The sequence below is a fragment of the Streptomyces sp. NPDC025618 genome (assembly GCF_055558795.1).
In genome coordinates, this window is the sequence record NZ_JBVHLW010000026.1 from 56,382 (window position 1) to 99,023 (window position 42,642).

The window sequence follows — 42,642 nt, forward strand, 5'->3', positions numbered from 1 at the left end:
GTTTCTTGACGCGGTCGGTGCGAACCATCAGGAGGGTGCCTGATGGGTGCTCGGCCGGTCACCGGCGACGGTCCCGGCTGCCGGGCCGACTGCTGCCGCGCTGGGGGGCATCGGCGCGGTGGGCCCTTCGGCCGGGTGCCGTGCGCAGTTGCCCGGCCCGGCGACCCCACCGACGCCACGCTGGGCATGCGACGCCGGGAGGACGGGCGCGCCGCCGGCTTTCTCGCCGAGGGCGTCCGCACGGGCGGCCGCGTCGTCTTCCAACTGCCCGGCACCGCCGAGCACTGCGAGGCCGTCCTCGCCCGCCCCGCCGCCATCGTCCCCATACCCGACGCCTGTCTCCTCCGGCGGGCGGGCGCCGCGCCGTTGAAGTCCTTCGCCGTCGAGAAGTCCGTGCGCGAGCGCGGTCCCGTGGCGTACAAGATCCCCGACCCGGGCGAGTCCGTCGGGCAGTTACGGCGGACCGGCATCGGCGCGGTCGGCGAGAAGGACCTCCGCGCGGCGGTCCCCGCGCCTCGCGCCGCCGCGGGCTGAGCCGCGCCGCCCCCACAATCTCCCGTACCCGAAAGGCCCCTTCATGGCACTGCCCGCCATCGCCCCTTACCCCATGCCGTCCGCCGACGCGCTGCCCGCGAACAAGGCCGGCTGGACCGTGGACCCCGACCGCGCGATCCTGCTCGTGCACGACCTGCAGAACTACTTCCTCGGCGCCTTCACCGAGGGCGCCTCGCCCGTCACCGAGCTCCTCGCCAACATCGCCACCCTGAAGCGGGAGTGCGCCCGGCTCGGCGTGCCCGTCGTCTACTCCGCCCAGCCCGGCGGCCAGACACCCGCCGAGCGCGGTCTCCAGCAGGACTTCTGGGGGCCGGGCCTGCCGGACGACGAGCGGGCGAGGGCGATCCCCGCCGTGGTCGCGCCCACCGGGGGCGACACCGTCCTGACGAAGTGGAAGTACAGCGCCTTCGTCCGCTCCGACCTCGCCGAGCGGATGGCCGCGCGGGGCCGCGACCAGCTGGTCGTCGTCGGCGTCTACGCGCACATCGGTGTGCTGATGACGGCCGCCGACGCCTGGATGCGCGACATCGAGCCCTTCGTCGTCGCCGACGCCGTCGCCGATTTCTCCGCCGAGGACCACGCCATGGCGCTGCGCTGGGCGGCCGCCAAGTGCGCCGTCGTCACCACCACCGACCGGCTCTTCGAAGGAGCGTGACCCCCATGGCACTCACCCCCGGCCAGAACCGGGCCGGCGCCGCCGGCCTCCCCGACGACGGGAACCTCGTCGACCACGGACTCGACTCCGCCCGCGCCATGAGCCTCACCGAGCAGCGACGCCAGGCGCACGGCACCGGGGCCACCTTCGGCGCACCGGCCGAGAAGCCGGCGATCGGGCACCGGACGCCCCTGCTGGGGGTCCGGGGATGAACCTCCACACTCTGGACCGGGTGCCGCACGCCGACGCGCGGCGCGAGCCACCGTCGGCGGACCGGCCGCAGTCCCTGCCGCTGACGGCGGCACAGGCGGCCCTCTGGTCCGCCGGGCCCACGGACACGGCGGGTCACCTGGCCGCGAACACCGCGGGCTACCTGGAGATCCACGGCCCGCTGGACCCGGCCCTGTTCGCACGGGCCCTGCACCACACGGTGTCCGAGGCGGAGCCGCTGCGCGTCCGCGTGCTGCGCACGGCGGACGGCCTCCGCCAGGTGGTGCTCCCGCTGGAACCGCTGGGTGCCGGCGCGCTGGCCGGGGCCTCCGCCGAGCGGGGAGGCCGCCCGCTCCCGGCTTCCGGTACGACGACCGGCGCGCCGAAGGCGTCCGGCCGCACCGTCGCCGCCCTCGGCCCGGCGGCCGGGGCCGCCCGGCCGGCTCGCGCCGCCTCCGGCCCGCGAGGCGCGGGCCACGCCTGTCTGCGCCTCCCCTTCCACATCGCCGATCTCCGCGACCGGCGCGACCCCGACGCCGGTGCGCGGGCGTGGATGCTCGGTGATCTCGAAGAGCCTCTCGACCTCGGCGGCGGGCCACTGTTCCGGCACGCGCTGCTGCGGGTCGGGGAGCGGCGGTGGCTGTGGTACCAGCGCGCGCACCACGCCGTACTCGACGGCTACGGCCACCTGCTCGTCGCCCGCCGCCTCGCCGACGTCTACTCCGCCCTCGCCACCGGCGCCGAGCCCGGCCCCACCCCCTTGGGGCTGCTGGCCGCGCTGGTGGCGGAGGACGCCGCGTACCGCGCCTCCGGGCTGCGCGACCGCGACCGCGCCCACTGGCTCCGGGAGTTCGCCGACCGGCCGGCGGCCCCGACGCTCGCCGGACGCACGGCCCCGCCGTCGCCCGCCCCGCTGCGCCGCACCGGCCACCTCGCGCCCGGTGCCGCCGACCGGCTCCGCCGGCTCGCCGCCTCCGTGCGCGCCACGTGGAAGGACGCCGCCTTCGCCGCCCAGGCGCTCCATCTCGCGCGCGCCACCCGCAGCGAGACCGTCGTGCTGGGCCTGCCGGTGATGGGCCGTACGGGCTCCGCCGCCCTGCGCGTCCCCGGCACGGCCGTGAACGTGCTCCCGCTGCGGCTGACAGTCGCCCCCGACACCACGTTCGCCGAGCTCACGCACCAGGTCGTCACCGGCATCCGCGCCGCACGCCGCCACCAGCGCCTGCGCCACGAGGACATCCGCCGCGACCTCGGTCTGACCGGGCGGGCCCTCGCCGGGCCGCGCGTCAACATCGTGCCCCTGAGCGACGGTCCGGTCTTCGCCGGGGCCCGCTCCGAACCGCACACCCTCGCCTCCGGGCCTGTGGACGACCTCACCGTCCACCTCCACGAGCGCGCCGACGGCACCAGCCTGCGCATCGACTTCGAGGCCAACCCGGCCCTCTACGACCGGTACGGGCTCGCCGCCCACCACACCCGCTTCCTCGACCTGCTCACCCGCCTCGCCGACAGCGACCCGCACCGCCCGCTCGCGGACCTCGAACCGGCCCTGGCCGGCGAACTCGACCGGATCCGAGCGGAGTTCGGGGGAGGCTGTGGGGAAGCCTGAGGACGCTGAGTTCGAGGACGCTTTGCCGGGCTTCGTCCCGGGGGATCCCCAAGGGGCCCTCGCCGCAGGCGGTGACGAAGCCGAGGTGTGGGGGACGGAGCCTCGCATCCGGGGCGTGCGACGGTGCGGGGGCCTGGGGGCTCGCGCCGCATCAGATACCGCCGGGAAGGCGCGGGAAGGGGGAAAGCGCCGCGAGCGCCACCGACCCGCACCCGGAGCACGCACACACCCCGAGACCGCAGATGCCGCCCGCCCCGCTGAGGAAAAATCAGGACCGCCCGGACAAGGAGCCCCATGACCGTCACCCCGAGAATCCTCGGCCAGGATCCCGACCCCACCCCCTGGACCCCCGGCAGCCCGCCCGGAACATGGCTGTTGCGGATCACCGACCAGCCGCCGCCCCCCTGCACCCACATCCTCGACCCCCAAGAGCAGGCCCGCGCCGCCGCCTTCGCCAGGGAGCACCTGCGCACCCGCTATGTCGCCAGCCATCTCGCCCTGCGCCGGCTGCTCGGCGCGTACCTCGGCGCGGATCCCGCCGCCGTCGAGCTGACGCGCGAGCCGTGTCCCGGCTGCGGAGGCCCGCACGGCCGCCCCGCCGTGCGGGGCGCGCCCTTCCACTTCAATCTGTCGCACGCCGGTGACCTGGCCTTCATCGCCTTCGCGGACACTCCGGTCGGGGCGGACGTGGAGCAGGTGCACACGGCCGAGTTCGCGGCCGAGGTGGCGCGGATGCTCCACCCCGACGAGCGCGCCGAGCTCGCGGCGCTGACGGCGGCCGAACTCCCGACGGCGTTCGCGCGCTGCTGGACGCGCAAGGAGGCGTACCTCAAGGGGCTGGGCACGGGCCTCTCCGAGAGCCCGGCCAAGACCTACGTCGGCACGGCCCCGGCCCCGTCGCCGCCACCGGGCTGGACCCTGACGGACCTCGCGGTCGACCCCGGTTACGCGGCGGCGATCGCGGTGGCGGCGCCCGGCTGAGCAGGCCGGGTGAAGTCCACTGCGGCTCGGCGGTGCCCCGAGGGGGGCGGGAGGCGTCGATGTGCGGCTCCGGCCACTGCGGGTGCTGGGAGCGGTGGAACCGGAGCGGCTGTCCCCGCTCCTGACGGATCCGTCGGCGGCCGTGGTGCGCGAGGCGTCCGTCGCCCTCGTGCCCGATGCCACGCGGCTGTCCGAGCTCCTGCTGTGGGAGCACCTGGCGCCCGGCCGGCCCCGGCACGTACGGACCGCCGCCTACCGCCTGCTGTCCGCGCACCGCGGCACGGTCCGGCTGCGCTGCCATCTGACGCTGCTGGACGACGAGGACCCGCGCCTGCGGGCCCAGGCCCGCGCCGCCGCGCGGCGCTGGGCCCCCGCGCACGGCACCTCGGGAGCCGTGGCCCCCTCCCTGTCCGAGCGCGCGCACCTCGACGCGCTCATCGACCGGTCCGCGCCCCTCCTGGACGGCGCGACCACGGCGCGGCTGCGCTGGTACCTGAAGAGCGGGAGCCGCTAGGGCGCCCGGCGCGTCGCCACGTCGAAGAGCGTCGTCACCTCGTGCGCGTAGACCGCGAGGTCCAGCTCCGGCTGGGTCTCGAGCAGGATCGGGAGGCTGTCGAGCGTGCACTGGGCCAGGGAGGCCATCACCTGGGGGTCGAAGGCGCGGAACTCGCCGCGGGTCTGGCCGTCGCGGAGGATCGCCTCGATGGGGACCAGCGCGCGGGCGCGTCCGGCCGCCGCGAAGGGGAAGCCGCCGTTGGTGAAGATCGCCATGAGGGCGCTCATCTGGACGCGGTGCGTGTCGGTGAACTCGACATGGGCCCGCAGGAGGGCGAGGAGTCTGCCCCGGGCCGTCGTCTGCCGCCGCACCCGCGCCGCGACCAGCTGCCCGAGCCGGGCGATGACGTCCGCGACCAGCTCCTCGATCAACTGCTGCTTGTTCTTGAAGTGGTGATGGACCGCCAGGGTGCCGGACGCCTCGGCCCGCTCGGCGATCCGCGCGAAGGAGGCTCCCAGGAGCCCGTAGTCGGCGATGGTCTCGGCGGCCGCCTGGACGATCAGCGCCCGCTGTGCGGTGGAGTCGGTCGTCGCCGCCGCCTCGTCCACCTCGGTATGCCTCATAGGCAAAGCCTTCCAGGCGCGGGGGAGCAGGGCAATGCCTTCCGCTTCCGCTGCCGGCCCGCCCGTGCGGGACCGGACACCCCGGTCCGGTTCATGATCAAATCTGGGGCGAAGCCCGTACCCGCAGTCCCAGGGGGACCGATCATGAGCAACACCGGTCGTACGGCGTCCATCGGGCGCCGCAGTCTGCTGACCGGAGGTGTCGCCGCCGGCGGTGCCGCCCTCGCCGCGGCCGTGCCCACGCGCGCGCAGGCCGCCCCGCCGCCCGGGATACCCGCGCCCGCGGCGGTGACGGTCACGCCCGGGGACCCCCGCTACGCCGACCTCGTCCGCGGCATCAACCAGCGGTGGGTCGGCGCGCCCGAGTACGTCCGCCTGGTCACCTCCACGGAACAGGTCGTGAGCGCCGTCCAGGAAGCCGTGTCGGCCGGGAAGCGGATCGCCGTCCGCAGCGGTGGGCACTGCTACGAGGACTTCGTCTTCAACAAGGACGTGCGGGCCGTCATCGACATGTCCGCGATGACGGAGGTCTACTTCGACCCCGCCCGCCGGGCGTTCGCGGTGGAGGCGGGGGCGTCGAACCTCGCGGTGTACGAGACGCTGTACAAGATGTGGGGCGTGGGGCTGCCCGCGGGCTCGTGCTATTCCGTCAGCGCCGGCGGGCACATATCCGGCGGCGGCTACGGCCTGCTCTCGCGGCAGCACGGGCTCACCGTCGACCACCTCTACGGCGTCGAGGTCGTCGTGGTCGACGAGAAGGGGACCGCGCGGGCGGTCGTCGCGACCCGGGAGCCGGACGACCCCAACCGGGAGCTGTGGTGGGCCCACACCGGCGGCGGGGGCGGCAATTTCGGTGTGATCACGCGGTACTGGCTCCGCTCGCCGGAGGCCACCGGCAGCGATCCGTCCACCCTGCTGCCCAGGCCGCCGTCCGAGGTCTTCGTCCACGCCACGGCCCTGAAGTGGGACGATCTCGACGAGGCGGCCTTCACCAGGCTGCTGCGGAACTGGGGCACGTGGCACGAGCGCAACAGCGCCCCCGACTCGCCGTGCAACGCCGTCTTCGGCCTGCTGAAGCTGACGCACCGTTCGGCCGGGCAGGTCGGCCTGGTCACGCAGGTGGACGCCACCGTGCCGGGCGCGCGCCGCATGCTCGACGACTACCTGACGGCTATTCATGACGGCGTGGGCAGCGCGCGCCGGGCGATGACCCGGCGCATGGGCGAGCACGCGCCGATGCCGGAGTTCTCCGCGCCCAGGCGGCTGCCGTGGTTCCTGGCCACCGACTCGCTCAGCGGCGCCAACCCGACGCTGCGCGGCAAGTACAAGTCCGCGTACATGCGCAAGGGCTTCACCGACGCCCAGATCAAGGCCCTCCACCGGCACCTGTCCCGTACGGACTACACCAACCCCGACGCCCTGGTGCAGGTCGACTCCTACGGCGGCCGCATCAACGCCGTCGCCCCCGCCGACACGGCGGTGGCCCAGCGCGACTCGGTGCTCAAGCTCCAGTACCAGACGTACTGGACCGACCCCGCCGAGGACGCCCGCCACCTGGCGTGGATCCGCGAGCTGTACCGCGACGTCTACGCCGGGACCGGCGGTGTGCCCGTCCCCGACGACGTCAACGACGGCTGCTACGTCAACTACCCCGACACCGACCTGGGCGACCCGGCCTGGAACACCTCATCGACGTCGTGGGCGCGCCTGTACTACAAGGACAACTACCCGCGCCTGCAGCGCGTCAAGGCGGCCTGGGACCCGAAGAACGTCTTCCGGCACACCCAGTCCGTACGCCTGCCGTAGCGGCGGCCGGTGGCGTGGCCGGGTCCGCTCAGCTTCCGAGGAGGTCCCAGCGGTTGCCGTACAGGTCCTGGAAGACGGCCACCGTGCCGTACGGCTCCTGGCGGGGCGCCTCCTCGAAGGTGACACCGGCCGCGCGCATCCGGTCGTGGTCCCGCGCGAAGTCGTCGGTGTGGAGGAACAGGCTCACGCGCCCGCCCGTCTGGTCGCCGATCCGCGCCTCCTGTTCCGGGGTGACGGCCCGGGCGAGGAGCACGGCGGTCTCCCTCGCGCCGGGCGGGGCCACGACCACCCACCGTTTGTGCTCGTCGAGGCGTGTGTCCTCGAGGAGTTCGAAGCCGACGGAGTTGACGTAGAAGTCGATGGCCTCGTCGTAGTCACGCACGACGAGGGTCACGAGCCCGAGACGGTTCATCCGCCCATCATCACTGCCGCACCGTCCCGCCCCGCCGGGAGGGGGCGGCCCAGGCGCTCAGGCCCAGCTTTCCCGTCGTGCCGAGGTCGATCGTCTCGGGGAGGTTCTGCCGGGCGGCGCCGGGTGCGGGGGCGAGGGAGAGGTACGCGCCGGTGACGGGGGCCTCGGTCAGGCTGTCCACCGTGTTCCGCCATGCCAGTCGGGCCACCGCCGTTTGCCCCGGCGGCACGGTCACCGCCACGGGACCGGCGTCGAAGTCGTCCTGGCCGAGGACGGACGCCGCGCCGCGTTCGAGTTCCACCTCCACCGGCTTCCGGTCGCCGTCGAGGACCTGGATGTCCGGATAGCCCTTGACGACCTTCTCTTCCTTGCCGCAGTTGGCCAGCTCGACCGTCAGCACCCGCAGCCCCATCGCCGCGTTGGTGTCACCGGCCCGTGCGAGCAGCCCCGAGGCGGGGCAGTCGAGCACGTCGGGCGCGCCGGACATCGCGTCGGGGGACGGCTGCTGGCCGGGGCGGCGGTGCTGTTCCGGCTCCTCCAGCTGCGACACCGGGGCGCACGCGGTGAGGAGGCCCGCCGCGAGGAGCCCGGTGAGCCGGACGAGGGGCTTGCGGGATACGCGTGTCGCTTCGTGTGTCGCCGGTTTCATCCGGACATCGTGTCATCCGTCTCCAGCCAGGAGCCCGTCGGTGTCGGCCCGGGGAGGGCGCGGGGGTTGAGCAGGGCGCGCTGCGCGTAGCGGAAGGCGTCGGCCGGCGCGGGAAAGGCGTGGTGTTCGTGCGAGCGCAGCCTGCGCAGGACGCCCAGCGCGTCGAGGTGGGGGCGGTGGTTCGGGCGGATGCCGCTGAGGAGGATGTGGGCGCGGCGCCGGTGGTGGTTGTCGATGGCTTCCCCGAGGGCGAGCACACCGGTGGCGTCGATGAGGGTGACGCGGGCCATGTGCAGGATGGTCACGTCGGCCTGGGACCGGCTGATGGGCTTCAGCAGGCGTTCGGCGGTCGTGAAGAGGAGCGGCCCGTCGATGCGGTAGACGGCGACGGATGTGTCGTCGGGCGCGGACGGCGGCGCCTCGCCCTCCCGGTCCTGCCGGGGGAGCATGCGGTGCACCGCGGCGGACCTGGTGACCGCGTGCAGCGCGAGGACCGCGGTGATCACGGCGCCGACGGTGATGCCGGTGACGAGGTCGAAGAGCACGGTGGTCGTCGCGGTGACGGCGGCCACCGCCAACTGCCCGTGGCCGGAGCCGCGCAGGGCCCGCAGCGCCGTGAGGTCGACCATGCGCACGGCGGTGGCGATGAGGACACCGGCGATCGCGGCCAGGGGGACGGCGGACACCAGTGGACCCGCGGTGAGGGCGACGAGCGCGATGGCCGCCGCGTTGACGAGGGCGGCCAGCCGGGAGACGGCGCCGGCACGGATGTTGATGCCGGTGCGGCAGACGGTGCCCGTCGCGGCCATCCCGCCGAACACCGGCGTGATCACGTTCGCGGCCGCCAGGCCGAGGAGCACGCGGTCGCCGTCATGGCGCTCGGCGTCGGTGAGCGAGTCCGCGGCGGCCGCCGTCATCAGGGATTCGAGCGCGGCCAGCGCCACGACGGTGCACACCGAGGGCAGCAACTGTGGGACGAGCGCGGGTGAGACGAAGTCGAGGGAGGGGGCCGGGAGCCCCGGGGGCAGCGGCCCGATGGTGGCCAGCGGCAGGTGCAGGAAGTGGGAGAGGACGGTCGCGAGGCCCACGGCCAGCAGCGGGACGGGCAGGGCGGGACGCAGCCGGCCACCCGCCAGGCACAGGGCGAGCACGCCGATCGTCATCGCCGCCGCGGCCCCGTGCCGGTCGGGCGCGAGGTCGCCGAGGGCCCGCACCGCGGGTACGACGACCCCCTCGCCCTCCCCGCCCCGGCTGCCGGTCGCGGCGGGAAGCTGCTGACAGACGAGCACGCCGGCGCTGCCGGTGACGAAGCCCGTGACGACGGGCGCGGGCACCAGACGCACGTAACGGCTGAGCCCGAGGCGGGCGGCGGCCAGGAGCACGAGCCCGGCCAGCAGGCCCGTCGTCAGCACTCCCGGGGCGCCGTGGGCCCGCGCGACCGGCAGCAGGGCCACGGCCAGCAGCCCGGTCGGCCCGGTGATCTGGAGTCTCGATCCGCCGAGCAGCGCCGCCAGCCCCCCGGCCACCACGGCGCTGACCAACCCGGCCCGCGCGCCCAGCCCGGAGGCGACGCCGAGGCCGAGGGAGAGGGGCAGCGCGGCCACGGCCACGGTCAGCCCCGCCACGGCGTCCTCGCGCGGTGACGTACGCATTCCGGCGAGGTCGTCGTGCGGCGGCAGAAGTCCGCGGATCCGGGCCCTCGCACGCGACAGATACCGAATGGTCTGCGTGTGCGGCATGACGTCTCCTGTGTTTATCATCTGGAATTTTTCTCGCGCTGCCATAATCTGCGGCCAGTGGGTCGGGCGAGGTGGGTCGTCGGGTATCACAGCAGGTGAATCGGCTGCCGGGGCGGGTTTTTGCTTTCTGATCGCTTGGTGTCGTCCGTTGCACGCTGGCATTTCCGGCAGTGTCGCCGCAAGAGGGAAACCGCGTTCGGGCAACTCCCTGGAAGGTGCATCGGAAAGGGAATGCCGGTGAATTCCCGGCGACCGCTTCCGGGGATTTCCCGCAGGCGCGCGCGATGTCGGCGCGCCGCCCCGCGCGCGACCCGCGCCCTCACGCACCCCCATGCGTCGGTAGCCGAATAGTTCGGTGACCGATGTAATCTGGAGGGAGGCAGACGAGGCGAGGAGGCGGCGCGCATGACCGACGACGTGCTGCGCCCGCGCGGCCACGGCCGCCGCCTGCCCGGCATCCTGACGCGCGAGCGCGCGCGGCCGGAGCGGATACGCACGAGCCCCGGCGCCTGGCGGCCCGCCGTCGCGACCGTGTGCCTCGGCGCCTTCATGGGCCAGCTCGACGCCAGCATCGTCACCCTCGCCTACGGCAGCCTCCGCGCGGAGTTCCACGCGTCGCTGGCCGCCGTCACCTGGGTGTCTCTCGCCTACCTCCTCACGCTCGTCGCCCTCCTGCTGCCCGCGGGCAGGCTCTCCGACGCCCACGGCCGCAAGCTGCTCTACCTCCACGGCTTCGTCGTCTTCACCGCCGGCTCCGCGGCCTGCGCGCTGGCGCCGGACCTCACCGCGCTGACCGCCCTGCGCGTCGTGCAGGCGGCGGGCGCGGCGATGATGCAGGCCAACAGCGTCGCCCTGGTGAGGACCTGCGCGCCCCCGGGCCGGCTGCGCCTCGCCCTGGGCGTGCAGGCCGCGGCCCAGGCGCTCGGACTCGCGCTGGGGCCCCTGATGGGCGGCGTGCTGGTCTCCACCCTCGGCTGGCGGTGGATCTTCGCCCTCAACGTCCCCGTCGGACTGGCCGCCCTGCTCGCCGGTCACTGTCTGCTGCCGCGCACCCGTACCCGCCACCGCTCCCGCGGCTTCGACTGGCCGGGGCTCGCGCTCCTGGCCCTCGCCACGACCGGCCTCCTGCTGGCCCTCTCGCTCCTGCCCCGCCCGGCCGCGCCCGTCCGGTGGACCGTCGCGCTGTTCGTCCTCGCGGCGGGCGCGACCGGCGGCTTCGCCGTCCGCCAGCGCCGGGCCGCGTGCCCCCTGCTCAGCCCCGGCCTGCTGCGCGTGCGGGCCGTACCGCTCGGGCTGACCGGGGCCCTGTGCGCCTACCTGGTGCTCTTCGGGCCCCTCGTGCTCGTGCCCCTCGCGCTCACCGCGCGCGGGTATTCCGACCTGAGCGCGGGACTGGTGCTCAGCTCGCTCCCGGCGGGCTTCGCGCTCGCCGCGGCCACCGCCGACAGGCTCCTGCCGTACACCTGGGGCGAGCGGGCCCGCTGCACACTGGGCGCCGCCCTGGCCACGGGCGCGCTCGCCCTCATGCTCGTCCTGCCCTGGGACGCCACCGCACTGGCACCGCTCCTGGCCCTCCTCGGCCTGGGGCTCGGCGTCCACGTCCCGGCCAACAACACCCTCGTCATGGCCGCGATACCCGCGCGCTCCTCCGGCACCGGCGGCGGACTGGTCAACATGGCCCGCGGCCTGGGCACCGCACTCGGCGTCGCCCTCGTCTCCCTCGCCCTCCAGCTCCCCGGCGGCGCGCACGGGCCGGACGGTCCGCGGCGCGCCGTCCTCACCCTCCTCCTGGTGTCCGCGGTCACGCTCGCCGTCGCACGGCGGCAGGCGGGACAGGCGCCGGGGCGGCGGGCCGGGTCACCGCCCGATTAAGGTGAGTTCATGTCCCCGCAGTCCAGGAACCGGCCCCCGGCGGCCGGGCCCACCGCCGTGAGCGCACCCGACGCCCGGCTCCTGACCGAGGCCGTCACCCGGCTCCGCCGGGCCCTGCGCGCCTCGATCCGCACCGACTACCCCTGGGAGACCCTGCCCATGGCCCAGGTCGAGCTGCTCCAGGTCCTGGCCGAGCACTCACCCGTCAGGGTCGGCGACCTCGCGGCGCGGCAGCGCCTGGCCGTCAGCACCGTCAGCGGCCTGATCGGCCAGATGATCACCGCCGGACTGGTGGCCCGGGCCGTCGATCCCAAGGACCGCCGCGCCTCCGCGGTCACCCTCACCGACGCCGGACGCGGACAACTCGCCGCGTGGGAGCGGGCCCACGAACGCCGTCTCGGCGACGCCCTCGACTCCCTGGACGAGGACGACCGGGCCGCCGTCCGCACGGCCCTGCCCGCCCTGCTCCGCATCGCCGACCTCCTGGATCCCAACAGCCCCTCCTGATAGGGAAGCCGGCCGACAGCGGGACCCAGCTCGGCCGCAGGACAACGAAATTGGGGCTGGTGGCCCGGGCCACCCGGTGTCAGACTGCCGTAATGATCAAGCGATCGACGGACGCCACACGCCGGGCCTGGGCCCTGCTCGGCGGGGATCCGGCGCTCACCGCCGCCGTCGAGTACGGCGGACCCGACGCCCGGACCCTGCCGTCCGCCCTGCCCGTCGCGGAGTTCGCGCGGGCGACGGTCGCGGTGTGCGCGCTCGCCGCGGCCGAGTGGACGGCCGTACGGCGCGGCGGCGGCACCCTGCCGGGAGTCGTCGTGGACGACGGCGCCGTGGCCACCGCCTTCGTCAGCGAGCGCCACCTGAGGATCGACGGGCGCGCGGGTGGGACCTTCGCGCCGCTGTCCCGGTTCTGGCGCACCGCGGACGGCTGGGTGCGCACCCACGCCAACTACCCCCACCACCGCGCCCGGCTCCTCACCGCGCTCGGTGTCACCGACACCGGCGACGACGACGCGCTCGTCACCCGCGTCGCCGCCGTGCTCGCGGGGCGGCGGGCGGAGGAGGTGCAGGAGACGGCGTACGCGGCCGGCGCGCTCGCCGTCGCCGTGCGCACCCCCGCCGACTGGGCCCGGCACCCCCAGGGCGAGGCCATCGGCCGGCGTCCCTTGCTCTCCCTGGACCGGATCGCCGCGGGGCCCGTGCGCAGACCGGACCGCGGCCCGGCCGCGGCGGGCCTGCGCGTGCTCGACCTCACCCGCGTCATCGCCGGACCCGTCGCCACCCGGACGCTCGCGCTGCTCGGCGCGGACGTGCTGCGCGTCGACACACCGGGCCTGCCCGAGAGCCAGGACGCCCACAGCGACACGGGCTTCGGCAAGCGCTCCGCCCTGCTCGACCTCGCACGGCCCGCCGACCGGGCCACCTTCGAGGAACTGCTCGCGGCCGCGGACGTCGTCGTGACCGGCTACCGCCCCGGCGCCCTCGACCGCCACGGCCTGTCCGCCGAGGCGCTCGCCGAGCGCCGGCCGGGCCTGGTGATCGGGCAGTTGAGCGCGTGGGGGAGCTACGGCCCCTGGGGTGACCGGCGCGGGTTCGACAGCCTGGTCCAGGCGGCCTGCGGCATCGCGGCCACCGAGGCCGCGCCGGACGGCACACCGGGCGCGCTGCCCGCGCAGGCGCTGGACCACGGCACGGGATACCTGCTGGCGGCGGCCGTGCTGCGCGCGCTCACCGACCAGTGCGCGGGCGGCGGCACCCACCTCGCGCGGCTCGCCCTCGCGCAGACCGCCGCCTGGCTGACCGGTGGCGGAGTGGGCCCACGGGACGCGGGCGAGCCCGGCGGCACCTACGATCCGGGGGAGTGGCTGCGGGAAGCGGACGGCCCGTTGGGGCGCGTGCGGTACGCGGCCTCACCCGTGCGGTTCGACGGCGGACCGGCCGACTGGCCGCGCCCGCCCGGCCGCTGGGGAACGGACGCGCCGAAGTGGAACTGAGCGCTCCCGTGACGCCGCGGCAACCGGCCCGGGGCGCCCCGGAGCCGACGTGGCGGCACCCGCTTCCGGGCCGGTCCGATGTCCGTACCGGCCCTTACGATGACCCCGTGTCCGATCCCGATCACCACGGCCTCGATCAGCACCACGCCTCCTACCTCGCCCGCGGCCCGCGCGTCGCCCTGCGCCCCCTCACCCATGACGACGCGGCCGAGTTCACCGCCCTCGCCCGCGCCAGCGCGCGACTCCACCACCCCTGGCTGGCGATGCCCACGGCCTACGCCGCGTTCATGGCGTACGTCGACCGCATCGCCGAGCGGCAGTCCGTCTCCCTCCTGGTCTGCCTGCCCGCCTCCGGCGGGGCCATAGCGGGGTTCGTCAACATCAACAACATCGTGCGCGGCGGCTTCCAGAGCGGGGCGCTCGGCTACGGCGCCTTCGCGCCCAGCGCCGGGCGCGGCCACCTCAGCGAGGGCCTCGGGCTCGTACTCCGCCACGCCTTCGGCCCGTTGGGCCTGCACCGGCTGGAGGCGAACATCCAGCCCGGCAACACCGCCTCCCTGAAGCTGGTCCAGCGGCACGGATTCCGCCGGGAGGGGTTCTCGCCGGGGTTCCTCTTCATCGACGGGGCGTGGCGCGACCACGAGCGCTGGGCCATCACCGCCGAAATGACCCCGGACCACCAGGGCTGAGAGAACGAGGTTGCCGTGCCCACGACCATCAGACGAGCCGTGCTGTCGCTTCCCGTCGCCCCGCTGGGCCCGGAGAACCCGCTGCCCGCGCTGCTGTCCCCCCTCAAGCCCCACCACCTCGACGCCGCGCGGCGCGCGGAACTCCCCGCCGCCATGGCCCGGCAGGTGGGCTACGGCCCGCTCCGCTCCGTCCTGCCTGTCCGGCGGCGCGACGGCTACTCCCGCGAGCGCACCCCCGCCGACGTCGAGGCGATCGTCATCGAGAACGACCGGCTGCGCGCGACGGTCCTGCCCGGCCTCGGCGGCCGCGTCCACTCCCTGGAGCACAAGCCGACCGGCACCCAGCTGCTCTACCGCAACCCCGTCGTCCAGCCCGCCGAGTTCGCGCTGAACGGCGCGTGGTTCTCCGGCGGCATCGAGTGGAACATCGGCGCGACCGGCCACACCCCGCTCTCCATGTCCCCGCTGCACGCCGCCCGCGTCCCGGCCCCCGACGGCGGCGAGATGCTGCGCCTGTGGGAGTGGGAGCGGATGCGCGACCTGCCCTTCCAGGTCGACCTGTGGCTGCCCGACGACTCCGACTTCCTCTATGTGGGCGTCCGCATCCGCAACCCCCACGACCGGCCCGCCCCTGTCTACTGGTGGTCCAACATCGCCGTGCCGGAGAGCGCCACGAGCCGGGTCCTCGCCCCCGCGAGCGAAGCCTGGCGCTTCGGCTACGAGCGCAGCCTGCGCCGCGTCCCCGTGCCCGAATGGGAGGGCGCCGACCGCACCTACCCCCTCAACAGCGAGCACGCCGCCGACTTCTTCTACGACCTGCCGGACGGCGCGCGCCGCTGGATCACCTCCCTGGACGCCGACGGCCGGGGCCTGGTGCAGACCTCGACCGATCTGCTGCGCGGCCGCAAGCTCTTCGTCTGGGGCGCCGGCCCCGGCGGCCGCCGCTGGCAGCAGTGGCTCACCGAGCCCGGCACACCCGGCTACGCCGAGATCCAGGCCGGCCTCGCCCGCACCCAGCTGGAACACGTCCGGCTCGAAGCGGAGGGCGAGTTCGCCTGGCTGGAGGCGTACGGCCCGCTGGCCGCCGACCCGGCCACCGTGCACGGCACCGACTGGCGCGCCGCGTGCGGCGAGGTCGAGACCCGGCTGGAAGCCGCGCTGCCGCGCGCCGACGTCGAGCGGGCGTACGCCGCGTGGCGGCCCTACGCCGACCTCGACCCCAAGGACAGCCTGGCCACGGGCTCCGGCTGGGGCGCCCTGGAGGTCGAACGCGGCCGCTTCGAGCTGCCCGGCACGCCCTTCGCCCCCTCGACCCTCGGCGAGGAACAGGGACCCTGGCTGGAGCTGCTGCGCACCGGCTCGATGACCCTGCCGCGGCGGGCGCTGCCGCCGGGCCCGACGCTGGTGTCGCCCTACTGGCGCGACCAGTTGGAGACCGCCGAGACCGGCAACCCCCACTACGACCACTACCTCGCCTATCACCTCGGCGTCGCCCGGTGGCACGCCGGCGACCGCTCGCAGGCCGTCCGCAGCTGGGAGCAGATCGCGGACACCCACTGGCCCTCGATGCGCTGCCTCGCCGTCGCCGACGCGGAGGACGGCCACCCGGAGCGGGCCGCCGACCGCTTCCTGCGGGCCTTCACCGACGCCTGCGAGGCGGCGGGCGACGGCCCCTCCTGGACGGCCGCCGTCGCCGCGCTCGCGCGGGAGACGATCGAGGCCCTCCTCACCGTGCGCCGCCCCGCCGACGCCGCCCCGGTCCTGGCGGCCCTGCCCCCCGCCGTCCGCTCCCGCGGCCGCTTCCGGCTCCTGCGCGCCCGCGTCCTCCTCGCCCTCGGCGACGCGCAGGGCGCGCGCGAAATCTTCGACGAGGGTTTCGAGGTCTCCGACCTGCGGGAGGGGGACGAGACGCTGTCCGATACGTGGTACGCGATCGCCGAGCGCTTGCTTTCGGGCGAGGGGCCGGTGCCGGAGGAGGTACGGCGGCGGGTCCGGGCGGAGGGTGTGCCGCGGGGGTACGAATTCCGGATGCGGCCGGAGTAGTGGCGGGGGCGGCTGGCGGGTGCGGCTTGTTGGCGCCTGCGGCGGGCTTTTTCCCCAGCCCCGCCCCTTCCCGAACCTGGGCTACGCGCCCCGGGCCCCCGCAACACGGCTTCGCCGCGTTGTCCTCAATCGCCGGACGGGCTGATTTGGCTGATGTGGGTGCGCAATCCAGCCCGTCCGGCGATTGAGGACGCTCCCCCAGACGTCGTCCGGGGGGACCCCCAAGGGCGCTCCCGCCGCAGGCGGCAACGAAACCCGCAGCCGGGAGAAAAGCCCGCCGCAGGAGAGGGGCGCGCCGCCCAGGTCGAAGCTGAGGGCGGGGCACCCCACACCCGCCCTCAGCCCGGCTTGCGGTCCACGTATTCGAAGATCAGCCCATCCGGATGCCGCGCCACCAGATTCCGCCCGATAGGCGTCGGCACCGGCCCCGCGATGATCTGCGCCCCCACCGCCTGGAGATCCGCCAGGGACTCGTCGACGTCCGAGACCGCGATCGTGGCCGTGATCTTCCGCAGGATCGACAACTCCCGCTCCGGGCCGCTCATCAGAAAGAAGCATCCGACGGCGGCCACCGAGACACCACCGCGCTGGAAGCGGAGCGCTTCCGCGCCGGTGAGGCGTTCGTAGACGGCGACGGCGGCATCGAGGTCGTCGACGCACACCCTTAGCGAGGTCCCCAGAATGTTCATGGGAACAAGGCTAGTTGGAGGCGGTGCCCCCGCGGGCCCGGCGACCGGAACAAGCCGCCTGCCCCGTAGGCGTCATACCCTGCACAGGAGTTCGGCGTTCAGGACCGCGAACCACGCGTCCGGCGAGCCGCCCCACGTGTGCCACGCCCCGGCGATCCGGCGCAGGCCCGCCTCGTCCGTGAAGGAGCCGGACACGGCGAGGTCCGCGTAGGACGACGCGACCGTGCGGTCCGCCCACAGGCCGCTCCACCACGCCCGCTCCTCCGGGGAGGCGAAGCACCACGCGGAGGCGGTGGCGGTGATGTCGGTGAGCCCGGCGGCACGGGCCCAGGCGAGGAGGTGGCGGCCGGCGTCGGGTTCGCCGCCGCCCCCGCGGGCGACCCGGTGGTAGAGCTCCAGCCACTCGTCCAGCCCCGGCACCCGGGGATACCAGGTCATGGCCGCGTAGTCCGCGTCGCGCACCGCGATCACCCCGCCGGGCCGGCACACGCGCCGCATCTCGCGCAGCGCGCCCACCGGATCGCCGAGGTGCTGGAGCACCTGGTGGGCGTGGACGACGTCGAAGGAGTCGTCGGGGAAGTTCAGGGCGTGGACGTCACCGACCGTGAAGCGCGCGTTCTCCAGGCCCCGTTCACCGGCCACCGTCCGGGCCCGGTCCAGGATCTCCTCCGCCGTGTCGAGGCCCACGACCCGGCCCTGCGGCACGAGCGCGGCGAGGTCGGCGGTGATGGTGCCCGGACCGCAGCCGATGTCCAGGATCTCCAGGTGCGGCGTCAGTTCGGGCAGCAGATACGCGGCGGAATTGGCGGCGGTGCGCCAGGTGTGCGAACGCAGGACGGATTCGTGGTGTCCGTGGGTGTAGACGGCGGACGTTTCCGGCATGGCGGTCCCCTCGGCGTGCGCCCGCTCCGGTGCGGGCGGGTCCCCTCACCGTACGCAGCGCTCCCGCATCATGAGAACACCGTCTCGTCATTCGGTCAGGGTGTCGTCGGGAGGCGGTAGACGACCAGCGCCTCGTTCTCCTTCGAGAGGGTCAACGACCGTGGCGCGGGCGCCAGTTCACCGTCGTACGCCAGGTGTGTGCCCGGCTCGATACCGTCGATCCGCAGGTGCCGCAGCCTGGCGGATCTCAGCACGGGCGAGTGCTTGAGGTCGCCGGTCAGCGCCGCCAGCAGCAGCCGCGTACGGGCCAGCCGGCCGCCGGAGACGGTGCGGACGTCCAGCACGCCGTCCGCCAGGTCGTGCCGCCGCAAGGGCGTGAGTCCCAGGCCCCGGTAGGTGCAGTTGCCCGCGAAGAGCATCCACAGCTCCCGCGACCTGCCGTTGATCTCGATCCGCGTCGGCCGTGCCGTGCGCAGCACCTGGACGGCGGCCAGCACCCCGGCGGGCCAGGCGCCGATCCGCGAGGCCCAGCGCTCCCGCACCCGCACCAGCTCGGGGTAGGCGCCGATGCTGAAGGTGTTCAGGAACCAGCCGTGCTCACCCATCCGCACCAGGTCGATGGCCACCGCCTCCCCGGACTCCACGGCCCGGCAGGCGTCGGCGACGGTCTCGATGCCCAGGTCGTACGCGAAGTGGTTGAGCGTGCCACCCGGCAGCACGGCCAGCGGCAGCCCGTACCGTCTGGCGGTGGCGGCCGCCGCGCTGACGGAGCCGTCGCCGCCGAACACCCCGAGCGCGCCGCCGAGTTCGAAGGCGCGGTTGGCCGCCCGCTCCAGCGCCTTGTCCAGCGGCTCACCGGGCCCGTCGGCGTTCGGGCCGGTCTCGATGACCTCCGCGCGCGGGAGTACCGCCCGCACCTCGTCGGCGGCGTCCGGGCGCACGCCCACCCGCTGCCCGGCGGCGGGGTTGGTGACCACGACGAGCCCCGCGCCGCCGGGCAGCGCCGGGGCGTCCGCCCGGGGCCGCGCGGGCGGCGCGAGCTGGGCGCGCGTGGGCGCGAGGCCGCGGACGGCGAAGGCGGCACCCGCGCCGAGCGCCGCGCCCGCGAGCACGTCACCCGGATAGTGGACGCCGGTGTAGACCCGCGAGAAGCACACGGACGCGGCGATCGGCGCCAGCGCCAGCCCCCACCCGCGGTTCTCCAGGGCGACCCCGGCCGCGAAGGCCACGGCCGAGGCGGAGTGCCCGGAGGGGAAGGACGTCGTGACCGGCTGGCGGGCGAGCCGGCGTACGAGCGGCACGGCGTCCAGCACGGGCCGCACGCGGCGCACGGAGCGCTTGCCGAGGGTGTTGACCGTGGCGGAGGCGACGGCCAGCGAGGCGATCCCGCGGAGCGCCGCGCGCCGGGCGGGCCGGCCGCCCGTGGCCGCGGCGCCCGCCGCCAGACCGAACCACAGGAGGCCGTGGTCCGCGGCGCGGGAGAGCCGGGGCAGGGCGCGGTCGGCGCCCGGCCAGTGCCGTCCGGCCACCGCCAGGAAGGCTTTCCGGTCCCAGGTGTTCAGTGTGCGGCGCATGGAGTGCCGGGTACCCCCATGCGCCGCGTCGATGCCCCTCGGATCCGCGGCGGACCTCCGCGGAGGCCGGCCGGGCCCGGTCCCGCGGCCCGGCCGGCCTCCGGGCGGGTCAGGACGTCACGGGCACCTTCGGGGCGCCGTCGCGGTCGTGGTGGCGGCTGATGTTCTTCTCCAGCAGGGCCAGGCACTCGGCCACCCCCACGCTGTCCGCCGTGAATTCCGGCAGCCGGCCGTCCGCGGCCTTCAGGCCGGTCAGCGCCGTGTCCATCGCGGTCTGCGCGGCGAAGAGGCACGGCGTGCTGTAGATCGCCACGTCGACGCCGAGCGCGCCGAGCTCCGGGAGGGAGAGCCGGGGGGACTTCCCGCCCGCTATCTGGTTGAAGAGCAGCGGTTTGTCGCCGATGACCTCGCGGACCTTGCGTATCCAGTCGACGCTGCGGACGCCGTCGACCAGCACCACGTCCGCGTCGGTGGCCGCGAGCGCCTTCGCGCGGCGCAGGATCTCCGCCTCCTCCGTGGCGTCGGTGCGGGCCACGACGACGAGGTCGCGGCGGGACTCGAGGACCATGGTGAGTTTGTCGAGGTACTCCTCCAGCGGCAGCACCTGTTTGCCGTCCACGTGGCCGCAGCGCCGCGGCCGTTTCTGGTCCTCCAGGATCACCCCGGAGGCGCCGATGGCCTCCAGGTGCTGGACGACGTGGCAGGCCGTCTCCGGGTCGACGTAGCCGTCGTCGATGTCCACGAGCAGGTGCTGCGCGGGGAAGGCGAGCCGCAGCCGCTGGACGAAGGCCACCAGGTCGGGCCAGGCGATGAAGCCGATGTCGGGCAGGCCGTAGTGGGACGCGGCGAAGCCGAAACCGGAGACGAACATGCCGTCGTAGTGCTGGGCCGCGGCGGAGGCGGAGAACATGTCGAAGACACCGATCAGGGGTGTCGTTCCGTCTTCGGCGATGGCCGCACGTAGCCGATCGGGGTGGTTCACGGGTACCCTCCGGAACATTGGGTCGCGTCGATGCGACGCCCCGGCCGGCCGCCTGCGAAGCTCCGGTCCGGTACGCGCGCATTCACGGGACACATCTGGGAAACGCAGCAAGGACAGGGCCGAGACCCACGCCGGCGGGCGAGGGGTCCCGGCCTTTGTTCATGTGGATCCGTGTTCGGGTGGTGCCGTCCGGACATTAGTCAAGGAATGGTCATGCGGCAATGTTGGGTGAGTAAAGAAGAGTTCGCCGCGATGCTTTTGAGCCGATCGCCCCAACGCCCTTGAACCACCGGCGCGTCCACCGCCGGAAGGCCCCCGGGCCCGCTGTCTCGCCGCATTCCGCGGACCGGGGGGGAAGGGTGCGTCCGGGCGGCCCGCCCACAATGGCGCGTTCACCCCGCCCGCCTCGCCGCCGTCCGCCTCCGCGCCGACAATGGGTGCCATGAGTTCCGACACGCTGCTCGAGCGGCACGCCGAGGCCCTCGCCCTGTTCACCGACCGTGTGCACGCCGTCGGCCCCGGTCAGTGGGGCGATCCGACGCCCTGCACCGAGTGGACCGTACGCGACCTGGTCAACCACCTCACCGCCGAACAGCTGTGGGTGCCGCCCCTGTTGGACGGCGCGTCCATCGCGGACCTCGGCGACTCCCTCGACGGCGACGTGCTCGGCGAGGACCCCGTCGCCGCCTGGGACGCCGCCGTCGCCGCGGCCCGCGAGGCGTTCGGCGCGCCCGGCGCCCTGAAGCGGACGGTCCAGCTCTCCTACGGACCTACCGAAGCGGGCGCCTACGCCTCGCAGATGGTCTCCGACGCGGTCGTGCACGCCTGGGACCTCTCCCGGGCCATCGGCGCCGACGAGCACCTCCCCGCGGCCCTCGTGGAGTTCACCCTGCGCGAGGTCGAGCCGTACGCCGGAACCCTCTCCGGCACCGGCCTGTTCGCCGACCCGGTCAAGACGCCCAAGGACGCCGACGCCCAGACCCGGCTGCTCGCACAGCTGGGACGGAAGGTCTGAACCACCGGGCGCGCGCTCGCACTTCGCAGACCGGACCCACGTCCGTCGGGAGCGGCGGCACCGCCGAGCCGGTCACGAACTCCACCACCACCGGCGCCTGCCGCCACGCCCCCTCCACACGCTCGGGCCGGTCCACACGGATGCCGGTCATCCCGACCGAGCGCCCGAACGCCGCGTACGACCCTCCCACCGCCCGTGGTACTTCGCGGCGGTGATCAGCTCGGCCATGCCGTTCATCCGCATCGCGCCGTCCCCCCACCAGCCCCACCACCGGCCGGTCCGGGTGCGCGAACTTCGCGCCGACCGCGTCGTGGGACACCAGCGGTGACGGGGCCCGCGCCACGTACTCCGGTTCACCGGCTCCGCCGCCGTCCCGTACGGGTGGCCGGCGCCGCGTCCGGGCGGTCAACGGGGCATGTCCTCCTGCCAGGTGCGGCGGTACGGCGGACGGGCGCGCGGCCGGTCACCCTCCATCGAACCCCCGCGGGCGGCCCCGCGCCGTCCGCCGACCGGCCCGGTTTACCCCCGGCGGCCCCGGGCAAGCGCACCGTGTGCTCCGGACCGGAAGCACGTCCGCGGGAGCCGCCACCGGGCTCCGGGCGTGCGCGGTTCCCGTCCGGAAGCCCCTCGTGCCGGCACTCCCGTGGTCACCGTCACACCGTTCCAGGGAGACCTCCATGCCCATGACCCGTGCGACGACAGCCCCCACCGCCACCGCCCCGCGCGGCCGCGCCCACCGTGCCACGCCCCGCCCGCACCCGCACCACGACGCGCCCGACACCCAGCCCGCCTTCCGCCGCCTCGCCGCCCTGCCGGACGGGCCCGCCAAGGACGCCCTGCGCCAGCAGATCGTCCGCGCCTGGATGCCCATGGCCGAGCGGCTCGCCCTCCAGTTCCGCAATCGCGGCGAGACGGTCGAGGACCTACGCCAGGTCGCGTTGCTCGGCCTGGTCAAGGCCGTGCACCGCTACGACCCCGACCGCGGCTCCGCGTTCGAGAGCTTCGCCGTGCCCACGATCGTCGGGGAGGTCAAACGGCACTTCCGCGACCACATGTGGGACGTCCACGTGCCACGCCGCGTCCAGGAGCTCCGCAACCGCGTGCGCGCCGCCTGCCACGAGCTCACCCGCTCCCCGGACGGCCGCGGCCCCGGCGCCGAGGAGATCGCCCGCCACACCGGCCTCACCGAGGACGAGGTACGCGCCGGGCTGGAGGCGCTCCAGAGCTACAACACGCTCTCCCTCGACGCGGAACTCCCCGGCACCGACGACAACTACGCCCTCGTCGACACCCTCGGCGAGCCCGAACCCGGCTTCGACCTCGTCGTCGACCGGGAGTCCCTCAAACCGGCGTTACGCGCGCTGCCGGAGCGTGAACGCGAGATCCTCTATCTGCGCTTCTTCTGCGACATGACGCAGAGCCGCATCGCGGACCATCTGGGCATCTCCCAGATGCATGTCTCCCGCCTGATCTCGCGGACGTGCAGCCGGTTGTGCGAGCGGGTGTGTGCGCAGGGGGTGGCTTGACGGTTCCGGGTGCGGGTTGCTTGCGCCTGCGGTGCTTTTTGTTCCCCAGCCCCGCCCCTTCCCGGCTGCATCTGATGTGCGGCTCCGCCGCGTGGGGGGCGAGCCCCCAGCCCCTCAGCAACACGCTTCGCGCGTTGTCCTCAAACTCCCCCAGCTACCTCCCCCCAGACTCCGTCCGGGGGTGCCCCCAGAGGTGCCCCCAACGGGCTGGAAATCCAGCCCGTCCGGCCTTTCAGGGCGCTGGGGTCCGGGGTCTCCCCGGTTTCGGGAAGGGGCGGGGCCGGGGAACAAAAAGCGCCGCCCGGAGTCACCCGCGCAGCCCGTGTCGGGCCGCCCCCGTGCCAGGGATCTGCCAAGGTGGTCGCAGAGCCAAGGTGGTCGCGGAGCCGAGGCGGGCGGAGGTACGGATGCAGGCGAGCCTTCCGGCGCTCCCGGCCGTCACCGCCCCGGAACGCGGCCTCCCCGTACTGCCCGAGCTCGCCGCCCGCCTCGCCGAAGCCGCCGCCCGCAGCGAGCCCGAACCCCTCGGCGGCGGCTCCGCGCTGCGCGCCGCCGCCTGCGGCTACTGGACCCGGCGCGGCCTGCCCACCGGACCGGACCAGGTCGTCGCCGCCCCCGGCGGCCCCCCGCTGCTGCTCGCCCTGCTCGCCGCGGCGGGCGGCGACGTCCTCCTCACCCGCCCCTGCGCCGCGTGGTATCTGCCGCTCGTCCGGCTCGCCGGGCGCCCCGCCTTCCACGTGCCCGTGCCGGCCGAGTGCGGCGGCGTGCCCGATCCGTTCGCGCTGCTGGAGACGGTGCGCCGGATCCGTGCCGAGGGCGGCCGGCCGCGCCTGCTCGTCCTGTCCGCCGCCGACGACCCGACCGGCACCATCGCCCCGCCCGAGATCCTGCACGAGGTCTGCGAGGCGGCGGTCGCCGAGGACATGACCGTCGTCAGCGACGAGACCTGGCGCGACACGCGCCACCACCGGGGCGGGACCGTCTTCCTCGGCCCCGCCGAGATGTGGCCCGAGCACGTCGTCGTGCTCACCGACCTCGCCGGGGCCCTCACCCCCACCGCCTGGCCCGCCGCCGTGGCCCGCTTCCCCGTCGGCGGCCGCGGCCCCGTCCTGCGGGCCCGGGTCACCTCGGCGCTCGCCGCCGTACGCGCCGAACTGGCGCCCCCGGTCGCCGCGGCCGCCGCCTACGCCCTGGCCGAGCCCGGGCCCGTACGCGCCCGGACGGCCGCCGCCGCCCGGCTCTACGGCACCCTCGGCGCCGCCGCCCGCGAACGGCTCGCCACCGCCGGGGTGCTCAGCCGCCCGCCGCAGACCGGCCCGTATCTCTACGCCGACCTCGGCGAGCTCCGCACCTCCCTCGCCGCCCGCGCCATCACCGACTCCGTCGAACTGGAGGCCCACCTCAGCGCCGCCCTCGGCCGGCCCGTCCCCGGCGGCCACCGCTTCGGGGACGCCCCCGACGACCTCCGGGTCCGGCTGTCCACGCCGCCCCTCCTCGGCACCACCGAGGCCGAACGGCAGCGCGCCCTGGCCGCGCCGGACCCGCTGGCGCTGCCCGGCGTCCGGGCGGCGCTGACCGAATTCGGCTCGGTCTTCGGCGAACTCGCCGACGGCTGACCTACCGTCGATGCCGACCGTGCGTACCGATCCTCCAGCGCCCGCCGGGCCGCCGCCCCCGAGGCCGGCCGCGCGCAGCACCACAACGGTTCCCCATGGAATGGAGCCCACTCGATGACCGAACAGACCGAGCGCTCCCTCACCGAGCCCCCCGACTCCCTCACCCGGCCCCGGCCCCGCCCCCTCGGCGAGAACCGCCTCTGGCCGCGGTCCTTCGCCCACCGCCTCACCACCCCGCTGCCCGGGATCCGCGCCCTCGCCCGGCTCGCCCGCGAGCGCAGACTGCGGCCCGACCCCGCCGCCCTCGGGCAGGTCCCCGCCCTGCCCGTCGAGCTCGGCCCGCTGCCCGTCGTCGACGCCACGACCACCGCCGTCACCTGGGCCGGGCACGCCAGCTGGGTGCTGCGCGTCGGCGGCCTGACGGTCCTCACCGACCCGGTCTGGTCCCGCAAGATCCTCGGCACGCCCGCCCGGCTCACCCCCGTCGGCGTCCGCTGGGAGGATCTCCCCGCCGTGGACGCGGTCCTGATCAGCCACAACCACTACGACCACCTCGACGCCCCCACCCTCAAGCGCCTGCCCCGCGACACGCCCCTGCTCCTCCCGGCGGGCCTCGGCCGCTGGGCGCGGCGGCGCCGCTTCACCCACGTCACCGAGCTCGACTGGTGGGAATCCGTCGAACTGCCCGGTCCGGCGGGCCCGGTCCGCTGCGACTTCGTCCCCGCCCACCACTGGAGCAAGCGCACCCTCACCGACACCTGCCGCTCCCTGTGGGGCGGCTGGGTGCTCACCTCCCCCGGCGGGCACCGGGTCTACTTCGCGGGCGACACCGGCTACGGCCACTGGTTCGAGGCCATCGGCCGCCGCTACGACGGCATCGACGTCGCCCTGCTGCCCATCGGCGCGTACGACCCGCGCTGGATGCTCGGCCCCGTCCACACCGACCCGGAGGAGGCCGTACGCGCCTGCGGCGACCTGGGCGCGCGGGTGATGGCCCCCATGCACTGGTCGACGTTCGTCCTCTCCGCGGAACCCCCGCTGGAGCCGCTGCACAGGGTCCGCGCGGCATGGGAGTCGACGGGGCGCCCCAGGGAAGACCTGTGGGACCTGCCGATCGGGGGGAGCCGGGTGCTCTAGCCGCCCGCCGGCGGGCCCCCGCCGTCACGCCTCCAGCACATGGACCCGCACCGGTGCCCCCGACGCCGGTGCGACCGTCTCGCGCTCCTGGCGCATGCCCAGCTTCCGCATGACCGCCTCCGAGGCGGCGTTGCCGACCTGGTGCACGCCCACCACCCGGGCGAGCCCCCGGTCCCGCAGGGCGAAGTGCAGCACGGCCCGCGCCGCCTCGGTCGCGATGCCCCGGCCCCAGAAGGGGCGGCCCAGACGCCAGTCGATCTCCACGGCGGGCAGGATCTCGGGCAGATAGTCCGGCACGGTCAGCCCCGTGAAACCGGCCAGGCGCCCCGTCTCCCGCACCTCCACCGCGAAGAGGCCCACTCCCCGCTCGTCCCACTCCCGCTCCCACCGCGCGATCACTTCGGCGGTCCGCTCCCGGTCCCGCACGGAGCCGTTCACGACGCACCGCATCACCTCCGGATCGGCGTTGATGGCTGCCATCGGCTCCAGGTCGTCCTCGCGCCAGCGGCGCAGCGTCAGTCGGGGCGTACGAAGCGAGGTCATGCCCGCATCCTGCCCAGGGCCCCCGCCCCGGAAGCCACGGCAAGCACTCTTCTCCCTTGGCCGTCACCCGAGTTCAGCGCTGGAGCCGCGCCCGCGAGACGCGCCACCCGGCGAGGACGCGTCCAGCCGCGGGCGTCGGCGACGCGGTGGACGGGGGCGGTCCCGTGCACCGTCCGCCTCGCCTCGTGGGACGCCCGCCGCCGCCACGGTGTCCCAGGTCACATGGGTGCCCGCGACCGCCCCCGGGCGGGGGTGGTGGACGAATGACGGTGGGCGGGGGGCCTCGCAGCACCTTTTGCGGTCGGCGGTGCCGCTCCGCGGGACAAAAATCACGGATTTTGCGGAGGTCAACCCTCCGGTCACCATGTCCTGTCGCACAGATCCGCGACCTGCCCGCAGGACGAGAGGCGCACCACCTCATGCACGACACCGACGGCAAGAACAGCCGCCGTTTCGGCCTACCGACCGCGGTCGCCCTGGTGATGGGAAACATCATCGGTGGCGGCATTTTCCTGCTGCCCGCTTCCGTCGCGCCGTTCGGCACGGTCAGCCTGCTCGCGTTCGGCGTTCTCACGGTCGGCGCGATCGCGCTGGCCCTGGTCTTCGGCCGGCTCGCCGAGCGCCATCCGCGTACCGGGGGACCGTACGTCTACGCCCGCGAGGCCTTCGGCGACTTCGCCGGGTTCCTGTCCGCCTGGTCGTACTGGACGATGACCTGGGTCAGCAACGCCGCCCTGGCCGTCGCCGGCGTCGGCTACTTCCATGTGCTCACCGGGGGCACCTCCTCCAAGGGCACCGACCTCGTCGTGGCCCTGGCCGCCCTCTGGCTGCCCGCGCTGGTCAACCTCGCCGGCACCCGCTGGGTGGGCGCCATCCAGCTGATATCCACCGTGCTGAAGTTCGTCCCGATGCTCTTCGTCGCCGTCGTGGGCCTCTTCTACTTCGACCCCGCGAACCTCGGTGCCTTCACCGAGGGCGGTGGTGACTGGGTGGGCGGCCTGACCGCGTCGGCCGCGATCCTGCTCTACAGCTACGTGGGCGTGGAGTCCGCCGCCATGAGCGCGGGCGAGGTCCGCGACCCGGAGCGCAACGTCGGGCGCGCCAGCGTGCTCGGCACCATCGGCGCGGCCGTGGTCTATCTGCTGGGCACGCTGTCCGTCTTCGGCACCGTCCCGCACGACAAGCTCGTGAAGTCCACCGCGCCGTTCTCGGACGCCGTGAACGCGATGTTCGGCGGCCACTGGGGCGGCACGCTGATCGCGGCCGCCGCGGTGATCTCGATCATGGGTGCCCTCAACGGCTGGACGCTGATGAGCGCCCAGGCCCCGTACGCGGCGGCGAAGGACGGCCTCTTCCCGGCGGCCTTCGGCAAGAAGCGCCGCGGGGTGCCCACGGTGGGCGTCCTCGCTGCCGCCGTGCTGGCCTCGCTGCTGACCCTCGTCAACTACACCCTCGGCGAGGGCGGCGTCTTCGAGATCCTCGTCCTGATCACCACCTTCTCCGCGACCGTGCCGTATCTGCTGGCCGCGGCCGCGCAGGTGTACTTCCTGCTGACGGGGCAGCGCGACAAGGTCCGCACGGGCCGGCTGGCGCGGGACATGGTGCTCGCCCTCGGCGCGTTCGCCTTCTCCTTCTGGCTGGTGGCCGGCGCGGGCTACGCGGCGATCTACCAGGGCGTGCTGTTCCTCTTCGCGGGCATCCTCGCGTACGTGTGGATCGCGGCCCGCCGCCCGGCCTCCGGCACGTCCCAGGAGGACGCGCCGGAAGCCGCCGAGCCGGTCGCGGAGTCCGTCAGGCGGTGATGCCGCCGTCGAGGAGGAGGTCGGCGCCCACGGTGAAGCCGGCCTCCTCCGACGCGAGGTAGAGGACCGCGGCCGCTATCTCGCCGGGGGCGCCCGCGCGCCCCGCCGGAACGGTCTGCCGCATCCGCTCCGCCTTGTCCCCCGCGGACTCGCCGGGACGGCTGGACATCGGGGTGTCCACGGGGCCGGGGCTGACCGCGTTGATGCGGATCCCGTCACCGATGTGGTCCCGTGCGGCGTTGCGGGTGAGCGCCGAGACGGCCGCCTTGCTCGTCGCGTACGCGCCGAGGCCCTCCACGCGCAGATGGGCGCCGAGGTTGGACGAGACGTTCACGATCGCGCCGCCGCCATGGGCCCGCATGTGGCCGATCTCGTGCTTCATCGACAGCCACACGCCCTTGACGTTGGTGGCGAGCGCCGAGTCCCAGTCGTCCTCGGAGATGTCGGCGACCTTGGCGGGCGGCACGAACAGACCGACGTTGTTGACGGCCACGTCGAGGCCGCCGAAGTGCTCGACGGTGCGCGCGACCAGCGCCTGGACGTCCGCGGACACGGTCACGTCGGCGGTGACCGCGAGGGCCTCGCCGCCTTCCTTCTCCACCAGCGCGACGGTTTCCGCCAGCGGCTCGGCCCTGCGGCCCGCGACCACGAGCCGCGCGCCCTCCTGGGCGAAGGCGAGCGCGATGGCCCGGCCGATGCCCGTACCGCCTCCGGTGACGAGAACGGTCCTGCCGGTGAAGCGTGCGGTCATGACGACTACCCCTCGGTTTCTCTCGAACAAGCTTGAACAAGAATGATCGGTCTTGAATAAGGGTGGCAATGGGCCCGGCCCCGAGCGGGAGCCGCGCTCAGTCCAGCAGGGACAGCGCCTGCGCGGCCGCGTCCCGCAGCCTGGCCGGCCCCGGGTCCGCCTTGCCCACCACGCGCATCCCCTGCATCAGCACCATCAGCATCCGGGCCAGCGCGACCGGCTCCCGCCCGGCGGGCAGCTCGCCCTGCGCCCTCGCCCGCATCAGCGCCGAGACGAGCGCGGTCTCCAGCGCGTGCCAGCTCTCCCCGACCCTGCGGGCCGCGGCCGGGTCGTGCGCCGCGAGCTCGACGGCCGTGTTGGTGACGAAGCAGCCGCGCCGCAGGTCGTCGCGGGCGGCCTCGTCGGCGAACCGCCGCACCAGGGCCCGCACCGCGGGCAGCGCGGGACCGGGCTGCGACAGCTCCTCCACGATCCGTGGATCACCCTGCTCCCCGTAGCGCTCCAGGGCCTTCAGATAGAGCTCGCGCTTGCTCCCGAAGGTCGCGTAGAGACTCGCCCGCGCGATGCCGAGGTGCTCGACGAGATCCGTCAGCGACGTCGCTTCGTAACCGCGCCGCCAGAACAGCTCCAGGGCTGACTGAAGGGCGGCGTCCGGGTCGAATTCCTTGGTCCTGGCCACGTGTCCGACCGTAGACCTATCCAGAACGATCAGTCAATAATCGGCGGGCGGTGCCGCGGGGCGCTATCCCACGTCGAGCGCGTTCGGCAGCCCCAGGCCGTACCGCACCTCGTCGTTCCCCCTGAAGAACTCCAGCTCGGGCGCGCGGTACAGCGGGATCACCGCGCACCGCTCCGCTGTCGATCCCACCGTGTCCAGCAGGGCGTTGACCGCCGCGCGGGCGGACGCGTTGGCCCCCTCCATCGTGGCGAGGTCGATGTCGGTGGCGATGTAGTCACCGCAGAGGAAGAGGTTGGGGATGGCCGTACGCGCCTGCGGGCGGTTGAACCACGTGCCCACGGGGTGGATGAGGAGCTGCTCGTCGTTGACGGGCCGCGGACCGCCGATCTCCACCGCCGGGTCGAGGAACCACGAGTGCAGGGAGGCGTCGCTCAGCACCGTGCGCCCCGTGTCGTTGAGCCCCGCCTTCATCTGCGCCCACACCTCGCGGGCGACCTCCTCGCGCGTGCACTGCTTGGCGGTCCTGCCGTAGAGGATGCCGGGCTTGTCCCACTCGGAGACATCCGCCGACAGGCAGTCGACGGCCACGCCGTCACCGTAGTCGGCGCGGAAGTCCCGGCCGGACCAGAACTGCGCCTGCCCCACGGAGGTGATCGACCAGGGGGAGTCGATGTGGTTGACGTGGCCGTGGACGATGGGTACCGGCTCCGTCAGATAGAACTGAATGCCCGTCATCCAGTCGGTCCGCAGCGCGTCGCAGCGGCCCAACTGCGGGTCGGCGGCGCGCACTTGCGCGTTCCAGGTGGTACGGGCGTGCTCCACCGGCATGGCCGAGACGAAGTGGTCGGCGGTCACCGGCCGCCGGGCCCCGGCGGGGTCCTCGACGACGGCCTCGGCGATCCGGCCGCCGTCGAGACGGAGGTCCCGCACGGTCCAGCCGACGCGGAAGGTGACACCGAGCGAGCGCAGACAGCTCACCCAGGGGTCTATCCACGCCTCGTCGGTCGGGGCGTTGAGCACCCGGTCAGGCTCGCCGTCCGCGCCCCGGCCCAGCACGTTGAAGAGGAACGCCTCCACGCAGGTGCAGACGGTCCGGGTGCTGGCGACCTCCGCCTTCGTCGCCACGATGTTGCGGGTGATTCCTATGGCCAGCAGCCGCTGGTAGTTCGGGGACATGCGCGCGGCGCGGATGAACTCCCACCAGGGCATCCGCTCCCACGCGTCGAGCCGCCGCCGCTCACAGCTGGTGAACCAGACGAGCATCCGGTCGGCGAAGTACGCCAGCTCGCCGGCCGGGATGTTGCCGAACGCGTCGAAGAAGCCGAGGAGCGCGCGGCGCAGGGCGTCCGGGGTGAGGAGGGCGGGCGGCCGGCCGAGGGTGTGGAAGGGCAGCCGGATGTCCTCGTGGCCGATCCGGGCGAACAGCTCCTCGGAGGACGGCACGAGATTGTCGTGGCAGCCGCCCGGGTTGCCGGGGAAGGGGATGCGGCGCAGGGTGTCGGGGAGGTTGCGGTAGAAGCCGGGGAAGAAGCGGAAGCCGTGCTCGGCGGGCAGGGGTCTGCGGTTGCCCCGCGCGCTCCCCGGCACGCCCATGCTGCGGGCCTTGCCGCCGGGGGCCTTCTTCTCGTACACCGTCACCTGGAAGCCGCGCTCGGCGAGTTCATGGGCCGCGGTCAGCCCGGCGACGCCGCCGCCGAGCACCGCGACGCTCTGCCCGCCGGATCTCCGGCGGGGCGCCGCGGCCGCCCGTCCGCCCGCGAGCGAGGGGGTTCCGGCCGCCGCGGCGACCGCCGCCGCGCCACCGAGGAAACCCCTGCGTGTGCCGCCCGTACCGCCCATGTGCCCAGCCCCCTGCCGCCGGTGAACCGTCACTTCCGGCGCCGGAGCATATGGGCGTCACCTGTACCCCGGAAGGCTTCAGAGGACTCGCTGTGCGTCGCCCCGCACATTGACGCGAAACCGCCCCCGTCCCGTGGGACGCTTGGGTAACCGGCACCCGCGACGAAGGGGATACCTCATGGCCGTCGAACCGCTCTCGCAGAAGGACGTCGAGGACCGCCTCCAGGAGCTGCCCGGCTGGACGACGGACGGTGACCGGATCAGCCGCACGTACTCCTTCGAAGGGCACTTCCAGGCGGCGGCGATGGTGATTCACATCGCCCAGATCCAGGAGGAGTTGGGGCATCACTCGGATCTGACGCTGGGTTACAACACGATCCTCGTGAGCGTGAACACGCACAGTGTGGGCGGGAAGGTGACGGGGCTGGACGTGGAGCTGGCGCGGCGCGTGGAGGCGATCGCCTCCGGGCACGGGGCGCGTTCGTAAGGGCCTTGCGCTTCGGCCGTGGACCGGTCGGCGCCTGCGGCGGGCGGCCTCGAACGCCGGCCGGGCTGGTCTTCCGCGGACCGCAGTCAGCGGATTCAGCCCGTCCGGCGCTTGAGGACAACGCGGCGAAGCCGCGTTGCGGCGCGCGCCGGTTGTGGCGCACGGCCCCGGTCAGGGCAAGGGTCAGTGGACCCTCGACTCCGATTCCAGCGACTCGTCGTCGTCCGGCAGCCGGACGTCCACCACCGCGATGTTGACCTCGACCACTTCGAGGCCGGTCATCCGCTCGACCGCGGCGATGACGTTCTCGCGCACCTCGCCCGCGACCTCCGTGATCGGGACGCCGTACTCGACCACGATGTCGAGGTCGACCGCCGTCTGGCGCTCGCCGACCTCGACCTTCACCCCGCGCGTGACGTTCGACCGCGCGCCGGGCACGCGCTCGCGCACCGCGCCCAGCGTGCGGGCGAACCCGCCGCCGAGGGTGTGCACGCCCGGCACCTCACGGGCGGCCAGGCCCGCGATCTTCTCCACGACGCCGTCGGCGATCGTGGTCCGGCCGCGGGTGGCCGCCGGCGCGTCGGCACCGGGTGTGCTGGGCTGGACCGTCGTGCCCTGCTCGCCGGACGTGGCTGTGGACGGGCTCGTCGTCATGACCGTCTCTCCTCGACTCGGTGGTACGGCCGGTTTCCGCACCCGGACTTCTGTCCGGTACCGCCGAGCTCATCCATGCCCGTCCGTCAGAGGTCGAACTCGTCCGGATCCGGCCCGAGCCGGGTGCCGTTGTCCAGCCCGGCGAGTGCCCGCAGGTCCTCGCCGTCCAGCTCGAAGCCGAAGACGTCGAGGTTCTCCCGGATCCGGGACGGGGTCACGGACTTGGGGATGACCACGTTGCCCAGCTGGAGGTGCCAGCGCAGCACGATCTGGGCCGGGGTCCGGTCGTGCTTGGCGGCGAGGCGGACGACGACGGGGTCGGAGAGCAGCCCCTTGCCCTGGCCGAGCGGGGACCACGCCTCCGTGGCGATGCCGTGGCGCGCGTGGTAGGCGCGCAGCTCGGACTGCGCCAGGTTCGGGTGCAGCTCGATCTGGTTCACGGCGGGGACCACGGAGGTCTCGGCGATCAGCCGCTCCAGGTGGGCGGGCTGGAAGTTGCAGACGCCGATGGCCCGGGCCCGGCCGTCGGCCTGGAGCTTCTCCAGGGCCTTGTAGGTGTCCACGAAGGTGTCGCGCGCCGGCACGGGCCAGTGGATGAGATAGAGGTCCACGTAGTCCAGGCCGAGCCGCTCCAGGGACGCGTCGAAGGCGCGCAGCGTGGGGTCGTAGCCGTGGTCGGAGTTCCACACCTTGGTGGTCACGAAGAGCTCGCCGCGGGGGAGGTCCGTCGCGGCGATGGCCTTGCCCACGCCCCGTTCGTTCTCGTAGATCGCGGCGGTGTCGATACTGCGGTAGCCGGTCTCCAGCGCGGTGGTGACGGCATCGAACGCCTGATCGTCCGGCACCTGCCATACGCCGTAGCCCAGCTGGGGCATCTCGACGCCGTTGTTCAGGGAGATGGAGGGGACCTTGCTCACGAGCATGGATCCTTACGTCGGTCGTGCAGTGACGTCCATCGTCAACCGGAATCTACGCCACCGCATTCCCGGTTGACCCGTGCCGCCGCGAGGTCACCTCTGGTAGAGCGCCTCCACCTCCCGGGAGTAGGCACTCTCGACGGCCCGGCGCCTGAGCTTCAGCGACGGCGTCAGCAGCCCGTGCTCCTCGGTGAACTGGGCGGACAGTATCCGGAACGCGCGTATCGACTCCGCCTGGGACACCTGGGTGTTGGCCGCCACCACCGCCCGCCGCACCTCGGCCTCCAGCTCCGGATCGCGCACCAGCTCGGCCGGCTCCCGCCACGGCTTGCCCCGCAGCCGCAGCCAGTGCCCCACCGCCTCCAGGTCGAGGGTGACCAGCGCGGCCACGTACGGGCGGTCGTTGCCGACCACGACGCAGTGGGATATCAGCGGGTGCGAGCGCACCCGGTCCTCCAGCGGCAGCGGTGACACGCTCTTGCCGCCCGAGGTCACCAGGATCTCCTTCTTCCGGCCGGTGATGGTGAGATAGCCCTCCTCGTCGAGCGCGCCCAGGTCCCCGGTGGCGAACCAGCCGTCGCGCAGCACCGCGTCCGTCTCCCGCCCGTCGCCGAGATAGCCGGAGAAGACCTGCCCGCCGCGCAGCCAGATCTCGCCGTCCTCGGCGATGCGCACGGTCGTGCCCGGCACGGGCTGCCCCACCGTCCCGAAGCGGGTCCGCTCCGGCGGGTTGGCGGTCGCGGCGCCCGTGGTCTCCGTCAGGCCGTACCCCTCCAGGACGCTCACGCCCGCGCCCGCGAAGAACAGCCCCAGCTCGCGGTCCATCGCCGAGCCGCCCGACATCGCGTACCGCACCCTGCCGCCCAGGGCCGCGCGCACCCGGGCGTAGACGAGCCGGTCGAAGACCTGGTGCTGCACGCGCAGCCCGGCGCCCGGCCCCGGCCCGGTGCCGAAGGCCCGCTCCTCCAGCGCCCGCGCGTACCGCACCGCCACGTCGACGGCCTTGTCGAAGGCGCCGCCCCGCCCCTCGGACTCCGCCGCGCGGCGGGCCGCCGCGAGGATCTTCTCGAAGACGTACGGCACGGCGAGCACGAACGTCGGCTGGAAGGCCCGCAGATCCGGCAGCAGCGCCGCTGCCGTCAGCTCGGGCTGGTGGCCCAGCTTGACCCCGCCGCGCACCGCCGCGACCTGCACCATCCGCCCGAAGACGTGCGCCAGCGGGAGGAAGAGCAAGGTGGCGGCCGTCTCGCCCGGCCGGGAGCGGAAGACGCCCGCGTAGCGCTCCACGACGTTGTCGGCCTCCGCCATGAAATTGGCGTGGGTCAGCACACAGCCCTTCGGGCGGCCGGTGGTGCCGGAGGTGTAGACGACGGTCGCCGGGGTCGAGGCGGTCAGCGCCAGCCGGTGCCGGTGCACGACCTCGTCCTCGATCCGCTCGCCCGCGGCCGTCAGCGCCTCGACGGCGCCCGCGTCCAGCTGCCACAGCCGGGTCAGGCGCGGCAGCCCGTCGACGACGGAGCCGACGGTCATCGCGTGGTCCTCGTGCTCGACGACGCAGGCGCTGACGTCCGCGTCGCGCAGGATCCAGCCGACCTGCTCGGGCGAGGAAGTGGGGTACAGCGGCACGGACTGCGCGCCGACCGTCCACAGGGCGAAGTCGAAGAGCGTCCACTCATAGCGCGTACGGGACATCACGGCGACCCGGTCGCCGAACCGGATCCCCTCCGCGAGCAGGCCCTTCGCCAGCGCCAGCACCTCGTCGCGGAAGGTCGCGGCACTCACGTCCCGCCACCGGCCGTCCGGGCCCTTGCGGGCGAGCGCGACCTCTTCCGGGTGCTCGGCCGCGCGGTCGAAGACGACGTCCGCCAGTCCTCCGACGTGGGGCGCCGTCACCAGCGGTGGGACCGTGAACTCGCGCAACTGGCCAGCTCCTGCTTGTTTCTCGTGACGCTCCGTGCAGCGCCGTGACCGTACCCGATCCGGGTGGGTCATGAACCCTTTTCCGTACGGCCTTGCCCCGTCCCGGCACGGAATCCCCACGGCGTCTGCGCTTGTCGTCCACCCCTGGGGCGGGTGTCAGCCCGCGCCGCCGGGCGGACCCGGGGTCTGGAGGCGGTCGCCGGAGGCGAGGATCGCCGAGGCCAGTGCCTCCGCCGGGCCCCGCGCGGCGGCACCCGGGCCGTGCATGAGCACCACGTCGATCCCGCCCAGCTCCGGCAGGCCCGCGCGGGCCGGGATCCGCGCCAGGCCCGGCGGGATCATGCCCTGCGTGTGGGCCATGACGCCCAGCCCCGCGCGGGCCGCCGCCACCAGGCCGTTGAGGCTGCCGCTCGTGCACGTCACCCGCCAGGCGCGCCCGTCCCGCTCCAGCACCTCCAGGGCGCGGGCCCGGGTCACCGCGGGCGGCGGGAAGACGACCAGGGGCAGCGGCCGGTGCGCGTCCAGGCGCAGCCGCTCGCTGCCGATCCACACCAGCCGGTCCCGCCAGACCAGCCGCCCGTGCGGCTCGTCGGGGTGCCGCTTGACCAGCACCAGGTCGAAGCGCCCGGCCTCCAGCTGCTGGTGCAGCGTCCCCGAGAGGTCCACGGTCAGCTCCAGATCCACATCCGGGTGGTCGCTGCGGAAGCCCTCCAGGATCTCGGGCAGCCGGGTCAGCACGAAGTCCTCCGACGCCCCGAACCGCAGCCGGCCGCGCAGCCGGGTGCCCGCGAACCAGCCCGCGGCGCGCTCGTTCGCCTCCAGGATCGTCCGGGCGAAGCCGAGCATCGCCTCGCCGTCCTCGGTCAGCTCCACGCCGTGGGTGTCCCGCGCGAACAGCTGCCGCCCCGCCGCCGCCTCCTCCAGCCTGCGCACCTGCTGGCTCACCGTCGACTGCCGCAGCCCCAGCCGCCGCGCGGCCTGCGTGAAGCTCAGGGTCTGGGCGACGGCCAGGAACGTACGCAGCTGCACGGGATCGAACACCCCACCAGGCTATCGCCATCAGTGATAACAGTCAGTGCGGTGAACGGGGTTCCCGATATCGCAGGTCAGAGGCAGGCTGGGGACCATGCGACGCCCTGCCTTCCTCTCCCGCGTCCCCGTGGACCCCTACATAGCCGCCCTGCTCGGCACGGTGCTCCTCGCCGCCCTGCTCCCCGCCCGCGGCGCCGCCGCACCGATCGCCGGCGGCAGCGCCACGGGGGCGGTCGCGCTCCTGTTCTTCCTCTACGGCGCCCGCCTCTCCACCCGCGAGGCGATGGACGGCCTGCGCCACTGGCGGCTGCACGTCACGGTCCTGGCCTGCACGTTCGTGCTCTTCCCCCTGCTGGGCCTGGCCGCCCGCGGCCTCGTCCCCTACGTCCTGACCCCGCAGCTCCACTCCGGACTGCTCTTCCTGTGCCTCGTCCCCTCCACCATCCAGTCGTCCATCGCCTTCACCTCCATCGCGCGCGGCAACGTGGCGGCGGCGGTCTGCGCGGGCTCCTTCTCCAGCATCGTCGGCATCGTCCTCACCCCTCTCCTCGCGGCCCTGCTCCTGGGCAACAGCGGCGGCGGCTTCTCCGCCCACTCCCTGCTCTCGATCGTCACCCAGCTCCTGATCCCCTTCCTCGCCGGCCAGCTGCTGCGCCGCTGGGTGAGCGGCTTCCTCGTCCGCCACAAGAAGGTCCTGGGCTACGTCGACCGGGGCTCGATCCTCCTCGTCGTCTACGCGGCGTTCAGCGAGGGCGTCATCCGCGGCATCTGGCACCAGGTCACTCCCGTACGCCTGCTGGCCCTGCTGGGTGTCGAAGCGGTCCTGCTGGCCGTCATGCTCACCCTCACCACCTACGGCTCCCGCCGCCTCGGCTTCAGCCGCGAGGACCGGATCGCGATCATCTTCTGCGGCTCGAAGAAGAGCCTTGCCGGGGGCTTGCCCATGGCCGGGGTGCTTTTCGGGGGGCAGGCGAGTCTGGCTGTCTTGCCGTTGATGCTTTTCCATCAGATGCAGTTGATGGTTTGCGCGGTGCTTTCGAAGCGGTACGCGAGGGAGGTGGCGGTGGGTGATCCGGTGGTACGTGAGGTGGCGGGGCGGGTGTGAGTGACGCCTGCGGCGGGCTTTTCCCCAGCCCCGCCCCTTCCCGAAACCTGGGCTACGCGCCCCGGGCCCCAGCAACACGGCTTCGCCGCGTTGTCCTCAATCGCCGGACGGGCTGAATGTGCTGGCTACGGTCCGCACCATCAGCCCGTCCGGCGATTGAGGACGCGCCCGCAGGGCGCTCCCGCCGCAGGCGGCAACGAAACCCGCAGCCGGGGGTCCGGGGCACGCGCCCCCACGCGGCGGAGCCGCACATCAGATGCAGCCGGGAAGGGGCGGGGCTGGGGAAAAAGCCCGCCGCAGGCGTCAGCGCCCCGCCCGCCCATCCAGCCGCAGCCAGGTCAAGAGCCCCCGCGCCCCCACCCCACCATTCGCCCCCCGCAACCGCGAAAGCTCGCTATCCGACAACCCCCGCCCATACACCCGCACTTCATCCATCGATCCCAGGAAATACCCCCGGCCATCCGGCCGTTGCCCCACATGCACGCCGAACGTGGACGTACGGCTCACCGACCCGGCGGCACCCCCCACCCCCACCGACGCCCCGTCCACCGTGAGGGTGAGGCGGTCGCCCCCGCGGCGCAGGGCCGCGAAGTGCCAGCGGTCATCGCGGTACGCGCCGGGCAGGCGTGCCGTCGCCGAGTGGGCCGGTCCCGGGCCCGTCACCGCGGTGAGGGAGCCGGTGACGCCCCGGGCGTCGCTGCGCAGGGAGACCTGGGGAGCGCCGCCGACCCCGCCCAGCCACAGCAGCGGCTCCTCCCCACGCCTGGCGGAGGACTGCCTGAACCACAGCACCGCCGTGAAGTCCCGTTCACCGAGCGGGAGTTCGGGCCGGAAGGGCAGCCGTACCGCGTCGTCCGTGCCGTCGAACGACAGCGCCCCGCCGAAGCGGCCCTCAACCGGCCGGGCCCCGCCGAGAACGTACGCGGCCGGCGCGCCCGGGGCCCGGTCCGGTGTCGTCGGGTCGGGGCCGCGGCGCGGGCCCAGCCAGTCCTCGGTGAAGCGGGCGAAGCGGATCTCGTCCTTCGCGTCGGCCCTGCCCGCCTCGTAGAGCAGGCCGGCCGTCCCGGGGGAGATGACGGCCAGATCGGAATAGCCGGACCAGTCGGCGGTGACGCGCCTGCCGCGTTCGACGCTCTCCCAGGTGCGCCCCTGGTCGTAGGAGGAGCGGATGGTCATCGCGCGGCGGCGGTCGGGGTCCGCGGGCGCGGAGAGCAGCCAGCGGCCGTCGCGCAGCGGCACGACGGCTCCCTGCACCATGGGGGCGTAGAGGTCGGGCAGCGCGCGGAAGGGGTGCTCGAAGGTCTCCCCTCCGTCGCGGCTGACCGCGACATCGCGGTTGCCGAGGTCGGTGCCGCCCTGCTCACGGCCGTTGACGTGGATCGCGCCGTCGCTCCGCTCGGCGAGGGTGAGTTCGGAGGGCATCTGGTCATAGGTGCCGTCGGGCGCGATGCGGTGGGTGTCCACCGCGCCCAGCCGCCAGTGCGCGCCCCCGTCGTCGCTGAGGGCGAGCGCGGCGTGGGTGGCGGTGACCCGGCTGCCGTCGTGGCTCTGGGCGTTGACCCCGACGACGAGGCGGCCGCGGTGCGGCCCGTGGGTGAGCTGGATGCCGTGGCCGGGGCCGGTGGCGTACCAGGAGTTCCAGCCGCGCGGCCGGATCTGCCCGGTGATGTCGCGCGGCCGCGACCAGGTCGAGCCGTCGTCGTCGCTGTACTGCGTGTGCGGGGTGCGGTCGCAGGGGACGTCGCAGTTGCCCGCGTCCGGGCGGCCCGCGTTGTAGGTCGTCGTGACCACGATCCGGCCGGTGCGCCGGTCGACGACGGGCGCCGGGTTGCCGTGGGTGTCGCCGTGCCCCTCGTCGACGATCCGCAGCGGCCCCCAGGTGCGGCCGCCGTCGGTGGAGCGCTTGAGGACGAGGTCGATGTCGGTGGCGTCCCCGCAGTTGTGTCTTCGGCCCTCGGCGAAGGCGAGCAGGGTGCCGCGGGCCGTGGTCACGAGCGCGGGGATGCGGAAGCAGGCGTAGGTGCTCCCACCGTCCTCCCCGGTCTCGCCCTCCTCCTCCCCGGCGTCGGGCTCGTCCCGGCCCGCCGCGAACAGCACGCGCTCCTCGAACCCCGCCGGTCCGGTCGCCCCGGCCCGCACGGGCTGGAGCGCGAGGGCGAGCAGCGCGGCCGACATCGCGGCCGCCGCCGTGCGCCCGGCGGCGCGGCGGGTGCCGGGGGGCGGGGAGGTGACGGTGTGTCGGTGACCTGTGCGGGGGAGCGGCGCCATGGCCCGGCCCTTTCGCGTCGAGGCACTGCGGGAGCTGTCGTGACACGCGGGAACCGGGCAGTGCGTCCGCCGCTGCCCGGTCAGCCCGAACGTACGGGGCGGGCCGTGGTCCCACAAGGCCGGTTGCGCCAATGAGCTCACACGGGGCGCAGTACCACCTTGCCGAGATTGACGCGCGACTCGATGATCCGGTGCGCCTCGGCGGCTTCCTCCAGCGGCAGTTCGGCGTGGATCCGGGGGCGCAGCCGCCCGGTGGCGAAGAGTTCCCACAGTTCCCGGCGCCACTGCTCCATCAGCGCGGGCCGGTGCCGGGCGATGAGCGCCATCTGGAAGCCGACCGCGGACTTCGCGCCGGCCAGCAGGTCGTACGCCTCGATCGTGCCGCCGCCCGAGCTGTACGCCACCAGCCGCCCGCCGGGCGCGAGTGCCGCGAGCGCGGGGGAGAGGAGCTCGCCGCCGACCGCGTCCAGGACGATGTCGACCGGCGCGATGCCGGCGAGCGCGTCGTACGTCACGACCTCGTCCGCGCCCAGCGACCGCACGAAGCCGGCCTTCGCGGCTGAACTCACCGCGCCCACCACCCGCTTCGCGCCGCGCGCCCTGGCGAGCTGTACGGCCAGGTGGCCCACGCCGCTCGCCGCCGCCGTCACCAGCACCGACTCGCCCTCGGCCGGTCGTGCGGCCGCGTAGGCGCCGAGGGCGACCAGGCCGCAGCGCACGAGCGCGACGGCGTCCGTGGCGCTCGCGGAGGCGGGCACCGGCGAGGCCATGGAGGAGCGCAGGAGGGAGTGATCGGCGTAGCCGTCGGCGAAGCACAGGCCGGTGACGCGGTCGCCGACGGCGAAGCCGGTCACGTCCGGGCCGAGGGCGACGATCTCCCCGGCCACCTCGCCGCCCAGGCTCGCCGGCAACGCCTGGCCGCCCTCGTGCACCTTGCGTACGACGGGCAGGGTCACGCCGACGGCCTCGGTGCGCAGCAGGAGCTCGCCGGGGCCGGGGCGGGGGAGGTCCGTGGTCTCGACGCGCAGGACCTCGGGGCCGCCGTTCTCGTGATACCGGACACGGCGCATGGGCACCTCACAGATGTCGTTGGGGAGCCCAACGTATACCTGTTTCATTGGTAGGCCCAATGTTTTCTTCGGTAGGCTCCCGCCATGGCAGAGAACGAGCCCGCGCTCACCCGGATCCGCACCCTCCCCAGCTGGCTGCTCAACCGCGCCTCCGCGCGCGGCCGCCGCCTCGTCGGCGAGGCCCTCGCCCGCGAAGGGATGCGCATGCCGCACCACGCCGTGCTGTCCGCCGTCGCCGACCTCGGCCCGGTCGCCCAGGCGGAGCTCGGCCGCACCACCGGCTTCGACCCCAAGGACATGGTCGGCATCCTCAACGACCTCCAGGCCGCCGAGCTGATCACCCGCGCCCCCGACCCCGCCGACCGCCGCAAGAACGCGATCTCCCTCACCCCCGAGGGGCACCGGCTCCGGGCCCGCCTCGCGATCCTCGGCGAGGAGGCCAACGAGACGCTCCTCGCCGTGCTCTCGCCCGCCGAGCGCGAGCAGTTCCTGGCCCTCCTGACCCGGGTCGCGCAGGTGCGGGACTGAGCGCCGCGGCCGGCCCGGCGGCACCCGCGGGCCCAAGGGCCGCCGTCAGTCCAGTACGACCCGCTGCTCACCGGCGTACACGTTCATCGACGAACCCCGCAGGAAGCCCACCAGCGTCAGCCCGGTCTCCACGGCCAGGTCCACCGCGAGCGACGAAGGCGCCGACACCGCCGCGAGTACCGGGATCCCCGCCATGACCGCCTTCTGCGCCAGCTCGAACGAGGCGCGCCCCGACACCAGCAGCACCGTCCCCGACAGCGGCAGCAGCCCCTGCTGGAGCGCCCGCCCGACGATCTTGTCGACCGCGTTGTGCCGGCCCACGTCCTCGCGCACGTCGAGCAGTTCGCCGTCCGCGGAGAACAGCGCCGCGCCGTGCAGGCCGCCCGTCCGGTCGAAGACCTGCTGCGCCGCGCGCAGCCGGTCGGGCAGTACGGCGAGAAGTTCCGGCTCCAGCCGCATGGGTGACGGTCCGTCGGAGATCGGATGCCGCGCGGTCGTCCGTACGGCGTCCAGGCTCGCCTTGCCGCACAGGCCGCACGACGACGTGGTGTAGACGTTGCGCTCCAGCGCGATGTCGGGCAGCGGGACGCCGGGGGCGAGCCGTACGTCCACCACGTTGTACGTGTTCGAGCCGTCGTCCGTCGCACCGGCGCAGTAGACGATGTGGGCCAGCTCCTCCGCGCTGCCCAGCACGCCCTCGCTGACCAGGAACCCGGCCGCGAGCGCGAAGTCGTCGCCGGGGGTGCGCATGGTGATCGCGAGCGGCTTGCCGTTCAGCCGGATCTCCATCGGCTCCTCGGCCACCAAGGTATCGGGGCGGGTGCCGACGGCTCCGCCCCGGATGCGGATGACGCGGCGTCGCGCGGTGACCCGTCCCATGTCGATCAGTCCCGGTGCTGGTGGTGGCGGTGGACGCTTCATTCTCTCCGGTGCGTTGCGCTTCGCGGTGGGCGGGGTTCGTGGCGCTTTCGGGTGCGTTGCCGGGTGGCGGGTGCGTTGCTGCTTGCGGTTCGGGTGGCCTCAATCGCCGGCCGGGCTTTGGTTGTGGGGTTCGCCGTTGTCTGGTGCGGGTTGTCTGCGCCTGCGGCGGGCGGCCTCAGTCGCCGACCGGGCTTGGGTGTGTGGTGGGTGCCGGGGGCGGGTCTTCCGGACTGGGGACCTGGAACGCGGTGCGGGTGCGCTCCCGCGCATTGAGTGCCCCGAATTCGCACCGCGTTCCAGAACCCCACCCTCCAGCCCCACCCCCTCCCACCGGAGAGCACGTGCGGGACGTATCCGCTTCAGGGT

General features: G+C 74.1%; 40 protein-coding genes and 1 pseudogene (1 of these 41 cut by a window edge). 21 read left to right on the forward strand and 20 right to left on the reverse strand.

Annotated features, from left to right (window positions below; genetic code table 11):
- From dhbC to ACZ4A5_RS21540, 7 genes are all read left to right on the forward strand, one after another.
- Positions 1 to 43: the 3' end of an isochorismate synthase DhbC gene (dhbC, locus tag ACZ4A5_RS21510; protein ID WP_467586410.1), read on the forward strand. It extends 1,208 nt beyond the left edge of the window; the window shows 43 of its 1,251 coding nt (coding positions 1,209-1,251); the start codon falls outside the window, past its left edge; the stop codon is at positions 41 to 43.
- The gene (locus tag ACZ4A5_RS21515) at positions 43 to 534 is read left to right on the forward strand and encodes a hypothetical protein (protein WP_467586274.1); all 492 of its coding nucleotides are present in this window, start codon (positions 43 to 45) and stop codon (positions 532 to 534) included. Before dhbC ends, ACZ4A5_RS21515 begins: the two co-directional genes overlap by 1 nt.
- A 43-nt stretch (positions 535 to 577) precedes the next feature.
- Positions 578 to 1,210, forward strand: coding sequence for an isochorismatase family protein (locus tag ACZ4A5_RS21520; RefSeq protein WP_467586277.1), 633 nt, complete (start codon positions 578 to 580; stop codon positions 1,208 to 1,210).
- A 5-nt stretch (positions 1,211 to 1,215) separates the two neighbouring features.
- The gene (locus ACZ4A5_RS21525) at positions 1,216 to 1,422 is read left to right on the forward strand and encodes a phosphopantetheine-binding protein (RefSeq protein WP_467586280.1); all 207 of its coding nucleotides are present in this window, start codon (positions 1,216 to 1,218) and stop codon (positions 1,420 to 1,422) included.
- Positions 1,419 to 3,029: a condensation domain-containing protein gene (locus ACZ4A5_RS21530; RefSeq protein ID WP_467586283.1), complete on the forward strand. Its 1,611-nt coding sequence runs from the start codon at positions 1,419 to 1,421 to the stop codon at positions 3,027 to 3,029. The genes ACZ4A5_RS21525 and ACZ4A5_RS21530 overlap by 4 nt, the downstream gene beginning before the upstream one ends.
- A 294-nt stretch (positions 3,030 to 3,323) precedes the next feature.
- The gene (locus ACZ4A5_RS21535) at positions 3,324 to 4,010 is read left to right on the forward strand and encodes a 4'-phosphopantetheinyl transferase family protein (protein WP_467586286.1); all 687 of its coding nucleotides are present in this window, start codon (positions 3,324 to 3,326) and stop codon (positions 4,008 to 4,010) included.
- A gap of 61 nt (positions 4,011 to 4,071) precedes the next feature.
- Positions 4,072 to 4,524, forward strand: a complete 453-nt coding sequence (locus ACZ4A5_RS21540; protein WP_467586289.1) for a hypothetical protein — start codon at positions 4,072 to 4,074, stop codon at positions 4,522 to 4,524.
- On the opposite strand, the gene ACZ4A5_RS21545 is transcribed toward ACZ4A5_RS21540, so the two are convergent.
- Entirely contained in the window at positions 4,521 to 5,129 is a 609-nt protein-coding gene (locus ACZ4A5_RS21545; protein WP_467586292.1) for a TetR family transcriptional regulator, read from the reverse strand. The genes ACZ4A5_RS21540 and ACZ4A5_RS21545 overlap by 4 nt on opposite strands.
- 144 nt (positions 5,130 to 5,273) lie before the next feature.
- On the opposite strand from ACZ4A5_RS21545, the gene ACZ4A5_RS21550 reads away from it, so the two are divergent.
- The gene (locus tag ACZ4A5_RS21550; protein ID WP_467586295.1) at positions 5,274 to 6,935 is read left to right on the forward strand and encodes an FAD-binding oxidoreductase; all 1,662 of its coding nucleotides are present in this window, start codon (positions 5,274 to 5,276) and stop codon (positions 6,933 to 6,935) included.
- A gap of 28 nt (positions 6,936 to 6,963) precedes the next feature.
- Here ACZ4A5_RS21550 and ACZ4A5_RS21555 read toward each other — a convergent pair whose 3' ends face one another.
- The 3 genes from ACZ4A5_RS21555 to ACZ4A5_RS21565 are packed head-to-tail and all read right to left on the reverse strand — an operon-like array spanning position 6,964 to position 9,735.
- Complete coding sequence (locus tag ACZ4A5_RS21555; protein ID WP_467586298.1) at positions 6,964 to 7,347, reverse strand: VOC family protein; 384 nt, start codon at positions 7,345 to 7,347, stop codon at positions 6,964 to 6,966.
- Positions 7,348 to 7,357: 10 nt separating this feature from the next.
- Positions 7,358 to 7,996, reverse strand: coding sequence for a DUF4232 domain-containing protein (locus tag ACZ4A5_RS21560; RefSeq protein WP_467586301.1), 639 nt, complete (start codon positions 7,994 to 7,996; stop codon positions 7,358 to 7,360).
- Entirely contained in the window at positions 7,993 to 9,735 is a 1,743-nt protein-coding gene (locus ACZ4A5_RS21565; RefSeq protein WP_467586304.1) for a SulP family inorganic anion transporter, read from the reverse strand. The genes ACZ4A5_RS21560 and ACZ4A5_RS21565 overlap by 4 nt, the downstream gene beginning before the upstream one ends.
- 405 nt (positions 9,736 to 10,140) lie before the next feature.
- Between ACZ4A5_RS21565 and ACZ4A5_RS21570 the strand changes: the two genes are divergently transcribed.
- The 5 genes from ACZ4A5_RS21570 (at position 10,141) to ACZ4A5_RS21590 (ending at position 16,339) form a co-directional block, all read left to right on the forward strand.
- Positions 10,141 to 11,607 (forward strand): MFS transporter, encoded by a 1,467-nt coding sequence (locus ACZ4A5_RS21570; RefSeq protein ID WP_467586307.1) that lies wholly within the window; start codon positions 10,141 to 10,143, stop codon positions 11,605 to 11,607.
- Positions 11,608 to 11,616: 9 nt separating this feature from the next.
- Positions 11,617 to 12,114, forward strand: coding sequence for a MarR family winged helix-turn-helix transcriptional regulator (locus ACZ4A5_RS21575; protein ID WP_467586310.1), 498 nt, complete (start codon positions 11,617 to 11,619; stop codon positions 12,112 to 12,114).
- A gap of 92 nt (positions 12,115 to 12,206) precedes the next feature.
- Positions 12,207 to 13,607, forward strand: a complete 1,401-nt coding sequence (locus ACZ4A5_RS21580) for a CoA transferase (RefSeq protein ID WP_467586313.1) — start codon at positions 12,207 to 12,209, stop codon at positions 13,605 to 13,607.
- Positions 13,608 to 13,714: 107 nt separating this feature from the next.
- Entirely contained in the window at positions 13,715 to 14,296 is a 582-nt protein-coding gene (locus tag ACZ4A5_RS21585; RefSeq protein WP_467586316.1) for a GNAT family N-acetyltransferase, read from the forward strand.
- A 15-nt stretch (positions 14,297 to 14,311) separates the two neighbouring features.
- Entirely contained in the window at positions 14,312 to 16,339 is a 2,028-nt protein-coding gene (locus ACZ4A5_RS21590; RefSeq protein ID WP_467586319.1) for a DUF5107 domain-containing protein, read from the forward strand.
- Positions 16,340 to 16,677: 338 nt separating this feature from the next.
- Here ACZ4A5_RS21590 and ACZ4A5_RS21595 read toward each other — a convergent pair whose 3' ends face one another.
- From ACZ4A5_RS21595 to ACZ4A5_RS21610, 4 genes are all read right to left on the reverse strand, one after another.
- Positions 16,678 to 17,028, reverse strand: coding sequence for a VOC family protein (locus ACZ4A5_RS21595; RefSeq protein ID WP_467586322.1), 351 nt, complete (start codon positions 17,026 to 17,028; stop codon positions 16,678 to 16,680).
- Between the two features lie 72 nt (positions 17,029 to 17,100).
- Entirely contained in the window at positions 17,101 to 17,910 is an 810-nt protein-coding gene (locus ACZ4A5_RS21600; RefSeq protein ID WP_467586325.1) for a class I SAM-dependent methyltransferase, read from the reverse strand.
- Positions 17,911 to 18,005: 95 nt separating this feature from the next.
- Positions 18,006 to 19,484 carry a phosphatase PAP2 family protein gene (locus tag ACZ4A5_RS21605; RefSeq protein WP_467586328.1) on the reverse strand — a complete coding sequence of 493 codons (1,479 nt, stop codon included), beginning with the start codon at positions 19,482 to 19,484 and terminating at the stop codon, positions 18,006 to 18,008.
- Positions 19,485 to 19,593: 109 nt separating this feature from the next.
- Positions 19,594 to 20,484: an isocitrate lyase/PEP mutase family protein gene (locus tag ACZ4A5_RS21610; protein WP_467586331.1), complete on the reverse strand. Its 891-nt coding sequence runs from the start codon at positions 20,482 to 20,484 to the stop codon at positions 19,594 to 19,596.
- A gap of 424 nt (positions 20,485 to 20,908) precedes the next feature.
- Between ACZ4A5_RS21610 and ACZ4A5_RS21615 the strand changes: the two genes are divergently transcribed.
- Complete coding sequence (locus ACZ4A5_RS21615) at positions 20,909 to 21,481, forward strand: TIGR03086 family metal-binding protein (RefSeq protein WP_467586335.1); 573 nt, start codon at positions 20,909 to 20,911, stop codon at positions 21,479 to 21,481.
- 46 nt (positions 21,482 to 21,527) lie between these two features.
- Here the strand turns inward: ACZ4A5_RS21615 and ACZ4A5_RS21620 are convergent.
- Positions 21,528 to 21,788 (reverse strand): annotated as a pseudogene (locus ACZ4A5_RS21620) (thiamine pyrophosphate-dependent enzyme); the annotation flags it as partial.
- Between the two features lie 370 nt (positions 21,789 to 22,158).
- On the opposite strand from ACZ4A5_RS21620, the gene ACZ4A5_RS21625 reads away from it, so the two are divergent.
- From ACZ4A5_RS21625 to ACZ4A5_RS21635, 3 genes are all read left to right on the forward strand, one after another.
- Positions 22,159 to 23,007 carry a SigB/SigF/SigG family RNA polymerase sigma factor gene (locus tag ACZ4A5_RS21625; protein ID WP_467586338.1) on the forward strand — a complete coding sequence of 283 codons (849 nt, stop codon included), beginning with the start codon at positions 22,159 to 22,161 and terminating at the stop codon, positions 23,005 to 23,007.
- Positions 23,008 to 23,414: 407 nt separating this feature from the next.
- Positions 23,415 to 24,623, forward strand: a complete 1,209-nt coding sequence (locus tag ACZ4A5_RS21630; protein WP_467586342.1) for an aminotransferase class I/II-fold pyridoxal phosphate-dependent enzyme — start codon at positions 23,415 to 23,417, stop codon at positions 24,621 to 24,623.
- A gap of 114 nt (positions 24,624 to 24,737) precedes the next feature.
- Positions 24,738 to 25,760, forward strand: coding sequence for an MBL fold metallo-hydrolase (locus ACZ4A5_RS21635; protein ID WP_467586346.1), 1,023 nt, complete (start codon positions 24,738 to 24,740; stop codon positions 25,758 to 25,760).
- A gap of 24 nt (positions 25,761 to 25,784) precedes the next feature.
- On the opposite strand, the gene ACZ4A5_RS21640 is transcribed toward ACZ4A5_RS21635, so the two are convergent.
- Positions 25,785 to 26,303: a GNAT family N-acetyltransferase gene (locus ACZ4A5_RS21640; protein WP_467586349.1), complete on the reverse strand. Its 519-nt coding sequence runs from the start codon at positions 26,301 to 26,303 to the stop codon at positions 25,785 to 25,787.
- A gap of 419 nt (positions 26,304 to 26,722) precedes the next feature.
- Between ACZ4A5_RS21640 and ACZ4A5_RS21645 the strand changes: the two genes are divergently transcribed.
- Positions 26,723 to 28,105, forward strand: coding sequence for an amino acid permease (locus ACZ4A5_RS21645; RefSeq protein WP_467586352.1), 1,383 nt, complete (start codon positions 26,723 to 26,725; stop codon positions 28,103 to 28,105).
- Here the strand turns inward: ACZ4A5_RS21645 and ACZ4A5_RS21650 are convergent.
- The 3 genes from ACZ4A5_RS21650 to ACZ4A5_RS21660 all read right to left on the reverse strand — a co-directional run bounded on the left by ACZ4A5_RS21650 (position 28,095) and on the right by ACZ4A5_RS21660 (position 31,374).
- Positions 28,095 to 28,856 (reverse strand): SDR family NAD(P)-dependent oxidoreductase, encoded by a 762-nt coding sequence (locus tag ACZ4A5_RS21650; protein WP_467586355.1) that lies wholly within the window; start codon positions 28,854 to 28,856, stop codon positions 28,095 to 28,097. The genes ACZ4A5_RS21645 and ACZ4A5_RS21650 overlap by 11 nt on opposite strands.
- A 97-nt stretch (positions 28,857 to 28,953) precedes the next feature.
- Positions 28,954 to 29,535: a TetR/AcrR family transcriptional regulator gene (locus ACZ4A5_RS21655; RefSeq protein ID WP_467586358.1), complete on the reverse strand. Its 582-nt coding sequence runs from the start codon at positions 29,533 to 29,535 to the stop codon at positions 28,954 to 28,956.
- Between the two features lie 63 nt (positions 29,536 to 29,598).
- Complete coding sequence (locus ACZ4A5_RS21660; RefSeq protein ID WP_467586361.1) at positions 29,599 to 31,374, reverse strand: hydroxysqualene dehydroxylase; 1,776 nt, start codon at positions 31,372 to 31,374, stop codon at positions 29,599 to 29,601.
- Positions 31,375 to 31,552: 178 nt separating this feature from the next.
- Between ACZ4A5_RS21660 and ACZ4A5_RS21665 the strand changes: the two genes are divergently transcribed.
- On the forward strand, positions 31,553 to 31,861 hold the full coding sequence (locus ACZ4A5_RS21665) for a 4a-hydroxytetrahydrobiopterin dehydratase (protein ID WP_467586364.1): 309 nt from the start codon (positions 31,553 to 31,555) through the stop codon (positions 31,859 to 31,861).
- Positions 31,862 to 32,044: 183 nt separating this feature from the next.
- On the opposite strand, the gene ACZ4A5_RS21670 is transcribed toward ACZ4A5_RS21665, so the two are convergent.
- From ACZ4A5_RS21670 to ACZ4A5_RS21685, 4 genes are all read right to left on the reverse strand, one after another.
- Entirely contained in the window at positions 32,045 to 32,515 is a 471-nt protein-coding gene (locus tag ACZ4A5_RS21670) for an Asp23/Gls24 family envelope stress response protein (RefSeq protein WP_467586367.1), read from the reverse strand.
- Between the two features lie 86 nt (positions 32,516 to 32,601).
- The gene (locus tag ACZ4A5_RS21675; protein WP_467586370.1) at positions 32,602 to 33,432 is read right to left on the reverse strand and encodes an aldo/keto reductase; all 831 of its coding nucleotides are present in this window, start codon (positions 33,430 to 33,432) and stop codon (positions 32,602 to 32,604) included.
- A 93-nt stretch (positions 33,433 to 33,525) separates the two neighbouring features.
- Positions 33,526 to 35,352 carry an AMP-dependent synthetase/ligase gene (locus ACZ4A5_RS21680; protein WP_467586373.1) on the reverse strand — a complete coding sequence of 609 codons (1,827 nt, stop codon included), beginning with the start codon at positions 35,350 to 35,352 and terminating at the stop codon, positions 33,526 to 33,528.
- 156 nt (positions 35,353 to 35,508) lie between these two features.
- Entirely contained in the window at positions 35,509 to 36,393 is an 885-nt protein-coding gene (locus tag ACZ4A5_RS21685; RefSeq protein WP_467586376.1) for a LysR family transcriptional regulator, read from the reverse strand.
- 85 nt (positions 36,394 to 36,478) lie between these two features.
- On the opposite strand from ACZ4A5_RS21685, the gene ACZ4A5_RS21690 reads away from it, so the two are divergent.
- Positions 36,479 to 37,489: a bile acid:sodium symporter family protein gene (locus ACZ4A5_RS21690; protein WP_467586380.1), complete on the forward strand. Its 1,011-nt coding sequence runs from the start codon at positions 36,479 to 36,481 to the stop codon at positions 37,487 to 37,489.
- A gap of 303 nt (positions 37,490 to 37,792) precedes the next feature.
- On the opposite strand, the gene ACZ4A5_RS21695 is transcribed toward ACZ4A5_RS21690, so the two are convergent.
- Positions 37,793 to 39,757, reverse strand: a complete 1,965-nt coding sequence (locus tag ACZ4A5_RS21695) for an exo-alpha-sialidase (protein WP_467586383.1) — start codon at positions 39,755 to 39,757, stop codon at positions 37,793 to 37,795.
- Positions 39,758 to 39,894: 137 nt separating this feature from the next.
- Complete coding sequence (locus ACZ4A5_RS21700; protein ID WP_467586387.1) at positions 39,895 to 40,827, reverse strand: quinone oxidoreductase family protein; 933 nt, start codon at positions 40,825 to 40,827, stop codon at positions 39,895 to 39,897.
- Positions 40,828 to 40,911: 84 nt separating this feature from the next.
- Here ACZ4A5_RS21700 and ACZ4A5_RS21705 point away from each other — a divergent pair, with 84 nt between their 5' ends.
- Positions 40,912 to 41,355: a MarR family winged helix-turn-helix transcriptional regulator gene (locus ACZ4A5_RS21705; protein ID WP_467586389.1), complete on the forward strand. Its 444-nt coding sequence runs from the start codon at positions 40,912 to 40,914 to the stop codon at positions 41,353 to 41,355.
- A 45-nt stretch (positions 41,356 to 41,400) separates the two neighbouring features.
- Here ACZ4A5_RS21705 and fdhD read toward each other — a convergent pair whose 3' ends face one another.
- Entirely contained in the window at positions 41,401 to 42,234 is an 834-nt protein-coding gene (gene fdhD / locus ACZ4A5_RS21710; protein ID WP_467586392.1) for a formate dehydrogenase accessory sulfurtransferase FdhD, read from the reverse strand.
- Between the last annotated feature and the right edge of the window lie 408 nt (positions 42,235 to 42,642).

Coding starts and splice junctions, on each gene's coding strand:
- ACZ4A5_RS21555 (WP_467586298.1), bottom strand. CDS start 7,347: ATGAACCGTCTCGGGCTCGTGACCCTCGTCGTGCGTGACTACGACGAG.
- ACZ4A5_RS21580 (WP_467586313.1), top strand. CDS start 12,207: ATGATCAAGCGATCGACGGACGCCACACGCCGGGCCTGGGCCCTGCTC.
- ACZ4A5_RS21610 (WP_467586331.1), bottom strand. CDS start 20,484: ATGTTCCGGAGGGTACCCGTGAACCACCCCGATCGGCTACGTGCGGCC.
- ACZ4A5_RS21625 (WP_467586338.1), top strand. CDS start 22,159: ATGCCCATGACCCGTGCGACGACAGCCCCCACCGCCACCGCCCCGCGC.
- ACZ4A5_RS21630 (WP_467586342.1), top strand. CDS start 23,415: ATGCAGGCGAGCCTTCCGGCGCTCCCGGCCGTCACCGCCCCGGAACGC.
- ACZ4A5_RS21520 (WP_467586277.1), top strand. CDS start 578: ATGGCACTGCCCGCCATCGCCCCTTACCCCATGCCGTCCGCCGACGCG.
- ACZ4A5_RS21550 (WP_467586295.1), top strand. CDS start 5,274: ATGAGCAACACCGGTCGTACGGCGTCCATCGGGCGCCGCAGTCTGCTG.
- ACZ4A5_RS21545 (WP_467586292.1), bottom strand. CDS start 5,129: ATGAGGCATACCGAGGTGGACGAGGCGGCGGCGACGACCGACTCCACC.
- ACZ4A5_RS21695 (WP_467586383.1), bottom strand. CDS start 39,757: ATGGCGCCGCTCCCCCGCACAGGTCACCGACACACCGTCACCTCCCCG.
- ACZ4A5_RS21525 (WP_467586280.1), top strand. CDS start 1,216: ATGGCACTCACCCCCGGCCAGAACCGGGCCGGCGCCGCCGGCCTCCCC.
- ACZ4A5_RS21660 (WP_467586361.1), bottom strand. CDS start 31,374: ATGGGCGGTACGGGCGGCACACGCAGGGGTTTCCTCGGTGGCGCGGCG.
- ACZ4A5_RS21570 (WP_467586307.1), top strand. CDS start 10,141: ATGACCGACGACGTGCTGCGCCCGCGCGGCCACGGCCGCCGCCTGCCC.
- ACZ4A5_RS21615 (WP_467586335.1), top strand. CDS start 20,909: ATGAGTTCCGACACGCTGCTCGAGCGGCACGCCGAGGCCCTCGCCCTG.
- ACZ4A5_RS21535 (WP_467586286.1), top strand. CDS start 3,324: ATGACCGTCACCCCGAGAATCCTCGGCCAGGATCCCGACCCCACCCCC.
- ACZ4A5_RS21690 (WP_467586380.1), top strand. CDS start 36,479: ATGCGACGCCCTGCCTTCCTCTCCCGCGTCCCCGTGGACCCCTACATA.
- ACZ4A5_RS21650 (WP_467586355.1), bottom strand. CDS start 28,856: ATGACCGCACGCTTCACCGGCAGGACCGTTCTCGTCACCGGAGGCGGT.
- ACZ4A5_RS21560 (WP_467586301.1), bottom strand. CDS start 7,996: ATGAAACCGGCGACACACGAAGCGACACGCGTATCCCGCAAGCCCCTC.
- fdhD (WP_467586392.1), bottom strand. CDS start 42,234: ATGGGACGGGTCACCGCGCGACGCCGCGTCATCCGCATCCGGGGCGGA.
- ACZ4A5_RS21530 (WP_467586283.1), top strand. CDS start 1,419: ATGAACCTCCACACTCTGGACCGGGTGCCGCACGCCGACGCGCGGCGC.
- ACZ4A5_RS21605 (WP_467586328.1), bottom strand. CDS start 19,484: ATGCGCCGCACACTGAACACCTGGGACCGGAAAGCCTTCCTGGCGGTG.
- ACZ4A5_RS21575 (WP_467586310.1), top strand. CDS start 11,617: ATGTCCCCGCAGTCCAGGAACCGGCCCCCGGCGGCCGGGCCCACCGCC.
- ACZ4A5_RS21705 (WP_467586389.1), top strand. CDS start 40,912: ATGGCAGAGAACGAGCCCGCGCTCACCCGGATCCGCACCCTCCCCAGC.
- ACZ4A5_RS21700 (WP_467586387.1), bottom strand. CDS start 40,827: ATGCGCCGTGTCCGGTATCACGAGAACGGCGGCCCCGAGGTCCTGCGC.
- ACZ4A5_RS21645 (WP_467586352.1), top strand. CDS start 26,723: ATGCACGACACCGACGGCAAGAACAGCCGCCGTTTCGGCCTACCGACC.
- ACZ4A5_RS21600 (WP_467586325.1), bottom strand. CDS start 17,910: ATGCCGGAAACGTCCGCCGTCTACACCCACGGACACCACGAATCCGTC.
- ACZ4A5_RS21565 (WP_467586304.1), bottom strand. CDS start 9,735: ATGCCGCACACGCAGACCATTCGGTATCTGTCGCGTGCGAGGGCCCGG.
- ACZ4A5_RS21665 (WP_467586364.1), top strand. CDS start 31,553: ATGGCCGTCGAACCGCTCTCGCAGAAGGACGTCGAGGACCGCCTCCAG.
- ACZ4A5_RS21635 (WP_467586346.1), top strand. CDS start 24,738: ATGACCGAACAGACCGAGCGCTCCCTCACCGAGCCCCCCGACTCCCTC.
- ACZ4A5_RS21670 (WP_467586367.1), bottom strand. CDS start 32,515: ATGACGACGAGCCCGTCCACAGCCACGTCCGGCGAGCAGGGCACGACG.
- ACZ4A5_RS21515 (WP_467586274.1), top strand. CDS start 43: ATGGGTGCTCGGCCGGTCACCGGCGACGGTCCCGGCTGCCGGGCCGAC.
- ACZ4A5_RS21595 (WP_467586322.1), bottom strand. CDS start 17,028: ATGAACATTCTGGGGACCTCGCTAAGGGTGTGCGTCGACGACCTCGAT.
- ACZ4A5_RS21640 (WP_467586349.1), bottom strand. CDS start 26,303: ATGACCTCGCTTCGTACGCCCCGACTGACGCTGCGCCGCTGGCGCGAG.